The following is a 57671-nucleotide window of genomic DNA, read 5'->3' as shown; positions in this document are numbered from 1 at the left end:
CCTTAAACAGAGAGGAAAAGATGCGTCATAGGATGCCACAGTATTTTTTTCTGTTTAGAGGGTGAAATGGAAAAACTTACTTTAATTAAAGTTTTTAAATTAGGTAACTATCATGAAAATATTTAAAAATTTTGTGTTATATAGTGTTATAATAGCCTTTTTCTTTTGCCAAAGTTCAGGATCTCATGCGCATTCCTTGAAGAGTCTTTCTCAAGAGGCTCGTTTTACTTCTATAATGTCAGAAGAAAGTAAGGGTATTAAAAAAGGTGTTATAAAGGTATCAGATTTGACAGGAATAGAGGCAGAAATTTTGGGCCTTATTGTGTATCTTGCGTATTTATGTACGAGAAAGCTCAACTCCACTCATCTAGGTTATGAAAGAATGTTTGATGCTTTTAATCAGTGAGTTTGTTTAATATAATAACATAAACTGTAATGTGAATTACAGTTTATGTCTTTTTTATATTCAATGTATATTGTTGACTTTTCCTTATCTCACCATAACCTCAACTATATTCCTACACGTAAAATGTTATAAATGAAGCACTCTTTGCCTGTATGCGTGATAACAAATAAAAGTTGATCTCTTTTTTTCAGATTAAAAATACGCATTTGGCAATGGATTCATAAATCACCATAATGAGAAACATGTCTCCTAGCATTTTACAATTTTAACTTGCTGTAATCATATAAATTTAGATGCAAAACAGCACGATACAGTATCATTTCGCAACGATTTCGTGCTCAGAAGTACCAAGACACTTTTTATCGTACTTATAAGTTTTATGGGACGCGTCATGACTCTTATTGTAAGATCAATAAATAAAGCAATTGATGCGAAAGGTTGATAGAATTTATGAATGTTACGTGATTGAGCTCTTTTGTTCTACGGTGAATTATGACACTCACACAGCACCTATCACAAAAACCTTCTTATCATTGTTGGATCAATATCATCATGAAATGATCTCTCTACTCAAACAATCTCCTCTATAATCCATCATACGTCTAGAGGATAACAAACACGTTATTTTTAAAAATCAAAGAAGATCTGCATGCATGCCAATATAAACTCAATAGAATTGAGACACTGCAACTGTTTCATTTTCTTCTCATAAATCTCTTTCGAGAAAGGAAAAGCGACCTCCCCAACCTAATTCCTCGACACGATTCCTGAGCATAATCAGCTCAATATGGACAACCAACACGATTAATAGCATTTTTGAGAACCACATTTTATCACTTCTCCTGCCTCATTTTATTTTCTTTACGCACCAATTTTAGGTACCCACACTCTTCTTTTCCCAACATCCCAGCATTCTTTTTTCTCAGTGCAACCTTTTTGCAATTTTTCAGTTTTTAAATTTTGGATTGACTTTCATTTTTATTATCTTATATCTTAGAATTATTCTAAAGTGCAAAGGAACAGAAAATGTTGAGATCGTTTTTTTCATTTGTACAACGTAAAGCTCTGTCCTTTCGTTCAGCACAAAACATGATAATTCATACGCTCAAAGCAAAAAAGAGACATGCCTCGCTTTATTTAAAATACGCAAAAGCTCTTCAATCTTATTCTCCCAAGCAAGCAGCGATTTTCGCAGCCATGGGCATGCACGAGCTTGAGAATTATAAGGAGCTTCTTTGCCTTTCCTGTAAGAATCGTGCACATAATCATTATGCCAGCAATAATCATGCGAGAGCGGTAGGTTCATTCTGTAACCACCCAGCTCTTTTAGCAAGCAAGCCTGCCAGCGCAACCCCTCGAACAGCAGTAAAAACACCAGCAGCAAACACAAATAAAGGCATGAAAAAATCATCTAAAGCGCATAGACAATTTCTTTTGACGTGGGTTCAACCTGGTCTTGCAGGTTTAATGGATGGCTCTGTCTCTACTCTTGCCCCCATTTTTGCTGCTGCTTTTGCAACGGGTGATACGCATCAAACCTTTTTGATAGGGCTTTCAGCTTCAATTGGCGCGGGTCTTTCGATGGGGTTTACAGAAGCAGCCCACGATGATGGAAAATTATCCGGTCGTGGTTCTCCCTTTAAAAGGGGCCTTGCTAGCGGCATTATGACAACGCTGGGGGGATTAGGCCATGCCCTTCCTTATTTGATCAACTCTTTTTATGTTGCAACAATCATTGCATTCATCATTGTTTTTTTCGAACTATGGGCTATCGTCTGGATCCAAAACAAATTCATGTCAACTCCCTTTTGGCGTGCATCTTTACAGGTTATCATTGGTGGAGCACTCGTTTTTGCTACAGGGATCTTCATTGGTAGTATTTAACAAACACTATGAAAAATAAGCATTTACCGTACAAAACAAGCAGTGGAGATCATCACCCCATCGATAGGTTTTTCACTGCTTGTTTTAAAAGGATTCTTTTGTTAGAGCTATGTTTGTTTTTGTTATTTTGGAGATGCTTTTACCATGCCTTCTACGCACCTGAACAACCAAAAGAACCCCATTTCAGCCAACCCATCTCCTCACCCTTCGCAAAAAGTGACCTTATCGGTCCAACGCCTTGAACATGGACAAGACTTAGAGCTTCCTCACTACGCAACAGCTGGTTCTGCTGGTCTTGATCTCCGCGCAGCAATTGGAGAAGGAGAAACCGTAGTCCTCGCACCGAGGCAACGTGCCCTTATTCCAACGGGTTTGATCTTTCATCTTCAACCAGGTTTTGAAGCACAAATACGCCCACGTTCTGGTTTAGCCTTAAAGCACGGCATCACATGCCTCAACACTCCAGGAACAATTGATAGTGATTACCGTGGTGAAGTCAAAGTCCTTCTTATCAATTTAGGGCAAGAAGATTTTTCTATCGAGCGTGGCATGCGCATTGCACAAACGATTATCGCACCGGTGATTCAGGTAAATGTTTGTGCCATTGAGCTGGATGAAAACGAGAGCTCCCAAAACAATGCAGAAAACCAAGCTGCCAAAAGCAGAGGCGCTGGTGGTTTTGGTTCAACAGGGCAAATTTAAGCAGCACTCAGTGTAAGAAAAAAGGGAAATGGGCGCCCTCGCACAGCAGCAATGCGCCCTTAGATCTGATTTTTCACCTTCAGTTCAAGGTGAAAGAACAAATACACCCCCACGTTCTGCAATCTTAAAGCATACGATCACATGCTTCATGCTTAAAAACAATAGAGTGTGATAAGCCGATGGTAAAAGAAAAGGATTTCTCACCCATTTGGAGCAAGAAGATTTGTTTATTGAGCATGGCATGTGCATTGCACAAACACTCACCACATCAGTGATTCAGGTCAATGCCAAAAAATTAAATAAATCCCAGAAATTCAAGTCAATGTTTTTGCCCTTGAACTAGATAGAAAAGAGAGCAGCCAAGGCAATAAAGCAAGCCCCCAAAGCAATACAGAAAAACAGGGTTCCAACAGGTCGAGAAGCCAAAACGAGAAAAAGGTGGTTTTTGTACAACAAAAAAGACTGAAAAAGAAAGAAACGGCAAAGCTCTATAGACAAACTCTTACTCTACAGAAGAAACAGCTCCCGTCACAGAATGATTGGTGTTTACCATATCACTCGTTACCACCGCACGCGCATCCTCTGTAACCTTCACTCCACCCGCATCGGTAGCCCCCACACCTCCCTCATTTGTAGCTCCCTTTGCAGCAACATTGGAAGATTTTTGCAACCCCATAAGACCCACTTTAGTATAGCCCGCCATTCGTATTTGATTAAGCAAATCCACGACAGCGCCATAATCAATTTCGCTATCGGCTTTGATTAAAATTTTTGTCTCTCGATTTTGCTCTGTTGCCTTTAACAAAGTTTCGACAAATGCTGTTTGACCAATGAGATTGTCCCCCACATAAAGCGAACGATCTTTTTGCAAAGTCACATAAAGAGGTTCATCAGGTTGAACCACAGAGGATGCTTTTGTTATAGAAGGAAGTTGAACCGGAATAACAGAGGTTGCCAAAGGTGCTGCAACCATAAAAACAATAAGCAACACCAGAACAACATCAATAAAAGGGGTTACATTGATCTCGTTGTGCAACCCACTGTCATCACTTTCCCAATTATCCTGAAAGTCTGCTTTCATTTTTTACGACTTTTCTGTTGACGGTGTCTATCAAGTTCACGGCTTAAGAGCCTTTCAATTGCCGCAGCAATATCACCCAAATCATTGCGATAACCACTCAGAGCACGCATAAGGCTATTATACATCACAACGGCGGGAATAGCCACAAACAACCCAATAGCTGTTGCAAGCAAAGCTTCAGCAATTCCAGGAGCCACCACATCGAGCCGCGTGGTTTGAGATTGGGCTATACCAATAAAAGAGTTCATGATTCCCCAAACGGTAGCAAAGAGACCAACAAAAGGAGCAATGGCACCAATGGTTGCAAGAACAGCACTCCCACATGCCACACGGCGTGTAGCAGAAAGCAAGCAGCGCGACAAAAGCGAATGCACCCTTTCCTTTACGCCCTCATTCATATCAATATCGCGCCCCCCCTCATCATACCGATCAATCTCCTCAAAAAAGAAGAGTCCTTCATGCGCAACGGCGGGTATCTCCTGTCTTGCATCGGTTCTTTCACCCTCCCCTTCAGAGCCCATAAAACGTACCTGCTGTGTAGAAAGATAGACTTCTTGCAAAACTTGTTTAAGGAAAAACACACCAGCCCCTTTGCTTTCTTTCAAGCTAGCAGCCAAACGCGTGAGAGTCTGCGCATGAAGAGCCAAATGAAGTTCTTGACGCACTCTTCGTTTTGCCAAAGTAATCTCAATGATTTTGACAAAAGCAATTGTCCAAGAGGCAAGAGAAGCCAACAACAAAAGAACGATAACGGATTTTACAACAAAATCAGCCGCCATAAACATAGAAAAAGGGGAAAGATCATGTGCTGTAAATACAGCAGACGTGCTTTCTAAGGGTACTGTCTCAGATTCCATTTCTGTCTCACACCGTTATAGACTTCACTTGTGTCTTACAGCTGTGTCATCAAACCCAGCAGCATTCCCCTTCCACAATGCCACGTGCCTCTATAACATCACTTCGTGTTCAGTCTAAAAAATAAAACTTGATAAATCAAGTATAGTTTTATTTCAAAAAACCTCTCTTTCAAGAGGAATATTTCAAGAAATTTTTCTCCACACGAATAAGAATAAATTTATCGGAAAAATAAGTTTATTGTCCACAATGACTTAAAACAAACCACCCTCATCAAAGACAAACAACAAGAGAGAAGTGAAAACGCATCAGGGGATCGCTATTTCATAACCGTAAAGCAGTACACAAAAGACCTTTCTAGACTTTTTCCCAAGTTTTGTTCACATCCCCTCACATCACATCCCCTCACATCACATCCCCTCACATCACACCCCTCCACATCACACCCCCCACAGGCAAATAAAGACTTATGACTTCAAAACATTTTTAAATTGAAAAAGAGAAGGAACTAAAAAAACCGTTTAGCGTTACAAAAGCAGTGAAAATTTTACTCCAATGCAAATGATCACCATGAATACAGATAACTTAAGTCATGATGAGTCAGAGAGGGAAAGAACATCATGGCAAACAATAAAACAACGGAGAATTGTAAAATGACAGCAAAAAAAAATCCACAAGGACAATTTGATAAGTTACGCAATGACGTTTCAGAAGTCACTTCAACACTAACAGATCTTGGTGCAAGCAAATTAAACAAAGCCAAAAACAAAGCCGAAGAACTGTATAAGACAGCAAAGGAAAGCAGTGGAGATATTCTTTCTCAAGCAAAAGATAAAATTGGCGATCTTGAACAAAACATGAATCAATATGTTCGTAAAAATCCGAATAAAAGCGTTTTATTTGCAGCGGGTATTGGTTTTATTCTTTCTCAATTATTGCGTCGTTAAGCAATGCATAAGTTTATCGCTCCCCTGTTAAACCATCTTGTCGGCGGAGGGCTCCAAAGCACCGTCAAGCAAGTGCGCCTTCAAGCAATTTGCTGTGGTATTATCGGCATTTCCTTGTTCGTGTCGTTGCTTTTTTTATGTATGATGGGTTTTATTGCATTATGTTGGATTATGAATCCCTTTGCAGCAGCCACCACAATGTTTTTCATTTGGCTTGTTCTTGCCGGCTTAGGGTCTGTTATTGTCCGCATTCTTAAGACTTCTCAACACTACGCTCAACAAAAGAAGTCGGAAGAACAACGTCATGAACTTATGACAGACGCAGCACTTTCCGGCATTGCGCTTTTAGGTCGAAATCTTCCCTTTGCCAAATTGAGCGTTCCAGTTCTTGGGCTTGCAACCTATTTTCTGTGGAAAAAAGACAAAAAAAGCCACCTTTCAGATTAAGATATGCAATTGTGCACTTCTAATCCCCCGGTGTTTTCCCTCAATTGAGGGAAAACACCATTTTTGTTTCTCAATGAGCTTTTCCCTCTTCACAAAGTGAGAGCAGCTTTCGTGTCTTAAGGGGGCGCATTCTCACAGCTGAAGAGTAAACAACCAAACCACATCATTTTACACTTTTATTATTTAAGCATGATAAAATAATCCGAATATCCGATAAGAGAGCATCAAGGGAGATAAAAGCAAATCTCAGAGATTATTTCGTAAACGATCAAAGAGCATCTGCAACTTTCAACAAAGATGACACGCATCAACAGCCAAGCTTCTCGCACGCCCTTTTGAAAGCATATCTGATCAATATCATGAGGATTGAAAATCCACCCTCTCCATCACGAGAACCTCAAAAACTTTCTGCCCCTCTCCTGCAGCCCCTCCTCTTCAAACATTATGTCCTTCAAGGATCGTATCCTTCAGGCAGTATGCAAGAAGCTCAGCTTCAAGAGCCTCTCTTTAATCAACATCAACAAAGGTGCAAAATCTCTCAATTTGCAAAATCCTCTGTTTCTTCAAGAGCATGCGTTCTTCTCAAACACACGCCATCTCTTTTTATTGTTTTCTTTTTTATGGATTGCCTTCAGGCACCACAAATCGCCAGCCCGCTTAAAAAAAACATCAGCTGTGCTCTTTTACCAAAAATATTTCTTGATGACACTACAGATTTTATAAAAGGATTCAGGATTCCTCAGCGGCAGTATCGACCTTTGAAAGGACATCATGATGTATAATCACATCCATCAACTCTGTCACAACAGTGTTCAGAGTTTCTCGTTCATCACCTTCAGCCATAATGCGGATAACCGGCTCGGTTCCAGAAGCACGAATAACCAATCGTGCCTCTTTTCCCAAACGTTGTGTTGCTTGATCAATTGCCGTTTTAACCGGATTCTTTTTCAAAAGATTTTTATGTTTAACCCTTACATTTTTCAAAATTTGTGGCACAGGCTCAAACCGCTTACAGAGAAGACTCATAGGGGTTTGGCTTTCTTGCATACAAGCTAAGATCTGCAAGGCAGCCACCAACCCATCACCCGTTGTGCCAAAATCACTCAGCACAATATGCCCAGAAGCTTCACCACCGACATTATATCCCTTTTGGCGCATTGCTTCGACCACATAGCGATCCCCCACATTTGTCCGAACAAGTTCCAAGCCTTTACTGTTTAAGAAGCGTTCGAGTCCAAGATTTGACATAATGGTTGTAACAACACCATTACGCTGTAACTGTCCAGTTTTATGCCAATGTTCAGCAATCACAGCAATCAACTGATCTCCATCAATGGTTTGTGCTTTTTCATCAACAAGGAGAACACGGTCACCATCCCCATCGAGAGCAATCCCCACATCCGCACGCACTTCATGAACTTTTTGTTTTAAAGAAGCCAAATCAGTTGAACCACATTTTTGATTAATGTTGGTTCCATTTGGGGTATCATGAATCGCAAAGACCTCTGCCCCCAATTCCCACAAAGCCCGTGGAGCAGCTTTATAAGCAGCCCCATTGGCGCAATCGACCACGATACGCACAGCATCCAGCCGAACATCGCGTGGCAAAGTTCGTTTTGCATATTCGATATAACGATAAATGTCGCCCTCGACGCGTTTTGCATAGCCAATTTCGGCAGAACTTGCTAAAGATTTTGAGAGATCAGTATCGATCAATTGTTCAATTTTTGCTTCCATATCATCGGAAAGCTTAAAACCATCAGGACCAAAAAGTTTAATTCCATTATCATAGAAGGGATTATGAGAAGCAGAAATCATCACGCCAAGATCAGCGCGCAACGAGCGACAAAGCATAGCAACAGCAGGTGTTGGGACAGGTCCCAACAAGAAAGCCTCCATCCCAGCAGCGGTAAATCCTGAAACCAAAGCATTTTCCAACATATAACCAGATAATCTTGTATCCTTTCCAATCACCACACGACGGGATTGGCGTTGTGAACGAAACAACACGCCCACAGCCATCCCCACTTTCATGGCAAAATCTGGTGTCATGGGAAAAGAATTGGCTTTCCCTCGAATGCCATCAGTACCAAAATATTTTTGTGCCATCCCTCTTTCCTTTACACCCTTGTTTTCTTGCAGTTAGAACAGAGCAGAAACTCTTAATACAGCGCAATCACTCCTGTCGATCACTTAACACTTTCAGCAAATCACAACACACGCCATATCCACTGCTCAGAAAAAACCAGAAAAAATCTTTGATTCTACCAACAACCACGCAATTACGCTCTTACATCCCACAGATTAAGCAATAATATTCTCTTACAGGCTTTATCTAAATGAACCCTTTAAACAAAATAAAAAAGTGCTTTTTCAAAAGACCATCCTAAAAACAATCCCTCTCCCAAACACCCCTGCTTGCACACACCGCAAACCCACCAGCCATCAACGCCTCTACCCTCACACACCGCAAACCCATCAGCCATCAACGCTTCTCCCCTCACACACAGCAAACCCACCAACCATCAACGCTTCTCCCCTCACACACAGCAAGCCCATCAGCCATCAACGCCTCCATTCTCATATTCTCCCCAATATTATTGTGAAGGCGCAAGCAATGCTTGCGCCTTTTCAAAGAATTTTTCTTCAGTTTTCTCCCCAAAACATGATCGCTCAAGCGTCGTTAGAAGGCTCTCCTTTACCACGTTCCATAGCATTTTATTTTTTATCAGTGCTTGCTTTACCTTTAGAACGATTGACTGCTTTTGTGGTATTTTTTGCGCTTTGTGTTTTTTTCTCAACGCCTTGAGATTGTGCTTTTTTCAACGCAGCATCCTGAGACTTAGCATCACTGGATTTTGTCGTTGCCTTTCCAACTTTTTCCTCTGTTTTTCCCATCTCTCCCTTATCGGCATTCATTTTACGAACGTCATCAGCGTCTGCTTTATCCGCTGTTGTCTTAGGAGATTCCGCCTTCATTGCTCCAGTTTTCGGAACAGAAGACGTGCGAGGAGCAGCATTTTCATCTTTCTGTGTTCGTGAAGGAGGCTTTCCTGCAATAACTTCGTTAATTTCAGCACCCGTTAAAGTCTCATATTCCAACAAGCCTTGGGCAAGTGCAAACCATTGTTTCTTTTTTTCTTTCAGAATTCTTGTCGCATTTTTATAAGCATCATCAATAAGCTTACGCACTTCCATATCGATCATGCGGGCTGTTTCCTCAGAGACATTTTGTGTCCGTGCAACAGAATGGCCTAAAAAGACCTCATCCTGATTATCCCCATAAGCAACATTTCCAAGGAGATCAGAAAAGCCCCACCGTGTAATCATAGCGCGTGCTAACTTTGTTGCTTGTTCAATATCAGAAGAAGCACCAGAGGTGATATTTTCCTTTCCGAATTTCAATTCTTCTGCCACACGCCCACCCATCATAATAGCCAGACGAGAAATCATCCACCGATAACTCATGGAATAACGATCCCCTTCAGGCAATTGCATCACCATTCCAAGTGCCCGTCCCCTTGGCACGATTGTAGCCTTATGAACAGGATCAGCAACAGGCACACTGAGTGCTACGATAGCATGTCCTGCTTCGTGATAAGCGGTAAGTTCTTTTTCCTCTTGTGTCATAGCGGTTGAACGACGTTCAGCCCCCATCATCACCTTATCTTTGGCATCTTCAAACTCTTGCATTGTCACGACTCTTTTATTGCGGCTAGCAGCCATAAGAGCAGCTTCATTAACAAGATTCATCAAATCAGCCCCAGAAAACCCTGGTGTTCCTCTTGCAAGCACTTTCAGATCAACATTAGGAGCTAAGGGCACGTTGCGCACATGCACTTTTAAGATTTGTTCACGCCCAGAAACATCAGGGTTTGGCACGACAACTTGTCGATCAAACCGCCCTGGTCTTAATAAAGCAGGGTCGAGCACATCAGGACGATTTGTTGCAGCAATAAGAATGATACTTTCATTGGGTTCAAAACCATCCATTTCAACCAGCAACTGGTTTAAAGTTTGCTCACGTTCATCATTTCCCCCACCAAGTCCAGCACCACGATGGCGTCCGACAGCGTCGATTTCGTCGATAAAGATAATGCAAGGTGCATTTTTTTTCGCCTGTTCAAACATATCGCGCACACGGCTAGCACCCACACCAACAAACATTTCGACAAAGTCCGATCCTGAAATGGTGAAGAACGGCACATTTGCTTCCCCCGCCACCGAGCGTGCAAGCAAGGTTTTACCAGTTCCTGGAGGACCAACAAGCAAAACACCTCTAGGGATACGTCCTCCTAAGCGTTGAAATTTTTGTGGTTCACGTAAAAATTCGACAATTTCCTGTAGATCTTGCTTTGCTTCTTCAACACCGGCCACATCTTGAAAGGTCACACGCCCTTGTGTTTCACTGAGCAATTTTGCTTTTGATTTGCCAAATCCCATAGCGCCACGTGATCCATTTTGCATTTGCCGCATAAAAAAGACCCACGCCCCAACGATAATAAAGACAGGCAGCAAAGAAAAGAGAAGATTAAGGAAAATACCATTACCAGAGCTTTCGGGAATAGCTTTGACATTAACATTTTTGTTTTCCAATTTTTCTATCAAACTTGGATCTCGAGGAGCATAGGTTGAGACAACTCTGTGTTCAATGGTTTGCCCTGTTAACTTTTGCCCTTGAATGGTCACAGATTTCAGCTCATTATTCTCAACTTTTCGCAAAAACTCAGAATAGGAGACTTCTCCTCCTCCAGAACGTTGGCTATCTCCATTAAAGAGAGAAAACGACACAATCAAAATTAAGGCAATAACTCCCCAAATGAGGAGAGAGCGGTAATTGGAATTCATATTCGGCCCACACTTTTAATCAAATCTAGATTTTCAATAGTTCCCCTTAACATATAACCTTGTCTGTCCCTTGCCAAGGGATGAGAGAATGTTTATTGTCTTTTAGGGCGATTTTTCTTTATCTTTTCACCTCAATCTTAAAAAAAGGTTCCACAACACGCACAAGAGTGGCATCTTCACACGACAACAGCCAATCAAAAGGAGCCATAATCCGCCTTACAGTCACATTTTGATGAGAAACAGCTTGAGAAGACAACTCTGGAATATCACACCCTTTGTCCTTTGAGAGCATCAGCAGCGACTGTAAAGAAGGGAAATGGGGATTTTCAAGATCGAAATTGCTGTTTTGCAGTAAAGCTTTCAGCTGTTCCAAGCTCGCCGCTCCAACTTTTATAGCATCGGTTCCATGATTGGTAATCTGATAGCGTCCATCCCATAAAAAAGTTTCACTGGGTGCAACAACCGCCTCTTTCATGTTTCGAGATTCACGCCAAAGAGCAATTCCATTTTTGTTAGATTCAATAACAGATCCAGCCAGCGTAAAACGCTGTTTTTGGGAAGAGTTGAGACAAAGCTTTTGGACAAGAGTGATCAATTTTTGAGCAGGAAGCAAATAAGAGCTCCCTCCCATTAACACGGCAAAGAGCCCAACAACAAAAGGAAAACTTGGGTGTTGTTGTAAGAATGGCGCAGGCTTTGCAATAAAACACCGTCCATATTCAACAGCAATATCGAGAGCCAAAATCAAATTGGCAACAATTTGTGCTTGTTGGCGACGGTTAAGTGTAGCCTCATGCACCCTTTGGGCGATACCGGTAAGCTTTTTGGGATGAAGGGAATGACGCACCCGCACCCGCTCAAAATTAAGATCTTCATTTGTTGGATCATCAATCCACGTTTTTCCCTGTAGACGCAAATAAGTCCGTAATGTTTCGCGCTTTACACCAAGGAGCGGACGAATCAAGCGTATTTTTCGAAGCAACAACGCCTCACGCGGAATACAGGATAAACCACGCGCATAGATTAACCCATCATTTTCAGCAAGAAGACATTTTTTTTGCGCAATATTTTCTCCACTGTCTCTAGCATCCCTCCCCCCAAAGGCCCCACGCTGCAAAACACCCTCAGTATTACGAGCATAGCCCCCATCCTGCACGCCCTCAAAGGCTCCATATTGCATAACATTGAGATTTTTTGAAAGCCGCTGGGAGCGCATCTGATAGGTCTCAGCCTGATCATTGAGCGTATGCCCTGTCATAATAAGTGTTGCACCTTGTTTTTGCGCTTCTTTAAACAAGAGATTATAGCGCGCAATACGGGCGCTTGAAGCGAGATGCGTCTTTGGCTTTTTGCCTTCCCACCGCACAATGATATGTTTAATGTGATGGGAACGACAAATTTCCGCAACAATGGAAGCTTCACGAGCTGATTCTTTACGCAATTGATGATCAACGGTAACAGCAATGATTTCCGGAGGAACAGAGAGGGTCTTTAAATGGTCTTTGACCAAAAACAGTAAAGCCAGAGAATCACTTCCTCCTGAAACTGCAAGAATCACCTTTTGACATTGGATAAAATCCGATGGCTTAAAGAGATTTCCTGCTAGCCTAATGCCCACCGTGACCGACTCCGCTCCTTTTAACCGGTTTACAAAAGATAGACTCTAACGTTTCTTTTGATTGTTTCGCAGCAAGTGTACAAGCCTCTTTGTTCTGATCAAGAGCAACCATACTGATTGCTAATTTCAGCAAAATCTCAGAGGAGTAGAGCTCTTTTTTATCTGTATACCATGCGTTAAGATAAACTTGTGCTGCTTCATGATAGCGTTTTTGTCCTAACAAAGCTTCTGCCAACCAAAACAAAGCATCATCACGCAAAGGATCTTTTTTATAGTGCTGTTGAAAAGTACAAAAAGCTTTTTCAGCATCAACATAATTGGCAGAAAGAAGTAAATTATAGCCTTTTTTATACAATTCTTTGGCAGAAAGAAGCGAAGAATCTTCGCCATGATGGGAATCAAAGCGCTCTCCTTGTTCATGAATCTTCTCTAAACGGCTTTCCTCCAAACGCTTTCCTGCTTCCTTTGCATCTTTATGTTCTTCCTTCAGATTTTCATCTGTTTTTTGCCCGTGACCATAGATTCCCTGCAAACGGCTTTCATAGTTCTCCACATGTGTCATCCTGTCTTTGGCACCACTGTCTTGAACCTCTTTTGTGTTCTGCTCCTGCAGCATTCCTTCCTTTGCAATCTGCACGTTTTCATCCAAAGCAGCGCTTTCAGCAGCACAAGAATAAACAGAAGAATCTTTTTTATCAAAAAGCTGGTGAAATTGCTTTTCGACATTTTTTAAATCATGATGCTCCAGCACCGTACGTATTCTTTGCAAGAGTTTATCCAAATCATAATCTTTAAAGAAATCCTTCTGATTTTGTAAAATAAACTCTCGACTTTGAATCATCCCCTGAAAAGAGGGACCTTCATCCGCAGCAGGCGCCACTTCCTTCACCGCCTCAGAAGCTTTCTCCACCTCAGAAGCCTTTTCCGCAGCAGGCGCAACCTCTTCCACCGCCTCAGAAGCCTTCTCCGCAGCAGGTGCCACCTCTTTCTCCACCTCAGAAGCCTTCTCCGCAGCAGGTGCCACTTCCTTCACCGCCTCAGAAGCCTTCTCCGCAGCAGGTGCCACTTCCTTCACCGCCTCAGAAGCCTTCTCCGCAGCAGGCGCCACTTCCTTCACCGCCTCAGAAGCCTTTTCCGCAGCAGGCGCAACCTCTTTCACCGCCTCAGAAGCCTTTTCCGCAGCAGGCGCAACCTCTTTCACCGCCTCAGAAGCCTTCTCCGCAGCAGGTGCAACCTCTTTCTCCGCCTCAGAAGCTTTCTCCGCAGCCGGTGCCACTTCCTTCACCGCCTCAGAAGCCTTCTCCGCAGCAGGTGCAACCTCTTTCTCCGCCTCAGAAGCCTTCTCCGCAGCAGGTGCAACCTCTTTCTCCGCCTCAGAAGCCTTCTCCGCAGCAGGCGCAACCTCTTTCTCCACCTCAGAAGCCTTCTCCGCAGCAGGCGCCACTTCCTTCACCGCCTCAGAAGCCTTCTCCGCAGCCGGTGCAACCTCTTTCTCCGCCTCAACAGCCTTGTCAGATGGAGAGTATTGGGAAGCCTTTCGCGCGGCACTTTGAGCAGAGGAAGTAAAACAGGCTATGAGAACTGCCATACAAAAGAGAGTTTTCCAATTTTTCTTACAACACATCTCCATATTTTTCTCCCCTCAAAAGCTAATCCAATAATTTAGAGAAACCATCTATTCTAATTACCGTTCATGTTATTAAGAGTTGTAACAGCACGTCGATTTTGGTTCCAACAAGAAATATCATCACACACCGCAACAGGTCTTTCTTTTCCATAAGAAATCGTTTGAATTCGTTGTGCGGATACGCCAAGAGAAACCAAATAATTACGCACAGCAACAGCACGACGCTGTCCAAGTGCCAAATTATATTCACGCGTCCCTCGCTCATCAGCATGGCCTTCAATCATAATAGAATGATAAGGATAACGAAGCAACCATTCTGCTTGGCGCATTAAAATACGTTCAGCATCAGGCTCGATTGAAGAAGAATCAAGACTAAAGAAAACGCGATCTCCAACGTTAACAGTAAATTCCTGCCCCGAACCTGGAGAAGATTGATGAAAACCATCCTTCAAATAAGAACTGTTCATACCGCTTGGTCCTCCCACATGTCTTTTGCCACAACCAACTAAAGACAATGAGAAAAAAAGAGCCACAGCTAAGGGATGAAAGAGTGTATTTTTGGTAGAGCGCATATATGGATTCTCCTTAATTAATAAGCACGAACAAAGATGTCTTCTTTTAACAGCGCTTCAAGAATAGTTGTTAATTCCTAATGAAACAGAAACTTTCTTTTATTCTTTAACTATTCATCATTTTTAAATTTTGCTGTTTTTCTTCATCCACAGTCTTTCATCCCCAACGTGCAAGAAGCTTACAGTGTCTTGTCTATCATTCTACTTTATTGTCATCTTGCTGGTTTTTCTGCAAAGCATTCAGTTTTGCAAAAACCTTATCGGCATCAAAAGTCTTGTGAGGATCATCTTCACGTTGTTCTTTATCGAAAACAGGATTTTCTGTCACTGATGCTGGAAGCAAAGACAGATCTCCCTCTACAGAAGCAGGGCGATTTTTTGCAGCCCGTTGGAGTTCAAAATCCAAATCAATTTGTGAACAAAGCCCCAACCCTACGGGATCGAGAGAAACCAAATTGGCGCTATTCCAATGTGTTCTATGACGAATTTGTTCAATAGTTGCTTTTGTTGTTCCGATCAACCGTGCAATCTGTGCATCTTTCAGCTCGGGGTGGTTTGTCACCAACCACAAGATACCATTTGGACGATCTTGACGTCGAGAAAGAGGAATATAACGCGCGCCCTTCCGTTTTTTTTCCGGAATGCGGACTCTGGACTCGGAAATTTTTAAGCGTGCATTTTTATCAGCCTCCACGCGTGCAATTTCACTGCGCGTCAATTGTCCAGAATTAATGGGATTGAGACCTTTAATACCATGGGCTGCTTCGCCATCGGCAATAGCTTTCACTTCCAACACGTGCAATTTACAAAATTCTGCAATCTGATCAAAAGAAAGAGCTGTGTTATCAACCAGCCAAACAGCTGTCGCTTTGGGCATCAAAAGTTGCGTTGCCATCTCTATAATATCCTCTCACTTTGCCTCTTTATAGCGTTCTTGAGGCAGGTTATTGCTCCTTGTGGAGCATTAGAACTTTTTCTCACACGTCAGGCGTTTTCACTCACTCTTCAATTTAAAGCGAGAGATGGAGTAAACCATTTTGGGATTAAACCATTTTTGCCATGAAATTATATTCTTTATAGCCTGATTTTTAATGAACGACAAGACATCTGTCTTGTAATGATCCTCAACAGAGTATCTTTACCTTTAAAGTGAATTTTCTTATAAAGAGTTTATTCGATCACTTATACCCTCTGTTGCGGCACATTTATTCTGAGAGAAGAGGTCTTTAATCACCTTAAGTCAGGAGAAACCCAACGGAAAGACAAGCCTTTAAACTGGAAAGAAAACTATGGCAGGCCATTCACAATTTAAAAACATTATGCACCGTAAGGGGCGTCAAGATGCGATGCGCTCGAAAATTTTTTCTAAGCTTGCACGCGAAATTACAGTTGCAGCCAAACAAGGGGCACCTGATCCAGCCATGAACCCCCGCTTAAGGCTTGCCATTCAGAATGCCAAGGCCCAGTCAATGCCGAAAGACAACATTGAACGCGCCATTAAAAAAGCTTCAGGAAACGATGTCGAACATTATGATGAAGTGCGCTACGAAGGATATGGCCCAGGGGGTGTTGCCGTCATTGTCGAAGCTTTAACTGATAACCGCAACCGCACCGCTTCAAATGTACGGGCTGCCTTCACGAAATCAGGCGGAGCTTTGGGAGAAACAGGTTCTGTAAGCTTCATGTTTCAGCGAATTGGTGAAATCATCTATAAGCCCGAAGCAGGAACAGCAGACAGCATAATGGATGCCGCGATAGAAGCTGGTGCAGAAGATGTACAATCAGAAGAAACAGGACACCATATTACTTGTGCCTTTGAAGATATTGGCGAAGTTTCTAAAATGCTTGAAGCAAAACTTGGTGAAGCAGAATCAATCAAAACCGTTTGGAAAGCCTCCACCCTTGCACCAATAGATGAAGAAAAAGCTTTATCCGTTTTACGGCTTATTTCGACATTAGAAGAAGATGATGACGTACAAAATGTTTATGCTAATTTTGACGTCAGCGAAGAGATTTTAGCAAAACTCTCTGGTTAGTCTCTCTACAATGATCCTCCATGCAATCATCCCGCATGCCACAATGATTGTGCACGCTCTTTTGTGCAGAAAACCTTCTGCACTGCTCACAAAACTGTCATTGCCTTTCATTGTGGTTGCAACATAAACAAAGCCCCACTTCAAGAGTGGGGTACTCTCATACAGGCTCAAAAAACACTTTCAAAAAATACAAAAACTCCTGTTCATTTTTTCAAGCCCCCCCTTTTCATTCTTTTTCCATCCCAAGGGGGTATCTACCCCTCAAACATCCATCCTTCATCCCTTCGCACCACCACCTCTTAATCCATGCGCACTCTCTTCATCCTCCATTCTCCCCCACACACTCTTCTCCAGTCAATTCTCTCTAGCCAACGCACTTAACAGCACTCTTCCTCCCAACTTCTCCCTCCAGTTTGCACACTCTTCACCTCCCCCAATCCTCTCACCCCACTCCACACCACGATAAAAACACGCACAATCCATAAATCGTCCGCCCATAAATCGTCCGCCCATAAATCCTCCACCCATAAATCCTCCGCTTCACTTTTACAGATAACCGTTTTTACGCTTTTACATCATTACAGAAAACAGCTAAACAAAAGATTCATCACCCCACGCTATTCTGTAAACTAACCCAGCTTTTTGCCTAATATTCTCACAATCTTCAGACGCCCCCTCCTCAAACAACAGCACTTCATCAGGCTCAACAAATCAAGCCCTATAAATATTCCAGCTCTTCACTCCCCCCTCAAAGAGCAGTGTTTTACGGCATAATAGAATAGAAAATTCTTGATTTCTCTTGCCAGTTTCCTGAAATTACTTTACTACTTAAAGGGTGAGTTTGGTCGTATACGCGACGATCAATAGGGAACTGAAAGCCCGAAACCTCGATACATAAGAATGAACCCACTTTTGTGGGTGTCCCGGGATTCCGGGAGATTTTGCTATGTCCAGGTGCGATGAGCACTAAAAGCAAAATGCTGATTCGAGGTCAGTGCTTTCAGGCTCCCGGAATACCAATGCGAGGGCGCTCGCAACCGGAGGGGGGCTTGAAGTGCCAACTAAAAATCCACACTTTATCGACATTTTGATAGGCAAAAGAATCCATCACAGACGCATTTCAATAGGGCTTTCCCAAAAAGAATTAGGGAGCCATTTAGGTGTCAGTTTCCAACAAATCCAAAAATACGAAAAAGGCTTAAATCGTGTAAGCGCAAAATGTTTGCTGGAAATCGCCAACATCCTAGAAGTCCCTATTACCTTTTTTTATGCAGACATTGTTACAAAAGAAGATATGCCCACAAAAGAAACTCTCTTACACCACGATCAAGAAACCTATAGTGAAAAAGAACAGGTACTTGTAAAAAATTTTAGAGAGCTCAAATCTAAAAAACAAAAAGCAATCTTGTGGTTGATGTCTGATTAAGCAAAAGAATAACAATTAACATTATTCCATTCATATCCCCCCTTAAGTCAAATTCAAACCAGCACACACCTTCAAAGAGTGATGTTTTACGGCAGATAGGATAATAAGCTGCATTTTTGTTGTAACTTATAATTTCCCAATGACTTTTGAATGCCTCAATTTATCTTTTTTATAGCACTTTTACTCTTTTTAAAGCTTCTTTCTCTGCTTCTTCTTTTAACTTCATGTCATTGGCGCCCTCATACCTTTTTATTGTTTTTTCAATCTGATCATCAGTCCCTGCTTTAAAGACAATCATTGTTTCAAACGGACGAAATAATGACGATTGCGAAATATGAAAAAAGATCTTCATGCACAAATTGATTGGATCAAAATCGCTCAGCCGTGTTATTTTTAAGTCATCGATAGATATCGCTTTTTTTGACATGGCAAGACCAATAACATCGCTATTTTTCTCACCAAAATTTTGTACTTGTAAAAAACTCTTTTTAGCGTCATAAACTGTCGACATATTCATGACTTCGTTAAGACCTTGATCATCCATGCCCAATATGCCAAAAATGAATACAAGATCACGCCAAGAACAAGCTTTTTGAAAATAACAAGCATTGTACAAACGTGAGGGAACTTTAAGACCTCTGACTGCTTGTTGAATGATGCTTATAGCAAGCTTATATGATTGTTCATCTAAACGAAGATTACGAATGTCTGGAATGTAGATTTCTTGTGTTTCGCGCAACGGTGCAACTTCACTGTTTAATGCACTATCAATGAGCTTTTCTAACCAATTGTAACTCTTAGTATTATCCTGCTTTCGGAAGAACGATCTGATATCTTCTAAAAGACTGTACAGCCCATACTCTTCTCTAAAAGCATGCTCTCTTTGTTCACACGTCATTGTAAATGTATATCTATCTTCTCGTTTTTCCGGTATAGATGATGCTTCAATTTCTGGATCATTTACTTTCAATCGATCAACGCCTTCTCCACTTTTAACAGGGATCCAATGCTCCCCTCTAATAGTATTAAAAACTCTCGCCCCTTGCGCCTCCCTAAAAGAAATGTCTTGTTCAAGAAACAACTTTAATGGATTGGAATCATCCGATGTTAACGACATATCCTGTATTAAAGACTCCAAAATTTTCTCTTGAAGCTTAGCATCATTTATTAACGAATCTTTCCTATCCTCATAGAAATCCTTTAAGCCTTCTGGAATACGCCGATTGTAATTCTTAACGTCCTCTGCAAAGCAGCTGTTAATTATTTCCTTGTTTGTGGCTAATTTCATGAGATTATACCCCCGCTTCAATTCCAAATGATACTTTTTGTCAATAACTTCCAATACAGTTTTTATTAAAATTCTTGAAAAAGTTCATTATCTATTTCTTTGTACTTATCTTAATATTCACCACATTTCAGCTTATTGATAAATAGACTAAATTAAAACATAACTGCTATTTTTAATATACACATCCACTTAATCTTGCCTTATAACACGAATAGCAAAATTTTAACCAAAAACAGGTTAAGGGTCTTGTTTTTTAAGTCTTTGTCTTGATTAAAAAACTGCAAAGTAGCAAACTTGATTGTGAAGATAGTCATGCTCCATCATCTATTAGCCACCGATAAGAGTGTAATCAATCAAACAGTTTAAAAAAACTTTTAGCAAAATTTTAAAGCAGAAAAACGCACATTACCGAAAAAACGGGAGAGCAATGCATTTTACGCATCCTCCACCTTTTGCTTAAACAGCAAAAGAACTCCCAATCAATCACATCAAAATACTCCCCCGCTTAAAGCTTTTCATGCAGTTCAGATTACCTGTTAAAGCCCCCCTTTATCTAAAAGCATTCCAAGAAACTCCAACACCACCAAACCACAGCAAATGGAGTGTAAAGCTTACAAGAGCTTCAGGTCACCCCCTTATAAATGCAATAAATCACCTTTCTGCAACTTGAGAGATGATACTTGCATAGACTTTCGCATTGTTTGTTTTTACTTCAACGGCTCCCTTTATTGCATATGAAGCAATGGCGACCATGCTGGATCAGAAGCATCATTGGGCGTATCGACTTGGCGTTCATTGCGTCCAGTAATATCAATGGTATAAAGTTTGGGACCCATGCCCGGATTTTTACGAAAGAACATCAACACGCGCCCATTAGGAGCCCAAGTTGGTCCCTCATTGTGAAACCCTGTCGTTAAAATTCTTTCTCCTTGTCCATCAGGGCGCATAACACCAATGGAAAATTGTCCCTCTGATTGTTTTGTAAAAGCAATATAATCACCCCGTGGTGACCAAATGGGCGTAGAATAGCTCCCTTCATTTGAGGAAATACGCTGAACATTGCTTCCATCCGCATTCATTGTATAGATTTGCGGCTTTCCGCTGCGATCAGAGGAAAAGACGATTTGTGTCCCATCGGGTGAATAAGAGGCTGATGTATCAATGGCCGAAGTTGTTGTAAGCCGCGTCATTGTACGGGTACGTAAATCCATAGTATAAAGATTTGCACTCCCATCATTTTGCAACAAACTCATAATCACTTTTTGTCCATCAGAAGAAAAACGGGGAGCAATTGTCATATTGTTAAAGGTTCCTATCAACTCTCTTTGTCCCCTTTCAATTTGTTGAAGATAAACGTGGGGCACTTGATTATGGGGATAAGCCATATAGGTAATTTCTTGTCGCTTTGGTGAAAAGCGTGGTGTGAGAACCAACTCACTCCCATCAGAAATATAGACAAAATTTGCTCCATCTTGATCCATAATCGCTAAGCGTTTAATACGTGCATCTTGGGGACCCGTTTCATCTATAAAAACAATTCGCGTATCGAAATAACCGCTTTCCCCTGTCATCTCACTATAGATCTCATCGGCAATCATATGTGCAACACGCCGCCAATGTTCTATAGCAGTATAAAAACGCCGTCCCTTGAGTTGTCGTTGTCCAAAGACATCCCATAAACGAAACTCGACTCTCAATCGGCCATCAACTTCCCTTATCACTTGTCCAGTAACCAACCCTTGCGCTTTTGTTTTTTTCCAATACTTAAAACGCGGTTGCCTGTTAGGATTGATAATTCTTTCAAAAAAAGACGCCTTATCAAGCGGTAAAAAAAGTCCTGACCGTTCAAGATCATCTTTAACCACAGCTGCTATTTTCAACCCTATCGAATCATTAGAAATAAAATCCGTAATAGCAATAGGAATAGGATTAAAGTCAGCACTAGAAATAGTACCTTTCAGTTGTGCATGAACCGGTGAAAAACTTGAAAACCCCAAACAACAAGTGACGATAAGCCAAGAAAAAAAATTATGTCTCGTTATAGTCATCATGGAATGTATCCTTTCATTAAGAACAAAACATATCTGTATTTCATCGCGTTATTTTTTGAAGGGGATCAACATTAAAATCGAAGCCCTGCCCCCACAAATCATATTGATCACGTGGAAGATCAGCATAAGGTTGACATGAAAAAACAGCTGCATACACCTGTCTTATCATAATGGCTTTCTGGCTTTCTGCACCGCTTAAAGGATCAATAATGGGATCTCCCATAACCATCCCTTGACGGCTTAGGTAAAAGCGTAAACGCACAACCGGACGGTTTTTTAAATCACCACCAAGCGCTACAAGTTTAAGCTTCTGTTGAATGCACCCCCCAGCAATACTGACCAATGTTTGTGCCATTTTTGTGGTATCACCGATATTTTTTCTTGCTCCCAAAGCTTCTGGTGATCTAGAGTGTTTTGCCCCCCCTCCTTGCGTACGTGCACGATTCAGCAGATTACTTTCCTCACTTACCAAAATATCTTCAATTGTTTGGTCTTTTACTTGCTGGTGCTGTTTTTTTACTTCTTGCACACTTTGAGATGTGGATTGTTTGGGTGATTTTGGTTTGGATTGTGGAAGAGGAAACTTATCTGGCAGCGTTACGGGGGGAATTTTCTGGGGTGCTTGTGCTGCTTTTATAGATGTTTGGGGTATCGTTGGAGCCGACTCTTGCGGCAATGTTTTCTCTTTATTTTGGGGTGTTTTTAAAGACGCCTCTGGCTTTAACTCTGCAGCATCCTCTTGAGGTGTCTCCAAAGGCGCCTCTGGCTTTAACTCTGCAGCACCCTCTTGAGGTGTCTCCAAAGGCGCCTCTGGCTTTAACTCTGCAGCACCCTCTTGAGGTGTCTCCAAAGGCGCCTCTGGCTTTAACTCTGCAGCATCCTCTTGGGGTGTCTCCAAAGGCGCCTCTGGTTTTAACTCTGCAGCATCCTCTTGGGGTGTCTCCAAAGGCGCCTCTGGTTTTAACTCTGCAGCATCCTCTTGGGGTGTCTCCAAAGGCGCCTCTGGTTTTAACTCTGCAGCATCCTCTTGAGGTGTCTCCAAAGGCGCCTCTATTTTTGAAGGCGTTTGTGTATTTTTCTGTGATATTTCTTGCTCTGTAAATTCTGGTAAAGGATTTTCCAACGGGTTCTCTTCTCCTGATGGCGGAGGTGTTGCGTCAATAAGCCGTGGTTTTTCATCCTGTTTAAAGGGTGCGAGACTGTCGAGTATCCCTTCTCCAAAATGACGCGCGACTTCTTTTTCTTGTGGTTTGGTGGTTGGTTTCACTGCTGGAATTTCACGCACAGGGGCATTCACTGCTCCTTGTTGAGAAGACAACTCTTGCGTTAAAGGAGCAAGAGTAATCGGAATCGCTTCCAATTGCTGTGGAAGAGAAACAGGACTGATGAAATGAGCCCCCGCCCAACTAAGCAAAAACACATGTCCCGCAAGGGATAAAGTCAAGCCTCGTTTCATACTATGATAAGAGCCTTTGTTCATCTCCATACCTTGCATTTTTTTAAAACTGCCTGTTTCTTCACAGGCAAGGTGTATTGTACGTACAACATGTGACAGTTCATCATCATCTTATTGTGCCAAACTGGCTAAAGCCACTTGCGAAAAACCTGCTTTTTGAATATCGGCGAGTAGTTTTAACACTTGTTGATATTCAACAGTTTTAGCAGCACGTACAAAAAGACGCCTGTTCTTTTGTGCAGGCTCAGATTCCAATTTTGCTTTGAGTTGTGCAATGAGAGCTTCCGCTGTCTCGTAATAGTCTTGATTAATGGCGAAGCGCCCTTGGGCATCAAGGGAAACCGTGAGAGGGGTTTCTTGCGTTTGCACGGGTCCAGCTTGACTACGCGGCAAATCAAGAGGAACACCATTGACCAAAAGGGGCGCAGAAACCATAAAAATAATCAACAACACCAGCATGACATCAACAAATGGTGTCACATTGATCTCACTCATCAATTGACGATGTGAATGATGCCGCCTGCGTGTATTTTTTGAAGAAGAAGCAACAGAAATTCCCATGGAGTATTCCTCTTATAATGGTGAATGTGCTGTGAGGGTTTCATCAATACGCCGTGAGATAATGGTTGAGAATTCATCAGCAAAATTTTCTATTTGTGCAATGATCCGCGCACTTTCATGGACCAGTTTGTTATAGGCGATAACCGCTGGAATTGCTGCAAACAAACCGATAGCCGTGGCCAAAAGTGCTTCGGCAATGCCTGGAGCAACAATAGCCAATGATGTGTTTTGAGAAGCTGAAATAGAAAGAAAGGAACTCATAATTCCAATGACTGTTCCAAAAAGACCGATAAAAGGTCCCGCCGATCCCAATGTCGCTAAAAAACCTAATTTTGATTCTATTTTTGCACTTTCACGCCCCAGCGTGAGATCCATAGCCTTATCAATTCTACTTTGCAGACTTATCGATGTATGAATTCCTTTTTCGAGGGATTTTTTCCATTCCACCATTGCTGCCATAAAAACAGCAGAGATGCTATTGGTGCGTTGACTTTTACATTCAGCATAAAGATCTTCTAGCGCCTTACCAGACCAAAATACGCGTTCAAATTGTTTTATTTCACGCCGTATTCTCCGATAGGTGAAGATTTTATCAAAAATAATTGCCCAACTCCATACAGAAGCGAGCAGCAGTGCAATCATAACAGCTTTAACGATCCAACTTGCTTGCATAAACAAATGCAACATTCCCATCATTTCTGGATTCGTTAGTTCTATATGTGGCATCGTTTTTGTCCCCTTAAAGGTTCATTTGTAAAAATTTAATAAAGCAGATTGTTTTATAGTTTCTAAATTTCAAAAAAAAATTGCTATCTCTTCGGTTAAAGAACCCATACAATCTCACTTTTTGAACAGCGACCATTTTTAAACAAGAATTGTCGAAAAAAGCCCTTTAGGTAAACGTCGTGGTTTTCCTGTCTCATTAATGAGGGCAATTTCAACCTTTGCTGTTACCAACATTATATCCTCCCACACAATACATTGCTCCATAAAAAAGCGTGCTCCTTGAATGCCATTAATTCGCGTTTTAATTGTTAAAAGATGATCGATTTGTGCTGGTCGTAAAAAATTGATTTCCATATGGCGGACCACAAAAAACAGTTTTTCACCTTCAACACCTGATGCTAATATCTTGTTATTAAAGCCTGTATCCCGTAAAAATTCTGATCGTCCCCGTTCAAAAAATTCGAGATAGCGTGCATGGTACACCACGCCAGAAAAATCTGTATCAGCAACATAAACGCGCACTTGAAAATCATGAAACGGGTTTTCATGATCTTTTAAAAAAGATGTTTCCATCATCTGCTCCATCCCATACAATTTTTTGGAGGGGTAAATTGTCTTCTATCAACGGGGAGTTGACCGCATTTTTGTGTTAAAATCGTGGAAGTGAAAGCATAAAGTCCCAAATAGCCCAGCAGTCCCGCGCTTATTTTTAAGCATTTTTATAAGCATTTTCCCTCAATCAGTGTCTTTTTATCTCTGAAAAACATTTATCACTTAAGAGATATTTCAGTCATCATCTCCATCCCATAAAGTTGTTTGGAGAGATGAATTGTCTTGTATATCGGGCAAAGTGCGTTTTTGTGATGACGTTGTAGAAACTGGAGCACAAAGTCCCAAATGACTCCAAGCTTGTTCCGTAAGAATTCGCCCACGTGCAGTGCGCTGAATAAAGCCCTGCTGGAGAAGATAGGGTTCAATAATATCTTCAATAGCATCGCGCGGTTCTGAAAGAGCAGCCGCAATTGTTTCAATCCCCACGGGGCCTCCTAAAAAAGTCTCTGCAATGAGGAGCAAATAGCGACGATCAAGGGGATCAAGCCCAAGATGATCAACTTCAAGACGCGAAAGGGCTTCATCGGCAACTTTACGGTCAATTTTCTCCGCCCTTTTGACCAAAGCAAAATCACACACCCGTCGTAATAACCTCCCCGCAATGCGTGGCGTACCACGTGCGCGGCGTGCAATTTCATGGGCGCCATCATCACTTATCTGGACCGAAAAAAGCCGCGCATTGCGTTGAACAATATATTCCAGCTCCTCTATGGTATAAAAATTGAGACGAATTGGAATACCAAAACGATCTCGTAATGGGGTGGTTAACAATCCCAAACGGGTCGTTGCAGCCACCAAAGTAAATTTAGCAAGGTCAATTTTCACCGAACGGGCTGCGGGACCTTCACCAATGATAAGGTCCAGCTGATAATCTTCCATAGCTGGATAAAGGATTTCTTCAATTGCCGGACTTAAACGGTGAATTTCATCAATAAAAAGGACATCCCGTTCTTCTAGATTAGTCAAAAGGGCAGCCAAATCCCCTGCTTTAGCAATGACCGGTCCTGAAGTAGAGCGAAAATTCACCCCTAATTCTTTTGCCATAATCTGTGACAGCGTTGTTTTTCCCAATCCTGGGGGACCGACAAACAAAACATGGTCGAGTGCTTCTTGGCGTGCCTTTGCTGCTTCGATAAATATTTTCAAATTTGCCCGTGCCGCTTCTTGACCAATAAAGTCATCAAGCACTTGTGGTCTTAAAGAACGATCTGGATCGTTGGGGAGAGGAATGGCACCCAAAAGGCGTTGATCTTCATCTTTATGCATTGTTACCTTTTACTCAAGTGGAAGGAGAAAGCAGTTTGAGGCTATGGCGAATAAGCAGAGCAGAGGAAACATTTTCTCCTTCAAGATCTTTCATCGCTACAGCAAGAGCACGGGCTGCTTTATCACGTTCAAAACCGAGATTGATCAAAGCAGAGAGCGCCTCGTTGGTTGGTTGATGTGCCCCCTCCAGCTGATGCATTGGAGCAGTATGGGAAGCATTGTCATTGAAGGGGAGTGCTTTGCTTTTGAGTTCACCAACAATTCTTTCACTGACTTTTTTACCAACGCCTGGAGCACGACTAATCATGGCAATATCGTTTAATGCAATGGCTTGTGCAAGTTCATCTGGTGATAAAGTTCCCAAAATTGCTAAAGCAACCTTAGCCCCCACACCAGGAACATTTTGCAGCAAGCAAAACCACTCTTGTTCTGCTCTTGTAGCAAAACCAAAAAGGCGAATAGCATCTTCACGAACATGTGTTTCAATAAAGAGACTTATACTCTCACCAAGAGCCGGTAAAGAAGGACGCAGCCGATTTGACACAAAAACCACATAACCCACACCGTGAACATTCACAAGGATATGATCATCAAAGATATGTTCAAGGGTCCCTTTTAATTTACCGATCATGCTACAACCCCAATCATGCTGTAATCCTTGAACGATGAGAAATGCTGCTACGGTGCATGCTATGGCAAAGAGCAAGAGCAAGTGCATCAGCCGCATCATTGCTATCAAATTCAGCACGAGGAAGCAGAACTTTTACCATCATATGAATTTGTTCTTTAGCACCGTGACCAACACCAATAACTGATTTTTTTACTTTATTTGGCGCATATTCAAAAACGGGAAGATTTGCTTGCGCAGGAACAAGCAGAGCAACAGCGCGCGCTTGTCCAAGTTTTAAAGTAGCCGTAGCATCTTTATTAACAAACACGTGTTCCACAGCCGCTTCATGAGGCATAAATTGATGCATGATCTCTGAAAGTCCCCTATAGAGCTGGCAAAGTCTGGAAGCAAGGTCACACTTCACATGAGAAGAAACTGTCCCTGCTGCAATGAATTGAAGACGATTTCCTAAAAGATCGATGACACCCCATCCTGTATGCCGTAGTCCGGGATCAATGCCTATAATACGAATCGTCTCTGCCATAAATTCGAACTCTATACATTTTTGCGATGTTTGAACAGATGCGCTTACAAACAAAGAGAAAATACATCTTCTTTAGCAATGCGCATAAACCCCATAGACATACCTCAATGGAGAGAAGCATCAGACCTCAAAAGGCATTGTCTATCATAAGCTCAAAACCTTTATACCTTCTCCACACGTAAACAAAGGAACATACGAATAATACAGAGGGAAGAGAAAAAAAGAGATTGAAATGCCTTTTGAAAACCAAGCGTAGCGCTGAAGACAAAGCCTCTCATGAAAAACTGTAAATTACAGAAACTTTTTCATTTTTATTGTAAATCCCCTAAAATTCCTTTATGACTAAAAAGGTGATTTTGGTCGTATACGCAACGACCAATAGGGAACTGAAAACCCTAAAATCCGAGCGCGAAAATGAACCCACTATGTGGGCGTCCCGGGGATTCCGGGGGCTTTTGCTATGTCCAGGTGCTTTAAGCACTAAAAGCAAAAGGCTGACTCGGATTCAGTGTTTTCAGACTCCCGGAATACCAATGCGAGGGCGCTCGCAACCGGCGGGGGGCATGAAATGCAAACCAAAAACCTTTTTCACGACATTTTTATAGGTAAAAAAATTCGCTTTAAGCGAAAAATGTTGAAAATGTCTCAGAAAGAATTAGGGCACCACTTGAGAGTAAGCGCGCAACAAATTCAAAAATATGAAACAGGATTAAATCGTATAAGCGCTGGGCGTTTGAACGAAATTGCCAATATTCTCAACGTACCACTTTCCTTTTTTTATGCGGAGATTTTAACAAAGCAAGAGCCGCCATACCATCATGATGAAATCATCTCTAGTAAAGAAGAATATCTGCTTTTAAAAAGCTTTAGAGTTCTGAATTCTGTAAAACAAAAAGCAATTTTACAGTTAATCTCTGATCAGAAGTAAAACTTTGAACCGGCAAGATCAATGCACAAAAGTGCCACGGCTTTTCCCATAAATTTTGATGTGATGCAGAAGACAAAAAACGCGCTACAAAATTCTCTAAGAACGCCGAAATGCTGTTTTCAGAAATTCGATTTGTTTACCTACGGGATTTTCCTCTTCTAAGAGATGCGGAAATCCATCTTCTTTATTGGTGCGCATATACTGCATACGTGCTTCGAGACGAAGGGAACGTGCAACAAAATTGCGGAAGACTTCTGGTAATTCTTGCCAATGCACACTTTCTAATTTCAGTGTTGGTGTATGAAGTGATACTTTTGCAATTTCTTTTTGTATTTGTTCTGGTGTCATTTCTCCTTCACGCTCGGCACGAAGGAGGAGGAGTTGAGAAGCAATTTGCATCAGTCGTGTACTGAGAAACATAGCTTCTTTTGCATAAAGTGCAGAAATTTCTGCTGAAAGAGTCCGTGCAGCCAATTTACCTTCGGTGTCGATATAGGTTGCAGTTTCTTCAATCAAAGTCATCGTCTCTTCATAGAGGCGATTAAAGGCATTTTCAAACGCACTATGTTCAATCATGATGATGGGTTCATCATCGGAATGTTTAGGTGCACTCACGCTTTATACTCCCAATATCCTCACAAAGACTCTGATACTCAACGAAGTGAGAATTAAAAAGTTTCTTTTGTTACTGTAATAAATCGTTTTTTTATTGAGTACCTCTTTTAAAATGCTTGCGCAATGCGCTTCTTAAGCTAAGGTTAACGCGTCTTAAGAGCAGCATTACAAACTGACAGGTTTCTTTGCAGAAAACCACCGCAAAGGGTGACGTTTGTCACAATAATAAGCAACCCCAAATTGCACTATAATACCACTTATAATGAGGAGAGTATCGGAAAAAAACGTTCCTGTCATCACTGTTTTTAAAACCTGTCCAAACATAGCAAACACCGTACCGGTTACAAAGACTGGTAAACTGTGTTTTCCTAAGATAGCTAAGGGATGTTGTGGTGAGACACGAAAGCACGCACTCAAGCGTGGCAAGCAGAGGATCAGAGTTGCTAAAGCAATCACATGGAGCAGACGGGGCAAGCTTAAAAAAGTTTTATTAAAATTCATCAAAGGGGAAGAAGACCAGCCAAGCCACTGTAAAACACCCCACCAATTCAAGCGAACCCACAACAGCGAAAGCAAAAGATAGCCGACAGCAAGAATAATCCAAAAAGGCTGAAAAGCGATGGTTTTACCTTGCTTAAGAGACAAAGTGCTAGTCACACCGATGACAAACAAGAATTGCCAAGACAAAGGATTAAAAAACCACTGTCCTTCTAAAGGATAAGAAGGTGGAGCAATCTCATACAATCCGCAGATGAGATAGAGTATGAATGAACCCAAAAGCAGCAGTCCTTTGTGCTTACAACTACAATAAAGGAAAAGAGGTGCAAAAAACATCAGAGTCATATAAAGGGGAAGAATATTATTATATCCCAATTGATGCCCCAAGCTTAAAATGCTAAAAAAAGCGACAAAAGGTTGGGTATAAAAGAGACCCACATTATTCATCGTTAAAAGTTGCTCTGTACGCCATAATAAGAAGGCTCCTAAAAAAAGGCTGAGCGTTACAAAAGTTGTAAAAAGATAGGCTCCATAAAGCTGCAAAGCCCTCTGCCAAAGTTTGCGAACAATAAAAATAAAAGACTCTCGAGATAAATACGCATGAAAACTTAATCCAAGCGAAACACCTGAAAGCAAAACAAAGATTTCTGCTGAATCAGAAAAACCAAAGTTTTTATGTGTGATATGTTCGTATAAGGTTCCGGGAATATGGTTGATGAAAATCGTCAATAAAGCTAAAGAACGAAAAACATCAATGCGTGTATCACGATAAGAAGGATGTGTTTTATGCTTAAAAACGGCTTGGATACTCATAAACGGACCCCCATACGCAACAAAAGAGATCGTTCGCTTTTAGCAAAGCGCGCTTATATGATGAAATTTTATTTTTAAAAGTCAAGTTTATTTTTAAAATCAAGGACTTTGCATGACAAAACAAAAAAATAAACCGCCTGAATCGCATCTTGAATCGCATTCTCAAACGGAATCCTATCCTCAATTGGTTTTGACATTAGATGTTCGACGCGCTTTAGATTCTGAGCTTTTGCGCCAACTCTTGCACACCCCAACCTCGCAAACTCAAAGCACGCAAACAAAATCTTTTGCATGCGTTATTCTCTATGATTCCCAAGATGATGAAGCTTTTTTACAAAAACGCGCGCAAATCTATAGAGAAGATATTCAAGGGAATGATATTGCCCTTCTCATTGCGGGTGACAGCCGCATTGCCGGACGAATAAAGGCGGATGGCTTGCATGTAGAGGGTGATCTTAACACTCTTGCAAACCTTGAAAATCAGAAAAAGGAGCAAAAAATCATAGGTTTTGGAAATTTGCGCAATCGCCATAGCGCCATGCTTGCTGGAGAAACCGGCGTAGATTATCTGCTGTTTGGAAAACTTGGTGCTGATAAAAAACCACATGCACACCCGCGCAATGTGCAGTTAGGACAGTGGTGGGCAGAAGTGATGGAAATCCCTGCCATTGTTCAGGCGGGGAGCGATTTTGCAAGTTTTGATGAAGTGCTCAAAACCGCTTGTGAATTTATCGCTGTTGAAGAAATCATTTTTACCCACGACAATCCCTTGATAATACTTGAAATGATGCAAGAAAAATGTAAAAAATCCCCCCTGTGATACACAGATTCTATCATGAATGCTTTATAATACTGAGGGGGACAGAAATGGATGAGGATCACCTAAGACATGATGGAACGTTTGAAGAGCTTCAAGAGATAGTTCGCAAAGCTGGATATAAAATCATAGACATTACATGCGAACCAACTTTCGCTGGGTCCCCACGAAGTCGCACTGGGAGTGCGTATAATATTGAAATTTCTAAGGGAAAATACATTACTTGGTTTACAAACACAAGAATAGTCCTCTGTCACGATGAAAAAACCGTTAAAAAAAAGTTAGAAAAAGAGCTGGCTAAGTATAGAGTAGCTAAATATACAGAAAAATCAATCCCCTCCTCTCTAACGGATACTTCCAATGTCTCACCCCTCCCTTCTCCAAAAATCTTTATCGTTCACGGTCATGATCATACTGCTCTAGAGCAACTTGAACTTATTCTTCATAAGCTTAAGCTTGAACCATACGTCTTGCAAAATACGAGTGGCAATGGTTCAACCATCATTGAAGCTTTAGAAAAAGAAATTAATACGCAAAAAAGTTCGATAAAATTTGGTATTGTCCTACTTACTCCCGATGACATGGGCTATGCCAAATCTGCCGGTGAAACAGCAGCAAAACCTCGTGCACGACAAAATGTTATTCTCGAAATGGGTATGTTAATGTCCGCACTTTCTCGCAAAAATGTTGCTATTCTCGTAAAAGAAAACCAAAATATTGAGAAACCTTCAGATATTAGTGGAATTAAATACATTGGTTTCAGTAACCACGTAAAAGAGGCAATTCCAGAGCTTTGTCAACATTTACAAGCCTCTGGTTTTAATATTGGTCCAAAAGAAATTGCTGATGCATTCAGTTAAATTTAAACAACGCCCACTGAGGATTTGAAACAATTTCCTGAATATAAAGATGAGAGAGATTTGTTCGATTTTAAAATGGAAAAAGAATTGGAGTATTCCAGCGGAAAATATTGAATCTCTTTCCGTGAAAGAGCAACTTATGTAATAATTTATCGTTTAAGCCAAAAGAGTATTGAAAAATTTATGGACAATAGAGTGTGGATGTATAATAATGATAGCGTCTAAAATAGAGAAAAGTGGAAAGGAAATACTATCATGAAAAATGCCCTTTCTCCGTTCGTCTCAGAGTTTGAAACCATTGAACAGGAAAACAGTTATACTACGTGGCTCCGTGAAAAAGCAGCAATGAGCCTTGCGAATCCACATCCTGCACTTGCACATGATGAAGTTATGGCTGAAATGGAAACTATCATAGAACAGTTTGAAGCTGAACAGAAGAAATTCTAATGCTACCAGTTGTCTGGTTGCCTTCGGCGCGCAATGATTTACGTCAAATTTTAACTTACATTGCTCGAGAAAATCCGTCTGCTGCGCGGCGAATGAAAAAACTTCTGGAAGCTTGTGTCCTGCCATTGTCCGAGCATCCGTACCTATATCGCCAAAGTGAGAGAGTGCTAGGATTGCGAGAAATCATAGCGCATCCGAACTATCTTATATTGTACCGAGTAGCGGCAAGGAAAATTGAGATTGTTACCGTAGCACACGCCCGCCGTGAATTTCCACTCTCTATTTGATTTAATTGCAAAACACATCACCTCTCCGTTTTAAGAAACTATAAATTACAGAAACTTTTTTCATTTTCATTGTAAATTCCCTGAAATTCCTTTATGACTAAAAAGGTGGTTTTGGTCGTATACGCAACGACCAATAGGGATCTAAAAACCCGAAAACTCAAACATAAAATTCTCCCGCTTTGCAACTATCTCATGATTCTGGGAGATTTTGCTATGTCCAGGTGCTCTAAGCACTAAAAGCAAAATGCTGAGTTAGGTTCAGTATTTTCAAGCTCCCGGAATACCAATGCGAGGGCGCTCGCAACCGGCGGGGGGGAGTAAAATGCAAACTAAAAACCTTTTTCACGACACTTTTATAGGTAAAAAAATTCGCTTTAAGCGAAAAATGCTGAAAATGTCTCAGAAAGAATTAGGGCACCACTTGAGAGTAAGCGCGCAACAAATCCAAAAATATGAAACAGGATTAAATCGTATAAGTGCTGGGCGTTTGAACGAAATTGCCAATATTCTCAACGTACCACTTTCCTTTTTTTATGCGGAGATCTTAACAAAGCAAGAGCCCCCATACCATCATGATGAAATCATCTCGAGCGAAGAAGAATATCTGCTTTTAAAAAGCTTTAGAGTTCTGAATTCTGTAAAACAAAAAGCAATTTTACAGTTAATCTCTGATCAAAAGTAAAAGTTTGAACAAGCATGGAAAAGCACTCCCCTCTCCATTCATAAGCATTCAATGGAAAAAATCATTTCTGCTCCTCCTTTGATCATGCTTGAAATGATGATGAAAAAATGTAAAAATTCCCACTTGTGATGGGGAGAGAGCATCCATGATAAAAAAAGGCATGATAAAAAGAAGCTTTTTTATTCTGATAGTGGTTTGGCTTGCAACCACTGTTGAAAGCTCTGCTAACATCACCGAAGAAGCCTCGAATCTTGAGCATTCCCTCAATACTATTCAAGAATCTTCAGAGACAAAAGAACCATTCCAGCCCCTACAAGCAGGACAATATGATCAAGCCTATGACTATTACATCCAAGGCTATTATTTGAAAGCTTTTCGTGAAGCACTAAGACGTGCAGAGCAAAATGATCCTTTTGCACAAACGCTTCTTGCGCGCATTTATATGGAAGGATGCGCCGTTCCTATTGATGGCGCACGCGCCGCTTTGTGGTATGGGCGTGCCGCAAAACAAGGGGAACCACAAGCGCAATTGCGCTATGGTCTTATGTTGTTTGATGGTCATTTTATTACACAAAATCAAGAACTTGGCGGACAGTTTATTCAAAAAGCCGTAGAGGCTGGTGTAAAAGAATCCTATTTTTATTATGGACAAATGCTTCTCTACAAAGCCTCTCGTGAAAAGCAGGCTCTTCCTGGTGTTTCCTCACAAAACCGTGAAAGTGAAGCAAAAGAACAAGCTTTAAAATGGTTTTTAAAAGGCGCTGCCCTTGGTGATGCTAATGCTGCTTTTGCCGCCGCAAGAATACTTGCCACCGGCACATTAACACGGCCAAAGGATGACCGTAATGCACGCAAACTCATGGAAGCTGCTGCGCAAAACAAACATTTTGAAGCGCAAATTCTTTTGGCACAATGGCTTGTGCAAGGGCGTGGCGGAGAAACCGATTTTCAACGTGCTTTTCGTTTGCTTCTGGGTCATGCGCACGACATGATCCCCCCAGCACAAATTTCTCTTGCAAGGCTTTATCGGGATGGAATAGGCACAAAAGGCGATATCATCATGGCTGCCGCATGGTATATACTTGCCAAGCAAGCGAAAATGGAAGCGCCTGACCTTGAAATGATGCTCCAAGGGATGAACAATACACAATTGGAAAAAGCGCAAAAAGAGGCAATAAAACTCCTCCCTATTTTTTAAGAATGCTCCAAGAGCAATACTGTTTTTTACTTCCAAGAGATAAAATTTATAGAAATTCTGAGAATTTTTGCACTGTTCAGGTGCTTTAAGCACTAAAAGCAAAAAAGGCTGATTCGAATTCAGTATTTTCAAGCTCCCAAAATACGCATAAGAGAGTGCTCGCAACCGGCGTGGAAATACAAACACAAGACCTTTATAACGACATTTTATAGGCAAAAAAATTCGTTTTAGGCGAAAAATGTTGAAAATGTCTCAGAAAGAATTAGAGCACCATTTAGGTGTCAACTTCCAACAAATTCAAAAATATGAAACAAGATTAAATCGTGTAAATACTAGGCGTTTGAAGGAAATTTCTGAGAGACTCGATACCCCAATTTCTTGTTTAGGCGGATATCCTCACAAAACAAGAACCTCCACACCATCATGATAAAATTATCTCTAGCAAAGAAGAATATCTGCTTTTTAAAAGCTTTAGAGTTTTAAATGCTGTCAAAAAAAGAGCCATCCTACAGCTCATCGCTGATCAGAATGAGAACTTTTAACATCATGATATAGGGAGGCGCTACACTCTCTGTTCTTGACTTGCCTCACATACCTCAAAGGACAAAAATCCCTTCCCTATCCAGTTGGTAAACAATCCGTCTTCACGACGCCTCCCATGAATGGTATAATGATAAAGCCATTGAGCACCCCCATCTTTACGCTTATGAAGGTGCAAGCCAGCGCCATCATTATATTTGCCAGCTCCCAATGTTGCGACAGCCCTTGCATTAAGACGATTCATTAAAGGCATTTTTGTTCCTTTCTAAACGGTTTTTTATCCACACGATAACCCCGCTTATGACGTGCAAGTAAGTGACTTTAATTGATTGAACATAAGATGATTTGAGATGAGAAAATCTTACAATATTCGGGGGTCTCATTCAATATGCAAAACAGTAAATTATCATTATAAATCAATGTGTTGTCTTCTCAGAACGGCACTCTTTTAGCTTCCCATTTCATGTGGTACATTTTACAAAATTATCCGGTCAAGCTCTCCCTCAAATATTCACTACACATTCTCATCAAAACATCACATGTTCAAAGTCTTATGCCTTATAGCAGCACACCTCAAACGATAGTATTTTACAATAAACAGGATAAGCATTCATGCGTATTTTAAAAAGGTAGCCTTCAAAAAACAATGCTTGAAAATTTATTTGGTCGATCTGAAACAACGCCTAAAGCATCATTTTATAATGATGATGGAAGACGTGATCTTAACATGCAAACACAAAAATTGCTTTTTATCGCAATCACTAAAAGCAGCAGTTTATTAAAATATACGCCGCAAGAAACACTTCAAGCAGCTTAAATTAAAGCTGTAGCCATTATTCATTGATTAATTGCCGCTTGATTGAAACCCGATATGTTGTTAGTGTAGTTATGAATAAAGTTGCTCTTATTTCTGGAATAGAAACTTCTCAGGAGAGCCTAGCAATAGTAAGGGGGATTAAGATGTTAAAATATTTATTGCTGCCACCGGTTGTGTTGGTGGCGGGATGCGCATCTGTAGGCAGTTATTCATCAAATTATGTTGATCAAAGTCTTACGAAACATCAAGCAAAATTAGTCGCTAGCGATTTCATTGGCAATATAAAAAGATCTTTACCACCTGCTACAACCACACTTCTTATAAAGAAAAATGATACAGTAGACAATTTTACTCCTTTATTTATCAATCTGTTGCGACAGAATGAATATAATGTGATCTACACAGATCAACCTCAAAAGCAGAAAAATATGGGCGTAAATTTGAGTTATAGAATACGATTAAATAATAGAGCTATAGTATCTCTTCTTCAGTATAATGTTGCCGGAGAGCCACGTGCTCATATAAGTACTCGTCCTAGATGAACCCGCTATTTAATGTGAACGTTATCTATATTTTAAACGTCAAGACTTAAAAGTTCTTGCGAAAAGCAAAAAGATTTGTACCTCAATAAAAACCCTCATTTTAGCCAGAGCGAATAAATCTCATTATATATTGTAACAATACAAAATAATGTAAGTTATGGCTTTAAGATTTAAGGAAAGAAGAGTAATAAAAAAATGAAAAATGCTCCATACCCTAGCGAATTATTATGTGAAGATGTAGATGCAAAACTTGGCTTATCTGCGATTGAAGCAGCTGAATAGCTTTCTATATTCCATGTAGCATTTTCTAGGATATTGGTAAAATCCTCATAACGACATTTTTATTGACAAGTTCATTGGCAAAAAAATTCGTTTTAGGCGAAAAATGTTGAAAATGTCTCAGAAAGAATTAGAGCACCATTTAGGTGTCAACTTCCAACAAATTCAAAAATATGAAACAAGATTAAATCGTGTCAGTGCAAGGCACTTAAAAGAAATTGCCTATAATATCTTGAATGTTTCGCTTGTCTTTTTTTATGCTGATCTCTTAAAAAAACACCAGCCTCCTGATGAAATCGCATCAAGCATAGGGAATACCTGCTGCTCAAAAGATTTAGAGTTCTAACCTCGATGAAACAAAGAGCCATTTTACCGCTGATCTCTGATTAAAATGCAAGCTAACATCATACGATAGTACACACCAAGCTCTATCACATGAAACACTATAACAAACTCCGTCCTCAAATATTCATCACATATTCTCAATTAAAAACATCTCATGGTTTTACGGAACTTATATCATTGCCATCAATTATGATATTTTACGACACAACGAGATAAATTCCCCCAAAAATTCTAAAAAATTTTTGTGCAAATTTTTAAAGGGCTTGCGTCTTCGCATTTTTTATGGTCTTGCAAAGAGTTGAAAAGTAAGAACAGAGAGGGGGGGTTTTGGGAGAACTTGATCAAGGCTTTTTTCTTTGCAAAGAGCATGAGAACGCCCACGGCAAAAAAGCAAAAAGCGCTTCATAAAAGCCGTGGGAGAGCCTACCGCAAGGATAACAAAGGGGCTTACCACTAAACAGCAAAAGAGCTCGCCGCAAGACAACGAGGGGGGATTGCCGTAAGGATAGAGAGTTCTTTTTGCAAGAATGGAATTGGATAGAAACGATGAAAATTAATGGCAATGAAATTCGTCCTGGTAATGTAATTGAGCACCAAGGAAGCTTATGGGTTGCTGTGAAATGCAATGCTGTAAAACCAGGAAAAGGTGGTGCCTTTAATCAAGTTGAAATGAAAAATTTGATTGATGGTACAAAACTCAATGAACGCTTTCGTGCTGCTGAAACGGTTGAACGCGTACGCCTTGAACAAAAGGATTTTACTTTTCTTTATGAACAAGGGGATGCTTTGGTTTTTATGGATTCGCAATCTTATGAACAACTTGAATTGCAGAAAGACTTTGTTGGTGAGCGCGCTGCTTTTCTCCAAGATGGGATGACTGTTACCGTTGAACTTTATCAAGAAAAACCCATTGGCATCTCGCTTCCAGATCAAGTCACTGTAACGATTGCAGAAGCTGATCCTGCCATCAAAGGGCAAACGGTGACATCTTCTTATAAGCCTGCCATTCTTGAAAATGGTATGCGGATTCTTGTACCACCTTTTATTAATGCCGGTGAACGTATCATTGTCGACACCAACGAATTGATTTATTTGCGTCGTGCGAATGAAAAAGGATAAATAAAGGAAGAACAGATGGCCCATTCTGCAATCATGAATGTCATGGTGCAAGCCGCAATGAAAGCTGGACGCTCTCTGGTGCGTGATTACGGTGAAGTACAAAATTTGCAAGTATCTTTGAAAGGACCAGCAGATTATGTAAGCCAAGCAGATCGCAAAGCTGAAAAAATTATCTTCAATGAATTAAGCAAAGCACGGCCTAAATTTGGTTTTCTGATGGAAGAATCTGAAGAAATTATTGGAGAGGATTCACAACATCGTTTTATTGTTGATCCTTTGGATGGCACAACAAATTTTCTCCATGGTATTCCTTTTTTTGCTGTTTCCATTGCCTTGGAAAGTCAGGGGAAAATTGTTGCTGCTGTCATTTATAATCCCGTGAGTGATGAATTGTTTACTGCTGAACGCGGCGGCGGTGCTTTTTTTAATGACCGGCGCTGTCGCGTTTCCGCACGACGCCGATTAGAAGATTGTGTCATTGCAACGGGCATGCCCCATTTTGGACGCCCAAATCATGGAGCATATCTTATCGAATTGCGCAATGTAATGGCGGAAGTTTCTGGACTTCGCCGTTTTGGCGCTGCTGCTCTTGATTTAGCTTATGTCGCAGCTGGCCGAACCGATGGATTTTGGGAAGATAATTTGCAAATTTGGGATATGGCTGCTGGAATTTTGATGGTTCGCGAAGCCGGTGGTTTTGTTACCGATAAAGATGGAGGCGATGCTATCTTTCGCAAAAAAAATATCATCGCGGGCAATGAACGCATTCGCCTTAAATTGGAAGAAGCCCTCAAAAAAGGCATTTAAACCCCAAAAGAAGAGTCCCTAAAGGCCAAGATTTGAGAACATCACTCTCCACCTTCTAAGTCGCTGGTTCACAAAGCTGGTAATTTTGTTACCAATAAAGAAGGAAAAAACGCTCTATTTCGCAAAAAAATATCATCGCAGATAATAAACACATTCCCATGAAGCGGAAAAAACACTTCAAAAAGGCACTTCTCTCAGATATTCAAGCCCCCTATCCTATACTGTCCATAATAATATTTCCCCCCATTTCAATCCAAACAGTCTGGCACACCAGATTTAAAAGGATTTAAAAGTTCCCAATTTTGCTAACGTTATGATTGAAGCAACCAAACACGCTGCCTTTCTCTCATCTTTCTGCAACACCATCTACCCCCCCCCACGCACATCTTACTCCCCTTGCGTTTTACTCTCAACATTCTTCAGCAAAACACGCGAGAGACTCCATTAAATTACTGGATTTCTATAATCATTGAAGATACTCTATCAAATGCGCATAGGATTTGTTGTAATGAAATTCCTGATTTCCAAGAATTGCCTCTTGCATTTCTGTTTTAAACTGTTCTTGTTCTTTTTTGATTGCTTTCTCCAGTGCCTCCACCTTTTCATCCCCGAAAATAAGTTTTAAATCTTCTCTCGAAAGGTCTATTCTCATGAGCATCTCCCAAAAAAATAACCGATTATCACATATCTTATTTGCACCCTTCATCCACTCTTTGACGCCCAATTTGTAAGCTTCTTCAAATGTTGGAGTTTCTTTTGCAATGCGAAGACCTTCTTTCTTTTCTTTATCTCTCTTTTTACATTCATTGATTGCAGTTACAACTGTGCTGATAGTACACCCCTTATTAAAAAAAACATATCCCTCTTTCACAGTCTCGATAAGCCTCTTATAGTAAATAAAAATTCCCCTTGCCCTTTTATAATCACTGGAAACATCATACAACAACTCTAGAAGACCTATTTTACAATATAAAAGCGCTTCGTAATCTGGAAGTAAATGATACCAGAATTTTAGAATCTTTAGTATTTCGTCATATTCTGTATTTTTAGATATATCGCTCCAGTAGATTTCCATAGCTGCTAGCTCTTTATAGCGCCCTGAAGCCTTATCTTTTTGTTGCTGTTCATACAGCGCCATAATCATATCATCAACCATATATAACCACCAATGAAGCAACAACATCGTGGGTTTATGACGTTTTTTTTTCGTAAACGGATCTATAAATTTTTCAACAATTATCCCATTCCTTTTCATCAATCGCACAACTTTACGATAAGTTTTCTTAAAAATTGGGCGTCTCATTAATTCATTGAATCTTTCAATATGCTCAGCAGTAAGCTCTGCTTTCAGCACTCGCTCATAAAGAAAAAATGTATCTGCATATCCTTGTGCACAAATATCTTTTATCATGGGATGTCGCTGTTCACTGGCAGAAACAAACTCTCTAGAGCATTTTATTTTGAGAACGTTGTCTTCCCACTGCTTAATTTCTTGATCCCATTTGTTAATCCATTCTCTTGGTATTTTTCGGGTTTCTTCAAAAAGACTCTCCTCCAATTTTGTAAGAATCTTTTTGTATATCTTACCCTCGCGTTTTTTGCGTTCAAATTGCTCATTTGCATCCGCGAGCATCTCCCAAAGGGAATAGATTATGCACCCCACTATGAATATTCCTACTATAAACATGATAGTGCTAATCATTGCCGCCTTCTTGTTCGTTAATTATTTGTGCAGCCCTTTAATTGATTCTTTACTGTTGTATCAATATGTTTTATTGAAAACTTCAAAATACTAGATATTCTATTATTAAAAGAATAACATACTGTATATAGATCTTGTCATGAGAAATTATGCAACAAATTGTATTTAATGATGCCGCTCTCTTTGTCGTATGATCTCTCATAGGGTGCTGCGCCTTCAAAATCTGCAAAACGCGCACTTTTATCATCGACAGATGTGTTTTTACCAACAACAGCCCCCCCCCACAAAAAGCCGAAAGAGGACATACAATTGACAGTAAAACAATAAAAATACTAATCTTTATTAGAGAGCTTATTCGGGTGCAAATTGCAGTTTGGCTAGGTGCGCATAAACCCCATTTTGGGCGACAAGTTGTGTATGTGTTCCTTCTTCAACAAGAGCCCCTTTATCCATGACAAGAATGCGATCTGCTTTCAAAATCGTGGCTAAGCGGTGCGCAATCACCAATGTTGTGCGATTTTGCATCAACCCTTCTAAAGCTTCTTGCACCAATTTTTCACTGTTTGCATCTAAGGCTGATGTTGCTTCATCAAGCAGCAACAAGGGCGCATTTTTTAAAATCGCCCGTGCAATGCCAATACGTTGTTTTTGCCCACCAGAAAGCATAGTACCACGCTCCCCCACTTGCGTATCAAAGCCGTTTGGTAAAGCTTCAATAAACTCGAGCGCGTTGGCGGTTTGCGCAGCAGCAATAATTTGCTCTTCAGGGACATTTTTACTCCCAAAAGCAATATTATCACGCAATGTGCCATCAAAAATAGCAACCTCCTGCGGGACATAAGAAATTGAGCCACGTAAATCTTGAAGAGAAAGGCGGTTAACTTCCACGCCATCAAACCGGATTTTACCACTTATTGGATCATAAAAACGGAGAATCAAAGAAAAAAGTGTACTTTTTCCAGCCCCCGAAGCGCCAACAAAAGCAACTGTTTCTCCTGCTTTGACAGAAAAGGAAAGAGAGCGCAAAATCTTTTCTTGTGGTCTGGAAGGATAACTAAAATCAACTTGATCAAAAACAATGGCTCCTTGCACAGGTTGTGCCAATGGCGCAGGAACCTTTGGTGCTAGAATTGTGGGCTGTTCTTGCAACAATTCGGCAAGCCGTTCAGCAGCCCCTGCCGCTTGCATAAGCTCTGCACCAACTTCAGATAATTGCGCAAAGGTTGTGGCTCCAAAAACCGCATAGAGAACAAATTGCCCCAATGTCCCCCCTGTCATGGTGCCATCCAAAACATCGCGGGACCCAATCCATAAAACAGCAACCACACTGCTAAAAACCAAAAAAATCGCAAAACCAGTAAAAAAGGAACGCAAAATGACCGAAGCACGCGCTGTCTGAAAAGCACGTTCCACCAACTGTGAAAAACGCGCAGAAACAAGTTTTTCAGCAGTAAAAGCTTGTACAGTGCGAATAGCACCAACCTGTTCTGTTGCCAAAGCGTTGGCATCTGCGAGCCGATCTTGTGCAGCGCGTGTGCGTGTGCGAACTTTTCGCCCAAAAACAACCAATGGAATGGCAACAAAAGGGATGGCAAGCAAAACCAGTGAGGAGAGTTTAGCATTGGTAATCACCATCATCACCACCGCTCCAATCACCACGATTATATGACGCAAGGCGATAGAAGCAGTTGAACCAACAGCCAATTTTATTTGCGTTGTGTCTGTCAGCAGCCGCGAAACAAGTTCACCAGAATGAGATTGGTCAAAAAAATCAGGGGAAAGTTGCGTAATATGGATAAAAACATCGCGTCGTAAATCAGCAACAATGCGTTCTCCCAAGGTGATAACACAATAATAACGGCAAGCGGAAGCAAGTGCGAGAAGCAAAGCTAAGACAAACAAAATAAAAAAATAAAAATTGATATGTCCATGGCTTGAAGTGGAAAAACCATGATCAAACATTTGGCGAATAGCAACAGGCAAAGCCAGCGTAACGGCAGCCGCAACAGTCAAAGCAAGAAAAGCAAAAATAAACAACCAACGATAGCGCACAAAATAAGGAACAAAAGTTGAAAGAGAAGACAATGAAGGCTTCGCATTCGAGGGTTTTACAGTTTTTTCTGAATGATTGAAAAAATTCATAGGATTTTGCTCACTTATGAGGTTGTCTATAACCGTTGATGCAATGATGCATCTTGAACACTTGTTTTTTGATGCGTGCTCAGTTATAGGAGTGGTACTTTAATCAATTTATCAAAAAGACAACAGAAACGCACTTAAAAAAGTGAAAAAGTGCTATTTCATTTTAGAGATGCAAAAGGTTTGCCACATGAAAGCGAATATTCACCCCAACTATCACAGGATTACCGTTGTTATGACGGATGGCACCAAATATACAACGCGCTCCACTTGGGGAAAAGAAGGAGACGTCCTGAATCTAGATATTGATCCAACAACCCATCCAGCTTGGACAGGTGGCTCCCAGACATTGGTAGATCGTGGTGGTCGTGTTTCTAAATTCAAAAATCGTTTTGGAAATCTTGGGCTATAAAAACCTCCTTCTGATTATAAAGAGCGAAAAGATTCTTCAAAGAGTGAAGAGTTATGTAAACGATCAATTTACTCTAGCCCTTGAGAGAATACAGTTTTAGGACCTTTATACAGTTGAGCGTTTTGTTAAAAGCACTTTAACAATGCAAATAAAAACCCCGCTTTCAAAGTGGGGTTTTTATTGTTTATTGAGAAATCAAAGAAAGCTTAAACTGTCTAAACAGCAACTGAGAGAAAAAGAGACAGCTTAGAACATGAAGCGAACAACGCATTCACCAGATCAACAGCCCGTAAACAAAGAAATTATAAATACGGGTGGGGGATTATCTTCATTTTTTTAGATTCAAAAATTGTTTCTGAGAAACTTTAATCTTCAAGTGTTGCCTTCTGCTACGCACATGCGATCCACAAACCGCATGCCGAATTTTGCTGTCCACCATCCGATCATGTTTTTACACATGACAAAAAAGTGCACAAAGAAAACACTCCCGCCATTTCAGACTCTTTAAACAGCATGAAATTGAGTTCGTGTTACCTTATGTGTGATCCTTCAAGCACAAGTTTTTTCGTGATCTTGTGTCCATTGTCCCAAAGCAGCAAGATGATTCATCCGTGCACGATGACAAAAAGCTTTTTGTGCAGCAGCAATATTTTCTGTTTTTCCACCCCATGCCTTTAAGGCAGCTGCTTGCAATGCCCGCCCATAAGAAAAGGTCAATTTCCAAGGGTGTTTTCCCATAGCATTCATAGCAGACAAATGTGCCGTTGCTTCCTGATCAGACTGCCCTCCAGAAAGGAAAGCAATTCCTGGAACAGCCGCAGGAACAGTTTGTTTAAGAACCTGAAGTGTTTTTTCAGCCACTTCGTCAACAGAAGCGTTGCGGGCATCTTTTCCATCAATCACCATATTGGGCTTTAAAAGCATGCCCTCAAAAACAACACGTGCCTCAAACAATTCTTTAAACACGGTGTTTAAAACAGCTTGCGTCACCTCAAAGCAGCGCGCAATGGAATGCTGACGCGAGACCCCATCCATAAGCACTTCTGGTTCAACAATCGGGACAAGTCCAGCTTCCTGACACAAAGCAGCATAACGTGCGAGAGCTTGTGCATTTTGCCTTAGTGCCCCTCTTGTTGGTAAAGTATGTCCATCAATTGCAATCACCGCACGCCACTTGGCAAAACGGGCTCCCAAAGCATAATAGTCTTTTAAACGCTCCCGAAGACCATCCAATCCTTCTGTAATCATCTCCTGAGAAAAAGCCGCCAAGGGTTTAGCACCGCTATCAACTTTAATACCAGGCAAAGCCCCCGCATCACGAATCAGATCTGTCAACATTTTCCCAGATGATGCTTTTTGACGAATGGTTTCATCAAATAAGATAACACCAGAGATGGCACTTTCCATGGCTTCCTTTGCGCTAAAAAGCATTTCACGATAAGCGCGGCGATTATCCTCATTGCATTCAACACCAATGCTTTCAAAACGCTTTCCAATCGTCGCAGTACTTTCATCTGCTGCCAAAATACCTTTACCCGCACCAACTAGAGCAAGTGCAATATCTTCAAGACGTTCATTCATAAAAAATTCCTCTTTATTCTTTCTCAACTTCCAAAAGTGAGCAGCATGACCAGCACACTCACCCAATGAATATAAATTTTCCCTCCACACCAGCTCTTTACGCCTGCATGAGAGCGACAATACCAGGCAAAACCTTACCTTCCATCCATTCTAAAAAAGCACCCCCAGCTGTCGAAAGATAAGTAAAATCATTGGCAACACCAGCATGGTTGAGTGCAAAAACCGTATCTCCCCCTCCAGCAATAGAAACCAATTGCCCTGTCAAACTGCGTGCTGCTGCATAGCGTGCAACGGCAATTGTTCCTTGATCAAAGGGAGGCATTTCAAAAACACCAAGGGGACCATTCCAAACAAGAGTAGCAGCCCTATCAATCACGGCATTGATATGAGCAATGGAACGTGTTCCAATATCCAAAATCATGCCCTCCTCGGGAATATCTCCAATATCATAGAGACGATGCGGAGTATTTTTTTCAAAGCGAAATCCAACAATCGCATCTACAGGAAGCAGAATTGTACATTGGCACTCTTGTGCTTTTTTAATAATTTTTTTAACCATTTCCATGAGTGCATCTTCACAGAGCGACTTTCCAACATGCACGCCTTGCGCTGCTAAAAAACTATTAGCCATGCCCCCACCAATGACCAAATGATCAACCTTTTCAACCAAATGGTTGAGGACAAAAAGCTTACTAGAAACCTTTGCCCCACCAACAATTGCGACCACGGGATGTGTTGGATTGCCAAGCCCTTTTTCTAATGCCTGCAATTCACATTGCAGCGAGCGTCCCGCATAGGAGGGCAATAAATGTGTTATTCCCTCCACAGAAGCATGGGCACGATGAGAGACTGAAAAAGCATCATTCACATAAAGATCGCCATGATGGGCTAAAGCTTCAGCAAAACAGCAATCATTCTTTTCTTCTCCGAGATGAAAACGCACATTTTCAAGCAGCAAAACACCACCATTTTGCAATGCCTCAACGGCTTTCTGCGCTGCTGCACCAATACAATCTAGTCCAAAAGCCACTGGTTGATTGATTATTTTTTCCAGCACTGGCACAACAGGGCGCAGTGAAAATTCTGGTTCCACCTTTCCCTTGGGGCGCCCACAATGAGAAAGAAGGATAAGCTTAGCACCACGCTTTTGCAATTCAACCAGTGTTTCTTTATGTCGTTTAAGACGCGTCTCATCACAGACCTTGCCCTGCGCCATTGGAACATTAAAATCGACCCGCACAAGAACACGTTTTCCCGTAACATCAACATCATCAAGTGTCCGAAAACCCATCATTGCTCCCTCTTCACTTTCCGTTGTTTCAAACAAAAACGCACCAACTCACACTTTCTCTCCATTCACCTCTTTGGCGTAAGAGCAAAGAGACCCGCATCTTCTATTTTGCTCCAAGCTTTGTGTCATCCAAGTCTTAACTCTTGCAAATTTTGCTCTTTCACGCATTGAGCAAAAATAGCAAAAACCATACCTACCAAAACAGTCCCCCCTCACCCTTGAGACAACATTTTTTCTAGCGCACAAAAAACGTTTTTTAACGAAAAAATCTCTCCTGCTTTTTTCCCAAAAATACGCTTCAATATTCTTACAGAAATTTTGCCTTTTTATGAAAAAAGAGGCCCCAAAGGTCCTCTTATATTGTTTTGGCAAAAGCGACAGCTGTATCACTCATACGGTTTGAAAAACCCCACTCATTATCATACCAAACCAAAACACGGCAGAGCTGACCATCAATCACCTTGGTTTGATCATTGTGAAAAATGGCGGAATGTGGATTATGGTTAAAATCACAACTGACCAGCTTTTCCTCTGTCACATCCAAAATTCCTTTAAGCGGTCCCCGAGCAGCGGTGCAGAGAGCTGTATTAATTTCTTCAACGGTTGTCGAACGCTTAGCTGTAAATGTCAGATCAACAACGGACACATTGGGGGTTGGAACACGAATCGACACACCGTCGAGCAAGCCTTTTAATTCTGGCAATACCAGTCCCACAGCTTTTGCTGCTCCTGTTGACGTAGGGATCATAGAAAGAGCCGCCGCACGCGCACGATAAAGGTCACGATGCATTGTATCCAACACAGGTTGATCACCCGTATAAGAATGAATTGTGGTCATAAAACCCTTTTCAATGCCAACAGTGTTGTGCAAAACTTGCGCCACAGGTGCCAAGCAATTGGTTGTACAAGAAGCATTTGAAACAACCCGATGCTCTTTATTTAAAGACTGATGATTAACCCCATAAACCACGGTAAGATCTGCACCTTCAGAAGGTGCAGAAACAAGCACACGCTTTGCCCCAGCATCCAAGTGAACACTTGCCTTGTCTCGCGCAGTAAAAATGCCCGTACATTCCAAAGCAATATCGATATCCAAAGCTTTCCAAGGCAATTGTGCTGGATCACGCTCTGCCAACACTTTTATCAAACCACACCCAACATCAAGTGCATCCCCCACAACCTTAACGGCCCCAGGGAAACGCCCATGAACTGAATCGTAGCGCAACAAATGGGCATTTGTTTCCACTGATCCCAAATCATTAAGAGCGACCACTTCAATATCTTTCCGCCCACTTTCTACAATGGCACGCAAGATATTGCGCCCAATACGACCAAACCCATTAATTGCAACGCGAACAGCCATTTTCCATTTTCCTTATCGATCTTTGAGAGCGCAACAAATGGACTTTTGTTTTCACCAGTCCCACATCATGAACTCCGATACCCTTCACTATCTTGATCCGTTACTTTCCACAATGGTGCGCAAAACCAAAATATTGTACCCAATACAACAACCTCCATTCATTGCAATGCGAAAAGTCATTTCACATTTTCCTTATTGATCTTTTCAAGCTCTTTTTCAACAGTTGCAACGACATTCTCACAAGTGATGTTGAAATGCGCATAAAGCGCATCGATTGTTCCGCTTGCCCCGAAGCCCTCCATACCAATAAACACACCATCACAGCCAATAAAGCGGTCCCACCCTTGTCGAATAGCGGCCTCAATGGCAATTTTAATGGGCGAATCTCCAATGAGAGCACGCTGATAGGAGAGAGATTTCTGTGCAAAGAGTTCAAAACAAGGCACAGAAACCACACGCGTTGGAATAGACTTTTCTTCCAAGAGAGCGTGTGCTTTTACGGCAATTTGTAATTCTGAACCGGAAGCAAACAGCGTCACTTTCGCATCATCACTTGCGGTCAATAACTCATAAGCGCCCAGCATACAAAGATTTTCTTCTTCATGTTCTTGACGCAAAAGCGGTAAATTTTGTCGGCTCAAAGCCAAAGTAGAAGGTGTATTGCGTGCTTTTAAAGCCAATTGCCAGCACTCGACGGTTTCAACCGCATCTGCAGGGCGAAAAACAAAATGATTGGGCATTGCTCGCAAAGAAGCCAAATGCTCCACGGGTTGGTGTGTAGGACCATCCTCACCAAGACCAATGGAATCATGGGTCATAACATAAATGACCCGTAATCCCATCAGAGAAGATAAACGCATTGCAGGACGCATATAGTCAGAAAAGCATAAAAAGGTTCCGCCATAAGGAATAAAGCCTCCATAAAGGGCAAGACCATTCATCACCGCACCCATGGCATGTTCGCGAATTCCATAATGCAGATAGCGCCCTGAAAAATCCTCAGCAGAAATACTTTTCATTTGACTGCTTTTAGTATTATTGGACCCCGTTAAGTCAGCCGAACCACCAATGGTTTCAGTAACCACTTCATTGATAACTTCAAGAGCCATTTCTGAAGCTTTACGCGTAGCAACACAAGGGCATTCTTCAATAAGCTGCTGTTTATAAGTATCAATAGCGCCATCAAATCCACCCAACAGATCACCCCGCATCAACCTTTCAAACTCCAGTCGTTCTGAGACAGGCAGATTTTCCAATTTTGTTTCCCATTTTTGCCGTTTTTTAGCAGCATTCAAACCAGCCAAGCGCCAATTATCAAGAATATCCGCTGGAACAACAAAAGGCTCCGCCTCCCATCCCAAAGCGATACGGGTTTCAGCAATTTCCCGTGCCCCCAAAGGTGCTCCATGAACTTTATTGGTTCCTGCTTTATTTGGTGCTCCAAAGCCAATGGTTGTTTTACACGCAATTAAAGTTGGTTTATCGGAATTTTGTGCTGTTTCAATGGCATGTGCAATTGCGGTTTGATCGTGCCCATCGACTTTGTGTGTATTCCAACCAGAAGCTTTAAAACGCGCTATCTGATCTGTACTGTCAGCAAGAGAAATCTTTCCATCGATAGAAATATTATTATCGTCCCACAGCACGATAAGCTTCTTGAGTTTTAAATGACCCGCAAGAGAAAGTGCTTCTTGGGAAATTCCTTCCATAAGGCAACCATCCCCAACCAGCGCGTAAGTGTAATGACTTATGAGATCTCCAAAACGGGCATTTTGTAAGCGCTCCCCAAGAGCCATCCCCACAGCATTTGCCAACCCCTGTCCCAGAGGCCCCGTAGTTGTTTCAATTCCGGCAGCATGTCCATATTCTGGATGCCCAGCAAGCTTTGACCCTAGTTGGCGGAAATTTTTGAGATCCTCAAGGGAAATATCTTCATAACCAGAAAGATAAAGTAAGGCATAAAGCAACATAGAGCCATGCCCAGCGGACAATACAAAGCGATCACGATTGGGCCAATGAGGATTTTTGGGATCATGGGCAAGGAACTTTGTATAAAGAACGGTAGCAATATCAGCCGCCCCCATTGGTAAACCAGGATGACCAGAATTTGCTTTTTCAATTGCATCAATAGCAAGAAAACGGATAGCATTGGCCATCTGATTTTGTTGTTCAGTATTTGTCATGAATGATAAACCATTTCGTTAAACGCGTTTGTAGGTTGCTTTTTCTGTATTCTCTTCATTTTTTGAGAAATACTTTTCAATTTTTAAAACCATCAGCGCGAAATCTCTTGTTATTGGGTAAATAACATTCCCCTCACACTTCCTTTATATCATAATCATTTATGCCAATACTCTTAAAAAATCTAGCCTTTAATTCACATACCTCCCCTGCTTTGCTTGCTAAAATGTCCTACATATTGAAAAATAAAATTTGCATAAGAAAAGAAAATAAGTGATTCGTTTTTGCATAAAAAACTGATAAGGGATACAATGAACTAAAGGATAGAAGCATCATGAACCAAGAAAATACGGTTCTACCACAGGCTTTAGAGCGGTTGGAAAAAGCACTAAGAACTTTAGAGATTACCATTATAAACCGCAATGCCGTTATTGATAAAAACAACGAATGGGAAGAAGAAATTCAACGAATGAACGCTGATCGTAGTCATCTTGCCCAAGCACTTGACAAAGCCGAAGCCCAAGTTGAGCGGCTAGAGGCGGTGAACAAAGAAGTTTCTAAACGTTTAATTAAAGCAATGGAAACAATTCGTGTCGTAATTGATAGATAAAGGTTTGAATGTATGGAAACTGTTTCCGTCACCATCGATGGTAAAGTTTATCGCATGGCTTGCGATAAAGGACAAGAAGACCATCTTATTGCGCTTGCCGCTCAATTAGACCAATATATCACACACCTCAAAAACAATTTTGGTGAAATGGGTGACCACCGTTTATCGGTTATGGCCGGTATTATGGTACTTGATGAAATGGAAGAAATAAAACGAGAAAATAAAAAACTACGAGAAGATTATGAAGCTCTTTTACGAATCCACAATGAAAGAGACCGCACCATGGGAAAGATTATGCGTGAAACAACGGAGCGCATTGAAAAACTCACCAATCAATTGCTTAAAGATAACCAAAACAGTCTTGATGTTCCAGAACAGGAAAATTCATAAAGGCACATGCATTCTTAAACCAGCCGGCCATATCCCGACGACACGTGTTATTCCAGCCACATCCCAGCGGCATCCCAACAATATCATTGTAAAAGAATCCGAGCGCAAAGAACAACAACAAACAAAAGCCGCAAAAGAAAGAGTGTTCTTCAAGAAATAAAGGACTCGTATTCCCCATAAACGGCTTTTACCACATCGCATTTTCCCCATGAATGGATAAAAGTCCATTGGATATAGCCATCTCTTTATGCATGCAGAAACAGCACTGTCATTCTCTTATACCGATATGCAATGCCGCAACTGTTTTTGCATTGAGGCAATTATGAGAGACAAGCTAACATATTTCTCAAACTGTTTTCCTTCATACCTCAAGCCTTCTTGTGACAAAAAACTTTCACTTCTGATCAGAGATTAACTGTAAAATTGCTTTTTGTTTTACAGAATTCAGAACTCTGAAACTTTTTAAAAGCAGATATTCTTCTTCGCTCGAGATGATTTCATCATGATGGTATGGCGGCTCTTGCTTTGTTAAAATCTCCGCATAAAAAAAGGAAAGTGGTACGTTGAGAATATTGGCAATTTCGTTCAAACGCCCAGCACTTATACGATTTAATCCTGTTTCATATTTTTGGATTTGTTGTGCGCTTACTCTCAAGTGGTGCCCTAATTCTTTCTGAGACATTTTCAGCATTTTTCGCTTAAAGCGAATTTTTTTACCTATAAAAATATCGTGAAAAAGGTTTTTGGTTTGCATTTCATGCCCCCCGCCGGTTGCGAGCGCCCTCGCATTGGTATTCCGGGAGCTTGAAAATACTGAACTCGATCAGCCTTTTTGCTTTTAGTGCTTAGAGCACCTGGACATAGCAAAAACCCCCGGAATTCCGGGATACCCACAAAGCGGGGCAAGTTTATATATCGAGTTTTCGGGTTTTCAAGGTCCCTATTGATCGTTGCGTATACGACCAAAATCACCTTTTCAGTCATAAAGTAATTTCAGGGGATTTACAATAAAAATGAAAAAGTTTCTGTAATTTACAGTTTTTTTGAGAGGCTCTGCGTTTTTTAGTGAGAAGCTCTGTGTTTCGCATTAAATCAAAACTGGTGAGAAAAGCCGTGGCACTTTTGTGCATTGATCTTGCCTGTTCAAGATTTCACTTCTGATCAGAGATTAACTGTAAAATTGCTTTTTGTTTTACAGAATTCAGAACTCTAAAGCTTTTTAAAAGCAGATATTCTTCTTCGCTCGAGATGATTTCATCATGATGGTATGGCGGCTCTTGCTTTGTGAGGATCTCCGCGTAAAAAAAGGAAAGTGGTACGTTGAGAATATTGGCAATTTCGTTCAAACGCCCAGCGCTTACGCGATTTAATCCTGTTTCATATTTTTGAATTTGTTGCGCGCTTACCCTCAAGTGGTGCCCTAATTCTTTCTGAGACATTTTCAGCATTTTTCGCTTAAAGCGAATTTTTTTGCCTATAAAAGTGTCATGAAAAAGGTTTTTAGCTTGCATTTCATGCCCCCCGCCGGTTGCGAGCGCCCTCGCATTGGTATTCCGGGAGTCTAAAAACACTGACTCAAATCAGCATTTTGCTTTTAGTGCTTATCGCACCTGGACATAGCAAAATCTCCCGGAATCTCGGGACACCCGCAAAGCGGGAGAAATTTTATGTTTGAGTCTTCGGGTTTTTAGATCCCTATTGATCGTTGCGTATACGACCAAAATCACCTTTTTAGTCATAAAGGAATTTCAGGGGATTTACAATAAAAATGAAAAAAGTTTCTCTACTGTAGCGTTTTGTAATGAAAGCTATTTCTTCGTAGGAGGTATTGCGCTGTTTATCAAAGAGAAGATGATGAGAAAAGCAGTGGCACTTTTGGTGTTGATCTTGTTGTTTAAGATTTTATTTCTGAAGTGATTTTTTTGCCTATGAATGTCCGTTAAGAAGATTTCTGGTTTGCATTTCACTCTCCCCACCGGTTGCGAGTGCCCTCGCATTGGTATTCCGGGAGTCTAAAATACTGAACTCGATCAGCCTTTTTGCTTTTAGTGCTTAGAGCACTTGGACAGTGCAAAATCTCCCGGAATCCTAGGATACCCACAAAGCGGGAGAAATTTTATGTTTGAGTCTTCGGGTTTTCAAGGTCCCTATTGATCGTTGCGTATACGACCAAAACCACCTTTTTAGTCATAAAGGAATTTCGGGGGATTTACAATAAAAATGAAAAAAATTTCTGTAACTTACAGTTTTTCTGTAAAACACTGCTTCTTCAGGATAAAGACCAGATACGGATGCAAATTTAGCAGAGAATATTACAGCATTTCTCTCTCACCATATTATTCTGAATCGAAACCGTAAAGCACACCCAACAACTTTGCTGAGATAAGGTTTTACCCCAGAGACACTCTTGCCAGAAAGGAATAAAAAAGAAGAGAGCTTTGTGCACAAACATTCAAACGCCTTTTTTCCCGTCTTGAGAGACAGAGGCTATGCGCAACAAGTTCGTAGCACCAGGCGTACCAAGAGGAACCCCTGCTGTCACAAGGAATCGGTCCCCGACTTGGCAAAATTCTTCTTGAAAAGCAATGGCCGCCGCACGATCCACCATATCCTCCAAATCTCGTGCATCTTCTGTCACCACACAATGCAGCCCCCAAACCAAAGCCAAGCGCCGCGCTGTTTCCACGATAGGGGATAAAGCAATAATGGGTCTATTGGGACGCTCTCGTGATGCACGCACACCCGTTGTACCTGAAGCCGTGTAAGCAACAATCACTGCCAATTGAAGTGTTTCAGCAATTTGCCGTGCAGCAAGAGAAATCGCATCTGTCCCTGTTGATTGTGGTGCAGGATGCTGTACCTCAACCATAGCAGCGTAAGTGCGATCTTGTTCGATTTGGCGAGCAATCCGGTCCATCATAAGTACAGCTTCCTCAGGATAACGCCCAGAAGCCGATTCAGCAGACAACATCACAGCATCGCTTCCCGCATAAACCGCTGTAGCAACATCAGACACTTCTGCGCGTGTTGGAACAGGCGAGGTGATCATTGATTCGAGCATTTGTGTCGCCACCACAACAGGTTTTCCCGCTAAACGACACGCTTTAATCAACTCCATCTGAAGAGCAGGAACCCTTTCTAAGGGCATTTCCACACCGAGATCTCCCCGTGCAATCATGATACCATCAGCAATATCAATAATTTTTTCTATGTGCTCCAAGGCTTGAGGTTTTTCGATTTTAGCCATCAAAGACACTTTGTTTTTTGTCAACCGGCGCACCGCCATAATATCTTCCGGACGCTGGATAAATGAAAGTGCCACCCAATCAACAGGTTGTTGCAAAAGAGCCTGAAGATCAGCCTTATCCTTTGGTGTCATAGAACCAAAGGGCAAAATTGTATCGGGAAAACTAACCCCCTTTCGGTTAGAAATATGGGTTCCAGCAACCACACGACACTGAATAAAGTGCGGATCACACACTTCAGCACGCAGTTCCAGCTTTCCATCATCAATCAACAACCGTTCCCCTGGTTTAACAGCCGCAAAAACTTCCTCATGGGGGAAAAAAACACGTTGTGCATCACCAAGAACATCACGATTATCTAAGGTAAAGCTCTGCCCCACACGCAAATCCTCTTGCCCCTTAGCAAAACAGCCAAGACGCAATTTAGGCCCTTGGAGATCTACCAAAATACCAATGGGGCGACGAACGATTTTCTCAACTTCTCGTATATGCTTCACCAAGTCAGCCATTGTTTCACGGTCAGTATGGCTCATATTAAGACGAAAAACATCCGCCCCCGCCACAAAAAGCTTTTCAATCATCGAAGGTGAAAAAGAAGCAGGCCCAAGAGTTGCAATAATTTTTACTTTACGTGCGCGCTTCACGGTGAAGAATCTCCTGAAAAAGGAGGAGAATTTACAGCCGAATCATCGAACAAAGACTCTTCGGTCAACTGCACCATCCAACTGGTTTGATTGCCCGTATCAATTTCCTTAAACGCAGCCTTTTGATAGCCTCGGGGAAAACAATCATGAACCCCTTGAATGGTAAATTGGCTATCTTGCACACACATGGTGATAGAGCCCGACCAACTGCCTTTTTTCTGCGCTCCCTCTGCATAAAAATAATAAAAGCGTGAAGCAAGAGGCCCTTCGATTAAGGTTTTACACTCTGTTACCGGAACCGTCCACCACCCTTCGCTCACCCAGCCAAAAAGCGTACGATAACCAAGCGCAACACCAACAGACTGTTGTGTCGTATTACAAACTCTAAAGTCAGCTTTTGCAAAAACACTCAACGAAAACAAGAGCAGAATGCTCAAAAGAAAAACCCTCAGCCCTTTTCTTCTCAATCTTTTACCCCTCAGTCCTTTGCAAATCATCCCTTGCTGTTTTTGAGAAGCCACAAAACCACTCATATAACGTAAGCCCTTAAGACAAAACATACATTCCTTTTTTTCTCTTTTTCAAGAACCTTTTAAGTGTGTAGAGATATATTTTTATTTTTTCTGCTTCTTATAGCCTTTTTATTAAAACACCTATTTTAAATTTTACAAAATATTTAAAGTCAATTTGTAAAAAAGTACACAGCTTGAGTCACTTTTTGTTTTTCAAGCTTTCCCAACCAAATTTATCGTCGAAAAACAGCTTAAATAAAGTATGGAGAAAAATACAATGAATAATACAGTGACTGATCAAACACACGCTATATCCGTCAACCAATTACGTGCTTTTATCGAACGTATTGAACGGCTAGAAGAAGAGAAAAAAACCATTTCTGATGATATTAAAGACGTTTATACCGAACTTAAAGGCTCTGGTTTTGATAGCAAAGCTGTTCGGAGCATTATAAGACTACGTAAAAAAGAAGAGCATGAACGAATGGAAGAAGAAGCAGTCATCCAGCTTTATAAAAATGCACTTGGTATGAGTTAATAGCTTTGACATTGGAATATTTTTTCAAAAGGTAGAGAGAATAGAAAATGCAAAAAATAAAGAATCCCCGTGCATTTCTGCCAAAAATTTTAGCAGTTCATGCAACTTGTCTTGTGATGAAAATATCTGCAAGACATGAGTCAATTTGAAAACATTGCACAATTTGGGAATGCCCCCCCTTGAGAATTGAGAGAGCATAAAAGATCGAGGACATAGAAGATTGCACAATATCTCTTACACCCGAAGTGTTCTCATACTTCAATCAATTATTAAAAGAGGCAATTGTTGGGAGATGAGAGGAAAAAAACAGATGGGTAGCAATATAGTGTGCTATGCTTGTTTTTGCACAAATCCAAATGCTGATCAAAGCACCACCATATTGAGCATTCCCAATTTGCGTGCATAAACAACAGTGAAATCATACCCTTAACACTGTGGTTAACGAAAAATCGAGCATAAAGGAACACCTAAAGTAAAAAGAAGATCGTTGACACACATAGAATGAACCTCTTCATTAAAAAATCAACAAGATATGTAGAAGGAACTACGGGAATCAAAACAAAACGAACAATTTCCACCTTAATCAGTGGTAAAGATGCTGATGAACTGTCTTCCTATTACCTACGCAATGCAGACTTTCTCCGTCCTTTAGAACCAGTAAAATCTGACGACTATAACACCCTAACAGCTTGGAAAACCCGCACAAATGTATTCGCTCGTGAGAACAGACAAGATCAAGCATACCGATATGCCGTACAACTGAAAAATGAGAGCACAATCATCGCCGTCGTTCATTTTACAAATGTCGTGCGTGGTGTTTTTCAAGCCTGTCATCTTGGCTTTTCTCTGGATGAAAAGCAACAAGGCAAAGGCTTGATGTTCGAAATTCTATCCGCTCTGATACCCCATGTCTTTCATGTTACTCACCTGCATCGAGTGATGGCAAACTATATGCCGGAAAATATCAAAAGTGGAGTTTTATTGGAGCGCCTTGGTTTTGAGAAAGAAGGATATGCCAAAGATTATCTCATGATTGCCGGCAAATGGAGGGACCATATTCTCACCTCTAAAATTCACCATTCATATGAATCCGCCCAACAACCAGAATAAAGCATACTAAGGCGTTTTTACCGGATATTAAAATGTGATACCACGCAAATTTTATGAAATTCAAAAGACGCTTCTTTTTCACTGTCTTTGCACATTCAGTATCGTTCACTACCCTCGCGCAAAAATTCAAACTCCAAATATTCTTCTTCTTAAAGTATTCTTCTTACCTTTACGCACATATTTTCTTCTCCCATACATACGCTCATCCCATAAAGAATGATGCAAAAAACAAATATGAAAGTAAAAGAAAAACACGCATCCAAATCTATAAAAATCGTCTTGAGAAAAATAACGCCGTAGCGTTTTATGATTTCACACACTCTATATCTTCGCGCAACAATTCAAGTTCCAACCATTCTTCTTCTTTTTGCGCACAAGCATTTTTCTTTTCGTCCAGCGCTATTGATAAACGTTCGAAACGCTCTTTATCATTGCAATAGAGTGCTGGATCAGAGAGCTCTTGTTCAATTTTTTTGATTTCATCTTGCAAAACAGCGATTTGCTCAGGCAATTTTTCCAGTGCATAAACCTGCTTATACGACAATCTACGCGATGTTGTTTTCTCCCGCCCCTCAAAGCGATGATTTGTTGACGAAACCTGCTTTTCCTGCCCCCGCGCACGAGGGTTTGACAGCACTTTACGCTGTACTTCTTTATCTTTGCGTTGCACCCATGCAGCTTGCTTGTTTTGCGCGATCATATCACTATAACCGCCAGCGTATAAAACCCAATGACCATCCCCTTGAGGCGCCAACATATGCGTTACAGTTCGATCTAAGAAATCCCTGTCATGGCT

55 protein-coding genes and 4 pseudogenes are annotated in these 57671 nt (G+C 41.2%); 25 read left to right on the top strand and 34 right to left on the bottom strand.

Annotation, left to right across the window (positions count from 1 at the left end; genetic code table 11):
* The first annotated feature begins 112 nt into the window (after positions 1-112).
* The 3 genes from J7R12_RS02335 (at position 113) to dut (ending at position 2992) form a co-directional block, all read left to right on the top strand.
* Positions 113-406: a hypothetical protein gene (locus J7R12_RS02335; protein ID WP_126601797.1), complete on the top strand. Its 294-nt coding sequence runs from the start codon at positions 113-115 to the stop codon at positions 404-406.
* A gap of 1026 nt (positions 407-1432) precedes the next feature.
* Positions 1433-2290 carry a VIT1/CCC1 transporter family protein gene (locus tag J7R12_RS02330; RefSeq protein ID WP_126601799.1) on the top strand — a complete coding sequence of 286 codons (858 nt, stop codon included), beginning with the start codon at positions 1433-1435 and terminating at the stop codon, positions 2288-2290.
* Positions 2291-2434: 144 nt separating this feature from the next.
* Positions 2435-2992 carry a dUTP diphosphatase gene (gene dut / locus J7R12_RS02325; protein WP_126601801.1) on the top strand — a complete coding sequence of 186 codons (558 nt, stop codon included), beginning with the start codon at positions 2435-2437 and terminating at the stop codon, positions 2990-2992.
* A 502-nt stretch (positions 2993-3494) separates the two neighbouring features.
* Here dut and J7R12_RS02320 read toward each other — a convergent pair.
* Positions 3495-4073, bottom strand: coding sequence for a biopolymer transporter ExbD (locus tag J7R12_RS02320; RefSeq protein WP_126601803.1), 579 nt, complete (start codon positions 4071-4073; stop codon positions 3495-3497).
* Entirely contained in the window at positions 4070-4930 is an 861-nt protein-coding gene (locus tag J7R12_RS02315; RefSeq protein ID WP_126601805.1) for a MotA/TolQ/ExbB proton channel family protein, read from the bottom strand. Before J7R12_RS02315 ends, J7R12_RS02320 begins: the two co-directional genes overlap by 4 nt.
* 618 nt (positions 4931-5548) lie before the next feature.
* Between J7R12_RS02315 and J7R12_RS02310 the strand changes: the two genes are divergently transcribed.
* Complete coding sequence (locus tag J7R12_RS02310; RefSeq protein WP_126601807.1) at positions 5549-5875, top strand: DUF883 family protein; 327 nt, start codon at positions 5549-5551, stop codon at positions 5873-5875.
* Between the two features lie 3 nt (positions 5876-5878).
* Positions 5879-6322, top strand: coding sequence for a hypothetical protein (locus J7R12_RS02305; protein WP_126601808.1), 444 nt, complete (start codon positions 5879-5881; stop codon positions 6320-6322).
* Positions 6323-7051: 729 nt separating this feature from the next.
* Here J7R12_RS02305 and glmM read toward each other — a convergent pair.
* From glmM to J7R12_RS02270, 7 genes are all read right to left on the bottom strand, one after another.
* A complete protein-coding gene (glmM, locus tag J7R12_RS02300; protein ID WP_126601810.1) occupies positions 7052-8431 on the bottom strand; it encodes a phosphoglucosamine mutase in 1380 nt (459 codons plus the stop codon).
* Between the two features lie 239 nt (positions 8432-8670).
* On the bottom strand, positions 8671-8808 hold the full coding sequence (locus J7R12_RS02295; protein ID WP_164713714.1) for a hypothetical protein: 138 nt from the start codon (positions 8806-8808) through the stop codon (positions 8671-8673).
* Positions 8809-9040: 232 nt separating this feature from the next.
* On the bottom strand, positions 9041-11170 hold the full coding sequence (ftsH, locus tag J7R12_RS02290; protein ID WP_126601812.1) for an ATP-dependent zinc metalloprotease FtsH: 2130 nt from the start codon (positions 11168-11170) through the stop codon (positions 9041-9043).
* 118 nt (positions 11171-11288) lie between these two features.
* Positions 11289-12788 (bottom strand): tRNA lysidine(34) synthetase TilS, encoded by a 1500-nt coding sequence (gene tilS, locus J7R12_RS02285; RefSeq protein ID WP_126601814.1) that lies wholly within the window; start codon positions 12786-12788, stop codon positions 11289-11291.
* Positions 12778-14412: a tol-pal system YbgF family protein gene (locus J7R12_RS02280; protein WP_208439028.1), complete on the bottom strand. Its 1635-nt coding sequence runs from the start codon at positions 14410-14412 to the stop codon at positions 12778-12780. The genes tilS and J7R12_RS02280 overlap by 11 nt, the downstream gene beginning before the upstream one ends.
* Positions 14413-14468: 56 nt before the next feature.
* Positions 14469-14987, bottom strand: a complete 519-nt coding sequence (gene pal / locus J7R12_RS02275; RefSeq protein WP_126601818.1) for a peptidoglycan-associated lipoprotein Pal — start codon at positions 14985-14987, stop codon at positions 14469-14471.
* Positions 14988-15183: 196 nt separating this feature from the next.
* The gene (locus tag J7R12_RS02270; RefSeq protein WP_126601819.1) at positions 15184-15882 is read right to left on the bottom strand and encodes a DUF1013 domain-containing protein; all 699 of its coding nucleotides are present in this window, start codon (positions 15880-15882) and stop codon (positions 15184-15186) included.
* A 394-nt stretch (positions 15883-16276) separates the two neighbouring features.
* Between J7R12_RS02270 and J7R12_RS02265 the strand changes: the two genes are divergently transcribed.
* The gene (locus J7R12_RS02265) at positions 16277-17023 is read left to right on the top strand and encodes a YebC/PmpR family DNA-binding transcriptional regulator (RefSeq protein ID WP_126601821.1); all 747 of its coding nucleotides are present in this window, start codon (positions 16277-16279) and stop codon (positions 17021-17023) included.
* A 354-nt stretch (positions 17024-17377) separates the two neighbouring features.
* Here the strand turns inward: J7R12_RS02265 and J7R12_RS02260 are convergent, their stop codons facing one another.
* Positions 17378-17551: a hypothetical protein gene (locus tag J7R12_RS02260; protein WP_164713715.1), complete on the bottom strand. Its 174-nt coding sequence runs from the start codon at positions 17549-17551 to the stop codon at positions 17378-17380.
* A gap of 526 nt (positions 17552-18077) precedes the next feature.
* Here J7R12_RS02260 and J7R12_RS02255 point away from each other — a divergent pair.
* Entirely contained in the window at positions 18078-18449 is a 372-nt protein-coding gene (locus tag J7R12_RS02255) for a helix-turn-helix domain-containing protein (RefSeq protein ID WP_126601823.1), read from the top strand.
* A gap of 169 nt (positions 18450-18618) precedes the next feature.
* Here J7R12_RS02255 and J7R12_RS02250 read toward each other — a convergent pair whose 3' ends face one another.
* The 9 genes from J7R12_RS02250 to ruvC form a co-directional block, all read right to left on the bottom strand.
* Positions 18619-19737 (bottom strand): phage major capsid protein, encoded by a 1119-nt coding sequence (locus tag J7R12_RS02250; protein ID WP_126601825.1) that lies wholly within the window; start codon positions 19735-19737, stop codon positions 18619-18621.
* Positions 19738-20462: 725 nt separating this feature from the next.
* Positions 20463-21785 (bottom strand): Tol-Pal system beta propeller repeat protein TolB, encoded by a 1323-nt coding sequence (gene tolB, locus J7R12_RS02245; protein ID WP_197721523.1) that lies wholly within the window; start codon positions 21783-21785, stop codon positions 20463-20465.
* A 43-nt stretch (positions 21786-21828) separates the two neighbouring features.
* Positions 21829-23268: a cell envelope biogenesis protein TolA gene (locus tag J7R12_RS02240; protein ID WP_208439027.1), complete on the bottom strand. Its 1440-nt coding sequence runs from the start codon at positions 23266-23268 to the stop codon at positions 21829-21831.
* A gap of 87 nt (positions 23269-23355) precedes the next feature.
* Positions 23356-23805 (bottom strand): protein TolR, encoded by a 450-nt coding sequence (gene tolR / locus J7R12_RS02235; protein ID WP_126601831.1) that lies wholly within the window; start codon positions 23803-23805, stop codon positions 23356-23358.
* Positions 23806-23817: 12 nt separating this feature from the next.
* A complete protein-coding gene (gene tolQ, locus J7R12_RS02230) occupies positions 23818-24531 on the bottom strand; it encodes a protein TolQ (RefSeq protein ID WP_126601833.1) in 714 nt (237 codons plus the stop codon).
* A 138-nt stretch (positions 24532-24669) separates the two neighbouring features.
* Positions 24670-25104, bottom strand: coding sequence for a tol-pal system-associated acyl-CoA thioesterase (gene ybgC, locus J7R12_RS02225; RefSeq protein WP_126603989.1), 435 nt, complete (start codon positions 25102-25104; stop codon positions 24670-24672).
* 213 nt (positions 25105-25317) lie between these two features.
* The gene (ruvB, locus tag J7R12_RS02220; protein ID WP_126601834.1) at positions 25318-26409 is read right to left on the bottom strand and encodes a Holliday junction branch migration DNA helicase RuvB; all 1092 of its coding nucleotides are present in this window, start codon (positions 26407-26409) and stop codon (positions 25318-25320) included.
* Between the two features lie 13 nt (positions 26410-26422).
* The gene (gene ruvA, locus J7R12_RS02215; protein WP_126601836.1) at positions 26423-27040 is read right to left on the bottom strand and encodes a Holliday junction branch migration protein RuvA; all 618 of its coding nucleotides are present in this window, start codon (positions 27038-27040) and stop codon (positions 26423-26425) included.
* 13 nt (positions 27041-27053) lie between these two features.
* Entirely contained in the window at positions 27054-27563 is a 510-nt protein-coding gene (gene ruvC, locus J7R12_RS02210; protein WP_126601838.1) for a crossover junction endodeoxyribonuclease RuvC, read from the bottom strand.
* Positions 27564-28131: 568 nt separating this feature from the next.
* Here ruvC and J7R12_RS02205 point away from each other — a divergent pair.
* A complete protein-coding gene (locus tag J7R12_RS02205; RefSeq protein WP_197721511.1) occupies positions 28132-28491 on the top strand; it encodes a helix-turn-helix domain-containing protein in 360 nt (119 codons plus the stop codon).
* Between the two features lie 96 nt (positions 28492-28587).
* On the opposite strand, the gene J7R12_RS02200 is transcribed toward J7R12_RS02205, so the two are convergent.
* Together J7R12_RS02200 and J7R12_RS02195 are read right to left on the bottom strand one after the other, a co-directional pair.
* A complete protein-coding gene (locus J7R12_RS02200; RefSeq protein ID WP_126601840.1) occupies positions 28588-29106 on the bottom strand; it encodes a DUF1465 family protein in 519 nt (172 codons plus the stop codon).
* A gap of 165 nt (positions 29107-29271) precedes the next feature.
* Positions 29272-30417 carry an OpgC family protein gene (locus tag J7R12_RS02195; RefSeq protein ID WP_126601842.1) on the bottom strand — a complete coding sequence of 382 codons (1146 nt, stop codon included), beginning with the start codon at positions 30415-30417 and terminating at the stop codon, positions 29272-29274.
* 112 nt (positions 30418-30529) lie between these two features.
* Between J7R12_RS02195 and J7R12_RS02190 the strand changes: the two genes are divergently transcribed.
* The 7 genes and pseudogenes from J7R12_RS02190 (at position 30530) to J7R12_RS02160 (ending at position 35250) form a co-directional block, all read left to right on the top strand.
* Complete coding sequence (locus J7R12_RS02190) at positions 30530-31237, top strand: thiamine phosphate synthase (RefSeq protein WP_126601844.1); 708 nt, start codon at positions 30530-30532, stop codon at positions 31235-31237.
* Between the two features lie 47 nt (positions 31238-31284).
* Positions 31285-32094 (top strand): TIR domain-containing protein, encoded by an 810-nt coding sequence (locus tag J7R12_RS02185; RefSeq protein ID WP_126601846.1) that lies wholly within the window; start codon positions 31285-31287, stop codon positions 32092-32094.
* A gap of 255 nt (positions 32095-32349) precedes the next feature.
* Positions 32350-32541 carry a type II toxin-antitoxin system RelB family antitoxin gene (gene relB, locus J7R12_RS02180; RefSeq protein WP_126601848.1) on the top strand — a complete coding sequence of 64 codons (192 nt, stop codon included), beginning with the start codon at positions 32350-32352 and terminating at the stop codon, positions 32539-32541.
* The gene (locus tag J7R12_RS09180; RefSeq protein WP_126601850.1) at positions 32541-32828 is read left to right on the top strand and encodes a type II toxin-antitoxin system RelE/ParE family toxin; all 288 of its coding nucleotides are present in this window, start codon (positions 32541-32543) and stop codon (positions 32826-32828) included. The genes relB and J7R12_RS09180 overlap by 1 nt, the downstream gene beginning before the upstream one ends.
* Positions 32829-33114: 286 nt before the next feature.
* Positions 33115-33510 (top strand): helix-turn-helix domain-containing protein, encoded by a 396-nt coding sequence (locus J7R12_RS02170; RefSeq protein WP_126601852.1) that lies wholly within the window; start codon positions 33115-33117, stop codon positions 33508-33510.
* Positions 33511-33670: 160 nt separating this feature from the next.
* Positions 33671-34708, top strand: coding sequence for a tetratricopeptide repeat protein (locus J7R12_RS02165; protein ID WP_126603990.1), 1038 nt, complete (start codon positions 33671-33673; stop codon positions 34706-34708).
* A gap of 176 nt (positions 34709-34884) precedes the next feature.
* Positions 34885-35250: pseudogene (locus J7R12_RS02160) on the top strand (helix-turn-helix domain-containing protein).
* A 92-nt stretch (positions 35251-35342) separates the two neighbouring features.
* On the opposite strand, the pseudogene J7R12_RS02155 reads toward J7R12_RS02160, so the two are convergent.
* A pseudogene (locus J7R12_RS02155) lies at positions 35343-35501 on the bottom strand (integrase); the annotation flags it as partial.
* 393 nt (positions 35502-35894) lie between these two features.
* On the opposite strand from J7R12_RS02155, the gene J7R12_RS02150 reads away from it, so the two are divergent.
* From J7R12_RS02150 to J7R12_RS02130, 5 genes and pseudogenes are all read left to right on the top strand, one after another.
* Positions 35895-36065: a hypothetical protein gene (locus tag J7R12_RS02150; protein WP_164713716.1), complete on the top strand. Its 171-nt coding sequence runs from the start codon at positions 35895-35897 to the stop codon at positions 36063-36065.
* 143 nt (positions 36066-36208) lie between these two features.
* Positions 36209-36607: a hypothetical protein gene (locus J7R12_RS02145; RefSeq protein ID WP_126603991.1), complete on the top strand. Its 399-nt coding sequence runs from the start codon at positions 36209-36211 to the stop codon at positions 36605-36607.
* Positions 36608-36992: 385 nt separating this feature from the next.
* Positions 36993-37276, top strand: a pseudogene (locus J7R12_RS02140) (helix-turn-helix domain-containing protein).
* Between the two features lie 501 nt (positions 37277-37777).
* Positions 37778-38350 carry an elongation factor P gene (gene efp, locus J7R12_RS02135; RefSeq protein WP_004862819.1) on the top strand — a complete coding sequence of 191 codons (573 nt, stop codon included), beginning with the start codon at positions 37778-37780 and terminating at the stop codon, positions 38348-38350.
* Between the two features lie 15 nt (positions 38351-38365).
* On the top strand, positions 38366-39157 hold the full coding sequence (locus J7R12_RS02130; protein WP_004862815.1) for an inositol monophosphatase family protein: 792 nt from the start codon (positions 38366-38368) through the stop codon (positions 39155-39157).
* Positions 39158-39623: 466 nt separating this feature from the next.
* Here the strand turns inward: J7R12_RS02130 and J7R12_RS02125 are convergent, their stop codons facing one another.
* Together J7R12_RS02125 and J7R12_RS02120 are read right to left on the bottom strand one after the other, a co-directional pair.
* The gene (locus tag J7R12_RS02125; protein ID WP_234924822.1) at positions 39624-40790 is read right to left on the bottom strand and encodes a hypothetical protein; all 1167 of its coding nucleotides are present in this window, start codon (positions 40788-40790) and stop codon (positions 39624-39626) included.
* 420 nt (positions 40791-41210) lie between these two features.
* Positions 41211-43001: an ABC transporter transmembrane domain-containing protein gene (locus J7R12_RS02120; RefSeq protein WP_126601856.1), complete on the bottom strand. Its 1791-nt coding sequence runs from the start codon at positions 42999-43001 to the stop codon at positions 41211-41213.
* A 187-nt stretch (positions 43002-43188) separates the two neighbouring features.
* Here J7R12_RS02120 and rpmE point away from each other — a divergent pair, with 187 nt between their 5' ends.
* Complete coding sequence (gene rpmE, locus J7R12_RS02115) at positions 43189-43410, top strand: 50S ribosomal protein L31 (protein ID WP_126601858.1); 222 nt, start codon at positions 43189-43191, stop codon at positions 43408-43410.
* A gap of 549 nt (positions 43411-43959) precedes the next feature.
* Here rpmE and J7R12_RS02110 read toward each other — a convergent pair.
* The 4 genes from J7R12_RS02110 to tkt form a co-directional block, all read right to left on the bottom strand.
* Positions 43960-44991 (bottom strand): class I fructose-bisphosphate aldolase, encoded by a 1032-nt coding sequence (locus tag J7R12_RS02110; RefSeq protein ID WP_126601863.1) that lies wholly within the window; start codon positions 44989-44991, stop codon positions 43960-43962.
* Positions 44992-45088: 97 nt separating this feature from the next.
* Positions 45089-46285 (bottom strand): phosphoglycerate kinase, encoded by a 1197-nt coding sequence (locus J7R12_RS02105; RefSeq protein ID WP_126603992.1) that lies wholly within the window; start codon positions 46283-46285, stop codon positions 45089-45091.
* Between the two features lie 352 nt (positions 46286-46637).
* A complete protein-coding gene (gene gap, locus J7R12_RS02100) occupies positions 46638-47645 on the bottom strand; it encodes a type I glyceraldehyde-3-phosphate dehydrogenase (protein WP_126601865.1) in 1008 nt (335 codons plus the stop codon).
* Positions 47646-47821: 176 nt separating this feature from the next.
* Entirely contained in the window at positions 47822-49828 is a 2007-nt protein-coding gene (gene tkt, locus J7R12_RS02095) for a transketolase (protein ID WP_126601867.1), read from the bottom strand.
* 332 nt (positions 49829-50160) lie between these two features.
* Between tkt and J7R12_RS02090 the strand changes: the two genes are divergently transcribed.
* On the top strand, positions 50161-50436 hold the full coding sequence (locus J7R12_RS02090) for a DUF4164 domain-containing protein (RefSeq protein ID WP_004866156.1): 276 nt from the start codon (positions 50161-50163) through the stop codon (positions 50434-50436).
* 12 nt (positions 50437-50448) lie between these two features.
* Positions 50449-50826, top strand: coding sequence for a cell division protein ZapA (locus tag J7R12_RS02085; RefSeq protein ID WP_126601869.1), 378 nt, complete (start codon positions 50449-50451; stop codon positions 50824-50826).
* On the opposite strand, the gene J7R12_RS02080 is transcribed toward J7R12_RS02085, so the two are convergent.
* The 5 genes from J7R12_RS02080 to J7R12_RS02060 form a co-directional block, all read right to left on the bottom strand.
* Positions 50821-51054 (bottom strand): hypothetical protein, encoded by a 234-nt coding sequence (locus J7R12_RS02080; RefSeq protein ID WP_126601871.1) that lies wholly within the window; start codon positions 51052-51054, stop codon positions 50821-50823. The genes J7R12_RS02085 and J7R12_RS02080 overlap by 6 nt on opposite strands.
* Positions 51055-51220: 166 nt before the next feature.
* Positions 51221-51580, bottom strand: a complete 360-nt coding sequence (locus J7R12_RS02075) for a helix-turn-helix domain-containing protein (RefSeq protein WP_126601873.1) — start codon at positions 51578-51580, stop codon at positions 51221-51223.
* Between the two features lie 397 nt (positions 51581-51977).
* A complete protein-coding gene (locus J7R12_RS02070) occupies positions 51978-52337 on the bottom strand; it encodes a helix-turn-helix domain-containing protein (protein WP_197721513.1) in 360 nt (119 codons plus the stop codon).
* Positions 52338-53278: 941 nt separating this feature from the next.
* Complete coding sequence (gene pyk / locus J7R12_RS02065) at positions 53279-54715, bottom strand: pyruvate kinase (protein WP_126601875.1); 1437 nt, start codon at positions 54713-54715, stop codon at positions 53279-53281.
* Positions 54712-55275, bottom strand: a complete 564-nt coding sequence (locus J7R12_RS02060) for a DUF1036 domain-containing protein (protein WP_126601877.1) — start codon at positions 55273-55275, stop codon at positions 54712-54714. The genes pyk and J7R12_RS02060 overlap by 4 nt, the downstream gene beginning before the upstream one ends.
* Before the next feature lie 229 nt (positions 55276-55504).
* Between J7R12_RS02060 and J7R12_RS02055 the strand changes: the two genes are divergently transcribed.
* Positions 55505-55765, top strand: coding sequence for a DUF2312 domain-containing protein (locus tag J7R12_RS02055; RefSeq protein ID WP_004862771.1), 261 nt, complete (start codon positions 55505-55507; stop codon positions 55763-55765).
* 501 nt (positions 55766-56266) lie between these two features.
* On the top strand, positions 56267-56875 hold the full coding sequence (rimJ, locus tag J7R12_RS02050; RefSeq protein WP_126601879.1) for a ribosomal protein S5-alanine N-acetyltransferase: 609 nt from the start codon (positions 56267-56269) through the stop codon (positions 56873-56875).
* Positions 56876-57179: 304 nt separating this feature from the next.
* Here rimJ and J7R12_RS02045 read toward each other — a convergent pair.
* Positions 57180-57671, bottom strand: a pseudogene (locus J7R12_RS02045) (ABC transporter ATP-binding protein); the annotation flags it as partial.

Origin of the sequence: Bartonella vinsonii subsp. vinsonii, assembly GCF_902825235.1 — a bacterium.
In the GTDB taxonomy this organism is placed as follows: Bacteria; Pseudomonadota; Alphaproteobacteria; order Rhizobiales; family Rhizobiaceae; genus Bartonella; species Bartonella vinsonii.
This window is presented reverse-complemented; position numbering and strand designations above follow the sequence as displayed.

Bases quoted from the DNA above. Each gene is read 5' to 3' on its own strand.
- J7R12_RS02335 (WP_126601797.1), top strand. From the start codon at position 113: ATGAAAATATTTAAAAATTTTGTGTTATATAGTGTTATAATAGCCTTT.
- J7R12_RS02330 (WP_126601799.1), top strand. From the start codon at position 1,433: ATGTTGAGATCGTTTTTTTCATTTGTACAACGTAAAGCTCTGTCCTTT.
- dut (WP_126601801.1), top strand. From the start codon at position 2,435: ATGCCTTCTACGCACCTGAACAACCAAAAGAACCCCATTTCAGCCAAC.
- J7R12_RS02320 (WP_126601803.1), bottom strand. From the start codon at position 4,073: ATGAAAGCAGACTTTCAGGATAATTGGGAAAGTGATGACAGTGGGTTG.
- J7R12_RS02315 (WP_126601805.1), bottom strand. From the start codon at position 4,930: ATGGAATCTGAGACAGTACCCTTAGAAAGCACGTCTGCTGTATTTACA.
- J7R12_RS02310 (WP_126601807.1), top strand. From the start codon at position 5,549: ATGGCAAACAATAAAACAACGGAGAATTGTAAAATGACAGCAAAAAAA.
- J7R12_RS02305 (WP_126601808.1), top strand. From the start codon at position 5,879: ATGCATAAGTTTATCGCTCCCCTGTTAAACCATCTTGTCGGCGGAGGG.
- glmM (WP_126601810.1), bottom strand. From the start codon at position 8,431: ATGGCACAAAAATATTTTGGTACTGATGGCATTCGAGGGAAAGCCAAT.
- J7R12_RS02295 (WP_164713714.1), bottom strand. From the start codon at position 8,808: ATGGCTGATGGGTTTGCGGTGTGTGAGGGTAGAGGCGTTGATGGCTGG.
- ftsH (WP_126601812.1), bottom strand. From the start codon at position 11,170: ATGAATTCCAATTACCGCTCTCTCCTCATTTGGGGAGTTATTGCCTTA.
- J7R12_RS02280 (WP_208439028.1), bottom strand. From the start codon at position 14,412: ATGTGTTGTAAGAAAAATTGGAAAACTCTCTTTTGTATGGCAGTTCTC.
- pal (WP_126601818.1), bottom strand. From the start codon at position 14,987: ATGCGCTCTACCAAAAATACACTCTTTCATCCCTTAGCTGTGGCTCTT.
- J7R12_RS02270 (WP_126601819.1), bottom strand. From the start codon at position 15,882: ATGGCAACGCAACTTTTGATGCCCAAAGCGACAGCTGTTTGGCTGGTT.
- J7R12_RS02265 (WP_126601821.1), top strand. From the start codon at position 16,277: ATGGCAGGCCATTCACAATTTAAAAACATTATGCACCGTAAGGGGCGT.
- J7R12_RS02260 (WP_164713715.1), bottom strand. From the start codon at position 17,551: ATGGGTGGAGGATTTATGGGCGGACGATTTATGGGCGGACGATTTATG.
- J7R12_RS02250 (WP_126601825.1), bottom strand. From the start codon at position 19,737: ATGAAATTAGCCACAAACAAGGAAATAATTAACAGCTGCTTTGCAGAG.
- tolB (WP_197721523.1), bottom strand. From the start codon at position 21,785: ATGACTATAACGAGACATAATTTTTTTTCTTGGCTTATCGTCACTTGT.
- J7R12_RS02240 (WP_208439027.1), bottom strand. From the start codon at position 23,268: ATGAACAAAGGCTCTTATCATAGTATGAAACGAGGCTTGACTTTATCC.
- tolR (WP_126601831.1), bottom strand. From the start codon at position 23,805: ATGGGAATTTCTGTTGCTTCTTCTTCAAAAAATACACGCAGGCGGCAT.
- tolQ (WP_126601833.1), bottom strand. From the start codon at position 24,531: ATGCCACATATAGAACTAACGAATCCAGAAATGATGGGAATGTTGCAT.
- ybgC (WP_126603989.1), bottom strand. From the start codon at position 25,104: ATGGAAACATCTTTTTTAAAAGATCATGAAAACCCGTTTCATGATTTT.
- ruvB (WP_126601834.1), bottom strand. From the start codon at position 26,409: ATGCATAAAGATGAAGATCAACGCCTTTTGGGTGCCATTCCTCTCCCC.
- ruvA (WP_126601836.1), bottom strand. From the start codon at position 27,040: ATGATCGGTAAATTAAAAGGGACCCTTGAACATATCTTTGATGATCAT.
- ruvC (WP_126601838.1), bottom strand. From the start codon at position 27,563: ATGGCAGAGACGATTCGTATTATAGGCATTGATCCCGGACTACGGCAT.
- J7R12_RS02205 (WP_197721511.1), top strand. From the start codon at position 28,132: ATGCAAACCAAAAACCTTTTTCACGACATTTTTATAGGTAAAAAAATT.
- J7R12_RS02195 (WP_126601842.1), bottom strand. From the start codon at position 30,417: ATGAGTATCCAAGCCGTTTTTAAGCATAAAACACATCCTTCTTATCGT.
- J7R12_RS02190 (WP_126601844.1), top strand. From the start codon at position 30,530: ATGACAAAACAAAAAAATAAACCGCCTGAATCGCATCTTGAATCGCAT.
- J7R12_RS02185 (WP_126601846.1), top strand. From the start codon at position 31,285: ATGGATGAGGATCACCTAAGACATGATGGAACGTTTGAAGAGCTTCAA.
- relB (WP_126601848.1), top strand. From the start codon at position 32,350: ATGAAAAATGCCCTTTCTCCGTTCGTCTCAGAGTTTGAAACCATTGAA.
- J7R12_RS09180 (WP_126601850.1), top strand. From the start codon at position 32,541: ATGCTACCAGTTGTCTGGTTGCCTTCGGCGCGCAATGATTTACGTCAA.
- J7R12_RS02170 (WP_126601852.1), top strand. From the start codon at position 33,115: ATGCGAGGGCGCTCGCAACCGGCGGGGGGGAGTAAAATGCAAACTAAA.
- J7R12_RS02165 (WP_126603990.1), top strand. From the start codon at position 33,671: ATGATAAAAAGAAGCTTTTTTATTCTGATAGTGGTTTGGCTTGCAACC.
- J7R12_RS02150 (WP_164713716.1), top strand. From the start codon at position 35,895: ATGCTTGAAAATTTATTTGGTCGATCTGAAACAACGCCTAAAGCATCA.
- J7R12_RS02145 (WP_126603991.1), top strand. From the start codon at position 36,209: ATGTTAAAATATTTATTGCTGCCACCGGTTGTGTTGGTGGCGGGATGC.
- efp (WP_004862819.1), top strand. From the start codon at position 37,778: ATGAAAATTAATGGCAATGAAATTCGTCCTGGTAATGTAATTGAGCAC.
- J7R12_RS02130 (WP_004862815.1), top strand. From the start codon at position 38,366: ATGGCCCATTCTGCAATCATGAATGTCATGGTGCAAGCCGCAATGAAA.
- J7R12_RS02125 (WP_234924822.1), bottom strand. From the start codon at position 40,790: ATGCTCGCGGATGCAAATGAGCAATTTGAACGCAAAAAACGCGAGGGT.
- J7R12_RS02120 (WP_126601856.1), bottom strand. From the start codon at position 43,001: ATGAATTTTTTCAATCATTCAGAAAAAACTGTAAAACCCTCGAATGCG.
- rpmE (WP_126601858.1), top strand. From the start codon at position 43,189: ATGAAAGCGAATATTCACCCCAACTATCACAGGATTACCGTTGTTATG.
- J7R12_RS02110 (WP_126601863.1), bottom strand. From the start codon at position 44,991: ATGAATGAACGTCTTGAAGATATTGCACTTGCTCTAGTTGGTGCGGGT.
- J7R12_RS02105 (WP_126603992.1), bottom strand. From the start codon at position 46,285: ATGATGGGTTTTCGGACACTTGATGATGTTGATGTTACGGGAAAACGT.
- gap (WP_126601865.1), bottom strand. From the start codon at position 47,645: ATGGCTGTTCGCGTTGCAATTAATGGGTTTGGTCGTATTGGGCGCAAT.
- tkt (WP_126601867.1), bottom strand. From the start codon at position 49,828: ATGACAAATACTGAACAACAAAATCAGATGGCCAATGCTATCCGTTTT.
- J7R12_RS02090 (WP_004866156.1), top strand. From the start codon at position 50,161: ATGAACCAAGAAAATACGGTTCTACCACAGGCTTTAGAGCGGTTGGAA.
- J7R12_RS02085 (WP_126601869.1), top strand. From the start codon at position 50,449: ATGGAAACTGTTTCCGTCACCATCGATGGTAAAGTTTATCGCATGGCT.
- J7R12_RS02080 (WP_126601871.1), bottom strand. From the start codon at position 51,054: ATGGACTTTTATCCATTCATGGGGAAAATGCGATGTGGTAAAAGCCGT.
- J7R12_RS02075 (WP_126601873.1), bottom strand. From the start codon at position 51,580: ATGCAAACCAAAAACCTTTTTCACGATATTTTTATAGGTAAAAAAATT.
- J7R12_RS02070 (WP_197721513.1), bottom strand. From the start codon at position 52,337: ATGCAAGCTAAAAACCTTTTTCATGACACTTTTATAGGCAAAAAAATT.
- J7R12_RS02060 (WP_126601877.1), bottom strand. From the start codon at position 55,275: ATGTTTTGTCTTAAGGGCTTACGTTATATGAGTGGTTTTGTGGCTTCT.
- J7R12_RS02055 (WP_004862771.1), top strand. From the start codon at position 55,505: ATGAATAATACAGTGACTGATCAAACACACGCTATATCCGTCAACCAA.
- rimJ (WP_126601879.1), top strand. From the start codon at position 56,267: ATGAACCTCTTCATTAAAAAATCAACAAGATATGTAGAAGGAACTACG.